The sequence below is a fragment of the Paenibacillus sp. N22P23 genome (assembly GCF_059383735.1).
Window position 1 is genome coordinate 230,685 of sequence record NZ_JBXENT010000004.1, and the last position, 57,671, is coordinate 288,355.

The 57,671-nt window shown below is 49.3% G+C and carries 49 protein-coding genes (2 of these 49 cut by a window edge); 4 read left to right on the forward strand and 45 right to left on the reverse strand.

All coding sequences use genetic code 11. From position 1 onward, the window contains the following. The 39 genes from AC506A_RS19170 to AC506A_RS19360 form a co-directional block, all read right to left on the reverse strand. On the reverse strand, window positions 1-1,434 hold the 5' portion of the coding sequence (locus tag AC506A_RS19170) for an ABC transporter ATP-binding protein (RefSeq protein WP_495462608.1). Its footprint begins 372 nt before the window's first position; the window shows 1,434 of its 1,806 coding nt (coding positions 1-1,434); its start codon is at window positions 1,432-1,434; its stop codon lies beyond the left edge, outside the window. Between the two features lie 13 nt (window positions 1,435-1,447). Then, window positions 1,448-2,389: an aldolase gene (locus tag AC506A_RS19175; RefSeq protein WP_495462609.1), complete on the reverse strand. Its 942-nt coding sequence runs from the start codon at window positions 2,387-2,389 to the stop codon at window positions 1,448-1,450. A gap of 76 nt (window positions 2,390-2,465) precedes the next feature. Next, window positions 2,466-2,606, reverse strand: a complete 141-nt coding sequence (locus AC506A_RS19180) for a paeninodin family lasso peptide (RefSeq protein WP_495462610.1) — start codon at window positions 2,604-2,606, stop codon at window positions 2,466-2,468. 29 nt (window positions 2,607-2,635) lie between these two features. After that, the gene (locus AC506A_RS19185; RefSeq protein ID WP_495462611.1) at window positions 2,636-4,576 is read right to left on the reverse strand and encodes an asparagine synthase-related protein; all 1,941 of its coding nucleotides are present in this window, start codon (window positions 4,574-4,576) and stop codon (window positions 2,636-2,638) included. A gap of 68 nt (window positions 4,577-4,644) precedes the next feature. Beyond that, the gene (locus AC506A_RS19190; RefSeq protein ID WP_495462612.1) at window positions 4,645-5,811 is read right to left on the reverse strand and encodes a nucleotidyltransferase domain-containing protein; all 1,167 of its coding nucleotides are present in this window, start codon (window positions 5,809-5,811) and stop codon (window positions 4,645-4,647) included. A gap of 24 nt (window positions 5,812-5,835) precedes the next feature. Continuing rightward, window positions 5,836-6,282, reverse strand: a complete 447-nt coding sequence (locus AC506A_RS19195) for a lasso peptide biosynthesis B2 protein (RefSeq protein WP_495462613.1) — start codon at window positions 6,280-6,282, stop codon at window positions 5,836-5,838. Then, entirely contained in the window at window positions 6,266-6,568 is a 303-nt protein-coding gene (locus AC506A_RS19200; RefSeq protein ID WP_495462614.1) for a lasso peptide biosynthesis PqqD family chaperone, read from the reverse strand. Before AC506A_RS19200 ends, AC506A_RS19195 begins: the two co-directional genes overlap by 17 nt. A 2-nt stretch (window positions 6,569-6,570) precedes the next feature. Beyond that, entirely contained in the window at window positions 6,571-7,470 is a 900-nt protein-coding gene (locus tag AC506A_RS19205) for an aldolase (protein ID WP_495462615.1), read from the reverse strand. 124 nt (window positions 7,471-7,594) lie between these two features. After that, on the reverse strand, window positions 7,595-7,726 hold the full coding sequence (locus tag AC506A_RS19210; RefSeq protein ID WP_143111553.1) for a paeninodin family lasso peptide: 132 nt from the start codon (window positions 7,724-7,726) through the stop codon (window positions 7,595-7,597). Between the two features lie 225 nt (window positions 7,727-7,951). Further along, window positions 7,952-9,889, reverse strand: coding sequence for an asparagine synthase-related protein (locus tag AC506A_RS19215; protein ID WP_495462616.1), 1,938 nt, complete (start codon window positions 9,887-9,889; stop codon window positions 7,952-7,954). Further along, window positions 9,886-11,130, reverse strand: coding sequence for a sulfotransferase family protein (locus AC506A_RS19220; RefSeq protein WP_495462617.1), 1,245 nt, complete (start codon window positions 11,128-11,130; stop codon window positions 9,886-9,888). Before AC506A_RS19220 ends, AC506A_RS19215 begins: the two co-directional genes overlap by 4 nt. Window positions 11,131-11,174: 44 nt before the next feature. After that, window positions 11,175-14,117: a chitobiase/beta-hexosaminidase C-terminal domain-containing protein gene (locus AC506A_RS19225; RefSeq protein ID WP_495462618.1), complete on the reverse strand. Its 2,943-nt coding sequence runs from the start codon at window positions 14,115-14,117 to the stop codon at window positions 11,175-11,177. A 21-nt stretch (window positions 14,118-14,138) separates the two neighbouring features. Beyond that, window positions 14,139-15,479, reverse strand: coding sequence for a UDP-glucose dehydrogenase family protein (locus tag AC506A_RS19230; RefSeq protein WP_495462619.1), 1,341 nt, complete (start codon window positions 15,477-15,479; stop codon window positions 14,139-14,141). A gap of 51 nt (window positions 15,480-15,530) precedes the next feature. Continuing rightward, window positions 15,531-16,901: a sugar phosphate nucleotidyltransferase gene (locus tag AC506A_RS19235; protein ID WP_495462620.1), complete on the reverse strand. Its 1,371-nt coding sequence runs from the start codon at window positions 16,899-16,901 to the stop codon at window positions 15,531-15,533. 55 nt (window positions 16,902-16,956) lie between these two features. Then, window positions 16,957-17,925, reverse strand: a complete 969-nt coding sequence (locus tag AC506A_RS19240) for a polysaccharide pyruvyl transferase family protein (RefSeq protein WP_495462621.1) — start codon at window positions 17,923-17,925, stop codon at window positions 16,957-16,959. Between the two features lie 218 nt (window positions 17,926-18,143). Then, the gene (locus AC506A_RS19245) at window positions 18,144-18,695 is read right to left on the reverse strand and encodes an acyltransferase (protein ID WP_495462622.1); all 552 of its coding nucleotides are present in this window, start codon (window positions 18,693-18,695) and stop codon (window positions 18,144-18,146) included. Window positions 18,696-18,713: 18 nt separating this feature from the next. After that, window positions 18,714-20,054 carry a lipopolysaccharide biosynthesis protein gene (locus AC506A_RS19250; RefSeq protein ID WP_495462623.1) on the reverse strand — a complete coding sequence of 447 codons (1,341 nt, stop codon included), beginning with the start codon at window positions 20,052-20,054 and terminating at the stop codon, window positions 18,714-18,716. Between the two features lie 21 nt (window positions 20,055-20,075). After that, on the reverse strand, window positions 20,076-20,975 hold the full coding sequence (locus AC506A_RS19255; RefSeq protein WP_495462624.1) for a glycosyltransferase: 900 nt from the start codon (window positions 20,973-20,975) through the stop codon (window positions 20,076-20,078). Further along, window positions 20,972-22,021 (reverse strand): glycosyltransferase, encoded by a 1,050-nt coding sequence (locus AC506A_RS19260; RefSeq protein ID WP_495462625.1) that lies wholly within the window; start codon window positions 22,019-22,021, stop codon window positions 20,972-20,974. Before AC506A_RS19260 ends, AC506A_RS19255 begins: the two co-directional genes overlap by 4 nt. Before the next feature lie 5 nt (window positions 22,022-22,026). Further along, complete coding sequence (locus AC506A_RS19265) at window positions 22,027-23,244, reverse strand: glycosyltransferase family 4 protein (RefSeq protein WP_495462626.1); 1,218 nt, start codon at window positions 23,242-23,244, stop codon at window positions 22,027-22,029. Further along, a complete protein-coding gene (locus AC506A_RS19270; RefSeq protein ID WP_495462627.1) occupies window positions 23,241-24,563 on the reverse strand; it encodes an O-antigen ligase family protein in 1,323 nt (440 codons plus the stop codon). The genes AC506A_RS19265 and AC506A_RS19270 overlap by 4 nt, the downstream gene beginning before the upstream one ends. 29 nt (window positions 24,564-24,592) lie before the next feature. Continuing rightward, window positions 24,593-25,849 (reverse strand): glycosyltransferase family 4 protein, encoded by a 1,257-nt coding sequence (locus tag AC506A_RS19275; RefSeq protein WP_495462628.1) that lies wholly within the window; start codon window positions 25,847-25,849, stop codon window positions 24,593-24,595. Window positions 25,850-25,868: 19 nt separating this feature from the next. Then, the gene (locus tag AC506A_RS19280; protein WP_495462835.1) at window positions 25,869-26,519 is read right to left on the reverse strand and encodes a sugar transferase; all 651 of its coding nucleotides are present in this window, start codon (window positions 26,517-26,519) and stop codon (window positions 25,869-25,871) included. A 13-nt stretch (window positions 26,520-26,532) separates the two neighbouring features. Further along, the gene (gene galU, locus AC506A_RS19285; RefSeq protein WP_495462629.1) at window positions 26,533-27,432 is read right to left on the reverse strand and encodes a UTP--glucose-1-phosphate uridylyltransferase GalU; all 900 of its coding nucleotides are present in this window, start codon (window positions 27,430-27,432) and stop codon (window positions 26,533-26,535) included. A 366-nt stretch (window positions 27,433-27,798) separates the two neighbouring features. Next, window positions 27,799-28,449: a CpsD/CapB family tyrosine-protein kinase gene (locus tag AC506A_RS19290; RefSeq protein WP_495462630.1), complete on the reverse strand. Its 651-nt coding sequence runs from the start codon at window positions 28,447-28,449 to the stop codon at window positions 27,799-27,801. After that, window positions 28,430-29,185 (reverse strand): YveK family protein, encoded by a 756-nt coding sequence (locus tag AC506A_RS19295; protein ID WP_495462631.1) that lies wholly within the window; start codon window positions 29,183-29,185, stop codon window positions 28,430-28,432. The genes AC506A_RS19290 and AC506A_RS19295 overlap by 20 nt, the downstream gene beginning before the upstream one ends. A gap of 301 nt (window positions 29,186-29,486) precedes the next feature. Then, the gene (locus AC506A_RS19300) at window positions 29,487-30,131 is read right to left on the reverse strand and encodes a response regulator (protein ID WP_495462632.1); all 645 of its coding nucleotides are present in this window, start codon (window positions 30,129-30,131) and stop codon (window positions 29,487-29,489) included. Window positions 30,132-30,136: 5 nt separating this feature from the next. Continuing rightward, the gene (locus AC506A_RS19305) at window positions 30,137-30,865 is read right to left on the reverse strand and encodes a sensor histidine kinase (protein ID WP_495462633.1); all 729 of its coding nucleotides are present in this window, start codon (window positions 30,863-30,865) and stop codon (window positions 30,137-30,139) included. Window positions 30,866-31,790: 925 nt separating this feature from the next. Then, a complete protein-coding gene (locus AC506A_RS19310) occupies window positions 31,791-32,885 on the reverse strand; it encodes a fatty acid desaturase family protein (RefSeq protein WP_495462634.1) in 1,095 nt (364 codons plus the stop codon). 133 nt (window positions 32,886-33,018) lie between these two features. Next, window positions 33,019-34,134: a Ger(x)C family spore germination protein gene (locus tag AC506A_RS19315; RefSeq protein WP_495462635.1), complete on the reverse strand. Its 1,116-nt coding sequence runs from the start codon at window positions 34,132-34,134 to the stop codon at window positions 33,019-33,021. Between the two features lie 13 nt (window positions 34,135-34,147). Continuing rightward, window positions 34,148-35,485, reverse strand: coding sequence for a spore germination protein (locus AC506A_RS19320; protein WP_495462636.1), 1,338 nt, complete (start codon window positions 35,483-35,485; stop codon window positions 34,148-34,150). Beyond that, window positions 35,482-36,534 carry a GerAB/ArcD/ProY family transporter gene (locus tag AC506A_RS19325; protein ID WP_495462637.1) on the reverse strand — a complete coding sequence of 351 codons (1,053 nt, stop codon included), beginning with the start codon at window positions 36,532-36,534 and terminating at the stop codon, window positions 35,482-35,484. Before AC506A_RS19325 ends, AC506A_RS19320 begins: the two co-directional genes overlap by 4 nt. A 130-nt stretch (window positions 36,535-36,664) precedes the next feature. After that, a complete protein-coding gene (ahpF, locus tag AC506A_RS19330; protein ID WP_495462638.1) occupies window positions 36,665-38,191 on the reverse strand; it encodes an alkyl hydroperoxide reductase subunit F in 1,527 nt (508 codons plus the stop codon). A gap of 14 nt (window positions 38,192-38,205) precedes the next feature. Beyond that, window positions 38,206-38,769 carry an alkyl hydroperoxide reductase subunit C gene (ahpC, locus tag AC506A_RS19335; RefSeq protein ID WP_495462639.1) on the reverse strand — a complete coding sequence of 188 codons (564 nt, stop codon included), beginning with the start codon at window positions 38,767-38,769 and terminating at the stop codon, window positions 38,206-38,208. Window positions 38,770-38,941: 172 nt separating this feature from the next. Continuing rightward, window positions 38,942-40,471 carry an alkyl hydroperoxide reductase subunit F gene (gene ahpF, locus AC506A_RS19340; protein WP_495462640.1) on the reverse strand — a complete coding sequence of 510 codons (1,530 nt, stop codon included), beginning with the start codon at window positions 40,469-40,471 and terminating at the stop codon, window positions 38,942-38,944. A 129-nt stretch (window positions 40,472-40,600) separates the two neighbouring features. Then, entirely contained in the window at window positions 40,601-41,164 is a 564-nt protein-coding gene (ahpC, locus tag AC506A_RS19345) for an alkyl hydroperoxide reductase subunit C (protein WP_495462641.1), read from the reverse strand. Between the two features lie 184 nt (window positions 41,165-41,348). Beyond that, window positions 41,349-42,404: an NAD(P)-dependent alcohol dehydrogenase gene (locus AC506A_RS19350; RefSeq protein WP_495462642.1), complete on the reverse strand. Its 1,056-nt coding sequence runs from the start codon at window positions 42,402-42,404 to the stop codon at window positions 41,349-41,351. 104 nt (window positions 42,405-42,508) lie between these two features. Further along, a complete protein-coding gene (locus AC506A_RS19355) occupies window positions 42,509-43,441 on the reverse strand; it encodes an ABC transporter permease (protein WP_495462643.1) in 933 nt (310 codons plus the stop codon). Then, window positions 43,438-44,325 (reverse strand): ABC transporter permease subunit, encoded by an 888-nt coding sequence (locus AC506A_RS19360; RefSeq protein WP_495462644.1) that lies wholly within the window; start codon window positions 44,323-44,325, stop codon window positions 43,438-43,440. Before AC506A_RS19360 ends, AC506A_RS19355 begins: the two co-directional genes overlap by 4 nt. 188 nt (window positions 44,326-44,513) lie before the next feature. On the opposite strand from AC506A_RS19360, the gene AC506A_RS19365 reads away from it, so the two are divergent. The 3 genes from AC506A_RS19365 to AC506A_RS19375 are packed head-to-tail and all read left to right on the forward strand — an operon-like array spanning window position 44,514 to window position 48,162. Next, window positions 44,514-45,986 (forward strand): spore germination protein, encoded by a 1,473-nt coding sequence (locus AC506A_RS19365; RefSeq protein ID WP_495462645.1) that lies wholly within the window; start codon window positions 44,514-44,516, stop codon window positions 45,984-45,986. Window positions 45,987-46,012: 26 nt separating this feature from the next. After that, window positions 46,013-47,068: a Ger(x)C family spore germination protein gene (locus AC506A_RS19370; RefSeq protein ID WP_495462646.1), complete on the forward strand. Its 1,056-nt coding sequence runs from the start codon at window positions 46,013-46,015 to the stop codon at window positions 47,066-47,068. Further along, complete coding sequence (locus AC506A_RS19375; RefSeq protein WP_495462647.1) at window positions 47,068-48,162, forward strand: GerAB/ArcD/ProY family transporter; 1,095 nt, start codon at window positions 47,068-47,070, stop codon at window positions 48,160-48,162. The genes AC506A_RS19370 and AC506A_RS19375 overlap by 1 nt, the downstream gene beginning before the upstream one ends. 53 nt (window positions 48,163-48,215) lie before the next feature. Here AC506A_RS19375 and AC506A_RS19380 read toward each other — a convergent pair whose 3' ends face one another. From AC506A_RS19380 to AC506A_RS19405, 6 genes are all read right to left on the reverse strand, one after another. After that, on the reverse strand, window positions 48,216-49,691 hold the full coding sequence (locus tag AC506A_RS19380; RefSeq protein WP_495462648.1) for a glycoside hydrolase family 28 protein: 1,476 nt from the start codon (window positions 49,689-49,691) through the stop codon (window positions 48,216-48,218). A gap of 17 nt (window positions 49,692-49,708) precedes the next feature. After that, window positions 49,709-50,815, reverse strand: a complete 1,107-nt coding sequence (locus tag AC506A_RS19385; RefSeq protein ID WP_495462649.1) for a glycoside hydrolase family 88/105 protein — start codon at window positions 50,813-50,815, stop codon at window positions 49,709-49,711. A gap of 42 nt (window positions 50,816-50,857) precedes the next feature. Continuing rightward, window positions 50,858-51,733, reverse strand: a complete 876-nt coding sequence (locus tag AC506A_RS19390; protein ID WP_495462650.1) for a carbohydrate ABC transporter permease — start codon at window positions 51,731-51,733, stop codon at window positions 50,858-50,860. A gap of 21 nt (window positions 51,734-51,754) precedes the next feature. Continuing rightward, window positions 51,755-52,708 (reverse strand): ABC transporter permease, encoded by a 954-nt coding sequence (locus tag AC506A_RS19395; protein ID WP_495462651.1) that lies wholly within the window; start codon window positions 52,706-52,708, stop codon window positions 51,755-51,757. Window positions 52,709-52,805: 97 nt separating this feature from the next. Further along, complete coding sequence (locus tag AC506A_RS19400; RefSeq protein ID WP_495462652.1) at window positions 52,806-54,392, reverse strand: extracellular solute-binding protein; 1,587 nt, start codon at window positions 54,390-54,392, stop codon at window positions 52,806-52,808. 190 nt (window positions 54,393-54,582) lie between these two features. Beyond that, entirely contained in the window at window positions 54,583-56,100 is a 1,518-nt protein-coding gene (locus AC506A_RS19405) for an extracellular solute-binding protein (protein ID WP_495462653.1), read from the reverse strand. A 114-nt stretch (window positions 56,101-56,214) separates the two neighbouring features. On the opposite strand from AC506A_RS19405, the gene AC506A_RS19410 reads away from it, so the two are divergent. Continuing rightward, a protein-coding gene (locus AC506A_RS19410) for a helix-turn-helix domain-containing protein (protein ID WP_495462654.1) crosses the window boundary here: on the forward strand, window positions 56,215-57,671 show its 5' portion. The gene runs 850 nt beyond the window's last position; 1,457 of the gene's 2,307 nt are visible here — the first part of the coding sequence; its start codon is at window positions 56,215-56,217; the stop codon falls past the right edge of the window.

Here is a 57,671-nt window from a genome sequence, read left to right on the forward strand (position 1 = left end):
AACAAATTCATCCGATGCAGAGAACTGCAATGCCTCCCACATTTGTGCTTCCGTTGCTTCCGGAGCGGCAATCAACAGATTTTCCCTGATGCTTGCATGAAACAAGAATGGATCCTGTGAGACGTAACTGACGGATCTCCTAAGCACGAAGCTGTCGTCACTGGCAAGATTGCGTCCGTCTACCATGACCTCTCCCTCATCCGGTTGAATAAGTCCGATTATGATATCGATCAAGGTGCTTTTCCCGGCACCGGATTTTCCAACGATAGCTGTCATCCGATTAACCGGAATGGACAGATTGATATTCTGAAGAGCATAAGTGGATTGGCTTCCATTGTAACGATAAGAGATTCCTCGGCACTCAATTCCTTGCTCCATGCTTACCGGATCTCCGCCCGCCGGAAAGTCATGCACTTCCAATTCCTTTGCCAAGTCGCAATCCTTCTGAAGATCTGCAAGGCTCTTAAACGCGGGAAGCGTTTGGGCAATTTGTTCCCAATTAGACTGCAAGGTCGAAAACTTCGGCCAAAGACGGGAAAATATGATGATGATCAGCATGAGCTTCTCAGCCTGCACTTGAAACACTTGCAGAGATACGTAAACAAACAGCGTAATGATAATGACGGATGCCACTTTATAAATGTACTGGGACGTAGCCTGCGTTTTCCCAAAGTGAACGAGGTTATGCTCCATTTTGCCGCAAAGCGCGCGAAACCATGTCAAATGCTGTGCTTCTGATCGATTGCTTTTAATATCTTTCATGCCGTTAAAATGATCGGTCATCCCGCCCATATAACTTTGGGCAAGATCAGAGGTTTCATCCCCGATGCTTTTGGAACGTTTAATGAACCGGCTTGCATACACGGCCAGCACTAAACCGCAGATCAAGACCATAACCGTCAGTTGTGCCGACAACCACAGCGCAAAGCCGATTTGTACCGCGGTAAACAGAATTGTGGTCATTAAACGCATCACGAGAAAGGCGCCTTGGCTGACACGCGACAGTTCATTGGTCATGATATTATAGAAATCCGATCTTCTTCTTTGCAGATAGAACGCCCATTTGGCCTGCAGCAATCCCTGATAGATTTCCATTCGAAGGTACCTTATAAACCCATGCTGAATGTCCAGGTTCAAATGCGTCTGCTTTCGCTGCAAATGAGCCTGACCTGCAATTAATAGAATGAACCCCCCTAGAACAACAAGCAGTCTCATTCCGTCCGGTATAGCCTCTAACGGTTTCACCAAAACAGCAACGAAAGGGATTCCATCCGTGTTCAAACCCAAAACCCCAATTAAACCAAGCACCGGAATCAACAGAAAGATTCCAATACCCTCCAGAAAGCTGATCACCATCATACCGAATAGATTGATATAGAGCTTGGTGCCGGCAAAGTGATGCATTTTTTTAATATATAGCAGCAGATGCTCCATTTTTCATTTCCCCCTATCCGTGCGAAATCCATATTCCTTCTTCAACCGTATTTAGGATTCGGCTTACTAAATCGTAGGCAGTAAATCTCTCAGCCGGTCTGCATAATTGGTACATGTTAATGCGATTGACAATCGAGACGGAGGCAGAGAAATGCCACTGATCCAAGCCAAGCTGAGGAATCAGAAAATGGCGGTAGGTATGAAATCGGATGGTAGGAAGTCTCTCAAGCCCTTGGAGATGGCGAAGTTCCGTGCCACTCCTGTCCGTCTTCACGAGTTCGAAGATACCTGCCAGAGGGACCGGCTCCTTGCAAAACATTGACGCTGCGGGTATCGCATATTTGGTCTCGTACAGCGGAACATAACGATCGGATTGCATGCCAAGCATGTCGATGCTCTCCTGCCAAAGCTTCTGCTGCGGGTAAGAGGGAATGACGACGGGGACTCGGTCGCGGTTCAACGTTACGGCAATCACGTCGTCGGTAAGAAGCGGATAGCCGCGTTTGAGAAAGGCGGCGGCAAGGGTGGATTTGCCCGCGCCGGAATCGCCGACGAATGCATAAGCCTTTCCGTTAATAACAACGGCGCTTCCATGTAAGGGCATCATCTTACGCTGGAACAGCAGCGCACCCATGCAGGTTCCTAGCAAATATAGCCGAACAACGGTATCCTCCGCTCCGATTGCCTGCGAGACGGTGATCCGGTTCCCTCCCCGGACTCTGTAAATGGCCGTGCCTACTATGTTCAGCATAAGATCATCGCCTTCAAGAGCATAATAATCGTCGCTGTCACTGCCGCTGCGTTCGTTCCAGGCTTGATACAAGTCATCCTTGTCGATATAAACATCCACTTCGCATGTTTGTTCCTCTTCCCGAAGCAGCTCCGGCAAGGCGATTTCACTTGCTATCATCAGCCCAAATGCTCTATAAATCGTTCGTTTGACCGCAGGTTTCATCTTCCTCACCTCAATGAGGCCCTTATACGCTTTTCTTCGTATAAGGGCCAATTGGTTTGCCATATATCAGGTGCATTTAGGATTCAAATGCGTGCCCATTGTTAGAACCCTTGCCGTTCTTGTCCGGGAATACACCATTCGGTCCACCCATCGTCATGCTTACGTCGAGTACTTCCAGCATTGGTTGCTGCCATTCTTTCCGTGTTTGCTTTTCCATATGTATCACCTCCCTTCAAATGGAATCAATCACGTAAATTGCTTCAAGAACCGGTAAGCTATCAAGCCGCGCATTAATAATCTCGCATCTGGATCGTATGCATGCTTCGGATGGGGTGCATGCCCGATTTTCTCAAGCGATGCCTTGATTTGATCTACGTTCAAATAATGCGAGGCCATGGGATCCCGGCAAAGCTTCCGAAGCTCTTCGTTAAATAAGTTCCATATCGGAATCATGCGATGGACCCAATCCGCTCCTTGAACGCCGTGAATGCGTTGGTTTAACCGTACTTCATCAGGCAAATACGATTCGGTTGCCCTCCGGACGAGCGATCGGTCCATCCCGTTCTGTACATACTGTTCGATCGGCACGGACAGGCAGAAGCGTACCACTCTCGGATCGGAGGTCGGGTCCCTTTCCCAAACGCCATAGCGCAGGGAAAACTTGGTTACAGATGTGCCTTGATGGTTTGAGGTTGCCAAATTTCTGAATTGATAGTCTCTCGCTTCGAATTCATCGAAGGTTGCCCCGCCTAAGCCGACGTCATGGTGTTTAAGCTTTTCAAAGACATTTGTTCTTGCGGCCAAAGCCGGATGGATGAGATTTCGAATTTCGTTCTTCGGTTCCTTGGCGTAAAAAGATCTGGTCGCAAATGGAAAGGCTTGTTTAGCGATAATGGGCAGCAGCCGGGATCTTCCAATATTCATCTGTCTCCCGTAGTGCTTTAGCTCGCGGTAAAAATGGAACAAGCGCAGCTTCCTTAAAAGCTTGGCGTAGTAGTCCATGGCCGGTCCCCAAGAAACGGTGTAATTCCCACGTGCGCCCGTAAGCAGCACGCCGACCCCATCCTGCCGCGCTTTTTCAAGAATCCCTTTGATCCAGAACGAATTCTCGAAGAACTTATAAGGAGCTTCCAGAAGTTCGACCAAGTCGTCGATTTCCCCGAACGAGTTCCTGTCCGAAAAATCCAAGCCGTTGTGCGATATATTCCCTACGTGACGTACCGTGGCTCCAATGTGCGGACTTTCGTCGGCCATCATGCTTCTCGAAGTCCAATCCACGAAATCGGGCGAAGGAACGAAACTGTAGGTATGCAATGATTTCCCTTCCTTACGCAAGGGGTCAGCGGCAAAGCTTATGACTGCGCCTGAATCCAATCCACCGCTTAAGCTTGCGCCGACCGAACGGAATGTCCTAAGCTTCGATGTGACGGCCTCCTGAAAAACATCGCGAAATGCTTCCTCGTATTCGCCGTTTGATTTCAGCCGAAGCTGATCCCGGGGCGCTTCCAGCGTCTCGTACTGCTCTAGCGTCATTTTACAATCCTGGGCCGTAAAGCTGTGTGCCGGAGGAATTTGCTCGATATTACGGTATACTGACCCGTTCACGTCGACGGAATCGAGAATAATGGGAATGGCCAAAAACTCTGCAAACCATGACTCATTAAGCTCCTTCCTGGCGCCGGTGATCTCGAATAACGGATTGACCGCCGTGCAAAAAGCGAACTGCCGCTCTTGACGTTGATAATAGAGCGTGCGGTTTCCCAATAAGTCGCGTGCTCCGAAAAGAAGACGCTTCTTCTCATCCCAGATGACAAAAGCGAAATCGCCGATCAAATAGCGTGGGACTTCCTTTCCCCACTTCAGGTACGCCGACAAAATAAGCTCGCTGTCCGTCATCCCTTTCCGACGGGAATAATCAATCTGCAGCCGGTTAAACAATTCGTCCCGGTTGTCAATGATCGCATCCGCGGTAATGGCCAGTTTATTTAGCTCATCATAGAACGGCAGACGTTCATGAACCGATTCCGGTGTAATCCACTGGGCATGGCATCCCAGAAATACGGACCCGCCATGCCAGGTTTGCACATCATCGGCCGGATATCTTTGCAAAGCTTGCATAAGCTTCATGCTATCTTCTATCGATACAGTCTCTTCGTTGTAACAAAGAATACCTGCAATTGCGCTCATGTTTGCCTCCGAGGTGCTTGTCATTCTTCTATGTGCGGTCATGTCATACTTGAATAGGCCGGGTTCCTTTAAGCTTCCTGCCTCATTTGCCGCCATAACCAGACGAACGGTCTTAAGGGAAAGTATAGAAAATGTAATTGTTTCGGAAGCGGCATCGCCTCCGTATCCCTGAAGCTGGGATATAATTGGCCAACTATATAAACCGACTTTTGCCGGGTCGTTTTCAATGCAAACAAGTAACGTTTATAGGTCTTGGCTAATTCTTGGGAGCTCGGCACAGGCGAGAAAGCGACGATATCCCGGATGAAATAGAGCGAACGTTGAGCCAACTCGCGATGGTTGCTAGTGATCATTGGTTTGGTTGAGCTTGGTATCGGCGTGCCAAGCAGTGCGGAAGCAAGAATTAGAGCCTGTCCTCCAAGCTGAATACATTCATAGCGTCGCATAAGCGAGATGAGCGTTTCAAAGTTTACACCTTGGCGCACCAAGCGATCAATATCCTCCAGCCAGCGGAGCCTAAACCAGCCGTGACGGGCGCCGTGCGAGACCAGATACATGAAGAGATCTTCGCTTCCTAGCATATAAATCTCATTCCTCGTAAGCGTACTGCGTCTTCTCCGTTCCCAGAGCTCCTCGAATGAAGGTTCTTTGCCCATGTCGGAATTGAGACGCCAATGAAGCTCCACTTGAATTCTCGTTTGCGGGTGCGTATAGGAGATATGATGCATCTTCCACTTCCAATTGAATAACCGCGGAGCATGACTATCGCTCTCATAACCGAGCTTGGTCAACATCTCTTCTGCCTTCTCCACACCGTCCATTGGGACCAGAATGTCTAAATCCTTGGACGTTCGGAGCGAAACATCACCATATAGCAGATCGGCAAGCACCGGTCCTTTAAGAACTAATGAAGGAATCCCTCGGTCCTGAAAGGAGCTGCACACAAGGCCCATTTCGCCGCTTAAACGGAGCATCTGAAACGTATTTTTACCGTAATCCTGATGAAGGGCTTGCAAGACATCGGCAGGAATCCCGTTGTTGTTCTTCAGCTTCGAATACAGCTGCGGATAGACGCGATGATGTCGGATCAGCTTCAGAAGTTGATTCCAATCGATGTCAGGCATCGATGGTTTGCCCCATTGCTGCGCTTGATCGGCATCCATCTGCATGAACGCCAGCATGATGTTTAATTCTTCAGGAATAGCGCTTAGATCCAGAGTACGATTGTTCTCCATAACGGGACACCTTCATTCCTTTCCTTACGTTTTGTCTGTTCCGAATGAAGCCACCATCGTGAACATCTTCATCTCCTCGGCTCCGGTCACATAGAATGGCCCGCTTCGAAGCCAGGCATGCGCGATCATGTTCCCTTGCTCATCCCTCGCCGTACCTAGGTAGAGTGTGCTTTCAATCCGGCGCCGTTTCAGCATTTTCTTGGCTGCGATCGCTCTGACCATACACTGGCTTTCCCAGATGGTATGACGACTCATCAACTGGATCGCCTGGGCAATTTGGCGAATCGGCATTTCGGTTGACGGATCATGCGCGAGCGGCGTTTCGTACATACGTCTGCCCAATGATGGCGCGAGCCGGGAGAACGGTAAGGTCTTCAATACACGTGCCCAGCCTAAGTAAATGAACGCTTCGAGCAGGAACCGTTTCTTCTCCGCAGGCAGAGCGAGAAACTTCCTAACGATGCGCTTCAAGGTTCCGAACCTCGATCAGCGATTCCTGATGCATTTTCCGAAGGAAAGCGTCAACCTGTTCCTCACAGGCAGCCCGTGTAACGTTATATTCCAATAGGAGCTTGTCTACCAATTGGCTGGCCGTAAGCGGTGAAGCGATGAGCTCCCAAATTCGGCCGCCAATCATGCCGAGATTGTAATATTTCCCGCTATCGATGCTGAACATCACCTTCTCCCCGTTCATGTCACTCACAATGCTGCCCGGCGATTGGATAATTTGTTGTTCCGCCAAGTTCACGTTCGTCATGTTTATACGCCTCCTTCTTCAATGGTACGAATGATCTCAGATGCAAGGTGATGCGCCGTAAATCCGGCTGTCGGCCGCATGAGCTGATAGACATTAACCTGATCAGCCAGGCTGGACGAAACCTTGAAATGCCACTGCGCAAGGCCCAGTCGCGGGATCAGCATATTTCGGTACGTATGCATCAGCACGATACGCAGCCGATCCAAATTGGACAACCGTCTGATCGAAACGGCTGCCTCTGATTCCGACTTCACCAGTTCAAACACTCCTGCAAGTGGGACGGGCTCATTACAAAATCTTGAAAGCACCGGTACGGCATATTTCGTCGTTTCCCGATAAACCGATTGATAGTTCCCGGATGCCAGTCCCAGCTGATCGATACTTTCCTGCCACAGCTTCTGCTGCGGATAGGACGGCATAACGACAAGCCTTCCGCCTTCGCCTGTAAAGGAAACCGCGATGACATCGTCACTTATTAGCTCATACCCCATGCCCACCAAAGTAGCGGCAAGCGTTGATTTGCCGGCTCCCGACTCGCCAAGAAACGCGTAGGCTTTGCCGCCTATCATTATGGCGCTTCCGTGCAAAGGCAGCACATTGCGTATCATGAGCAGTGCGCCCAAACAAGTACCGAGCAAATATACACGAACCTTCTCCGGATCTGCGCCGGCAAGCGGTGCTACTGAAATTCGATATCCGTCTTCGATGCAATACATGGCTGTCTCCGGAATAAGGAACAGGAATCGGCCGTCTTTGTACAAGAAGTTACTGCCGCCAAGCTCGAGCTCTTCCAACAACTTGTCTGGGTCAGCCGCTTCAATGACAACATCCGGGTGCTCCCGTTCCTTCATTGGACCGGATACAGGTAATTCAGGCAGCGGGATTGAACTAGATATCCGCATGCCGAAAGCCTTATATATCGTGTGTTCTCTGGCAGATATCAGATCAACCACTCCTTTCAGGGGAATAATAAGAAATCCCTTATACAATCCGGTGCGCGGATTGTATAAGGGCGTTGACCCGAACCTAGCTCGGGTTATAGATGTCCATATCGTCCGTTGTTACGAAGTCAATATTCGTCATACCTTTTCCATACATCGTTTCGCTTACGTCAAGCATTTCAACAGTCGGAACTTGCCATTCTTTTTTGTTCGTCATGGTTTTTCACCCCCTTTCAATGGAGTAAACGAGTTTTATAGATATTTTTAAAGAAAGTTATAAGGAAGAGCTTCAGGGATCAGGGATGTGCCTCCGGCCGCTGTTGATATTGTGTTCTCTATGATGAGATTAGAAGGTAACAACACACTATCAAAGGCGGCACGTAAACTCTCCGGCACATCCCCTTTCTCCCTTACGCAACTTTTAGTTGCTTCTTAAAATCTTCTAAAATCGTTTTAGAAACCGGTAGATGATCAGGCTGCGCATGAGCATTCTCATTTCCGGATCGAAAGCATGTTCCGGACGCGGGGATTCACCAAGCCGTGACACCGCATTCCGGATACGATCGACGTGTAGGTACCCGCTTGCGATAGGATCCGTGCAAAGCTGCCGGAGTTCATCGGTCAACGGCCTCCAGGAAGGCATGATACGGTGAACCCAATCCGCTCCCTGAATGCCGCGAATGCGCTGATTCAGCCTTACCTCGTCGGGCAAATAGTGTTTCGTCGCCCTTCTAATCAGCGCGCGATCCAAGCCATCCCGGACATATTGTTCAATCGGGACCGAGAAGCAGAACCGAACGACTCTGGGATCGCAGGTTGGATCGCGTTCCCATGCGCCGTAACGCAAGGACAATTTCGTTGCCGAAGCGCCGTTCTTGTTGCCAACGGCAAGGCTTTGCATCTTCTCCTTGCGCAGCTCCAGCGGATCGCTAATCGTAGAGCCATTCACGCCAATTCGATTCTCCTGCAACTTGGCGAACACATCCGTTCGTCTGGCAAAATCGGGATGAATCAGCATCGTCGGAATATCGGACTTACCGCCTTGCTGCGGACCTTTATCCAGCATCGGAAACGCCTGCTTGCCGATCACGGATAGTAAACGTGATCTGCTAATCCCTTTATTAGCGCTGTACAGCCGAAGCTCCCGCATGAATTGCAGCCATTTCAGCTTTCTTAGCAGCGTCGCGTAATAATAAAGAGCGGGTCCCCACGAAACGGTAAAGTTCCCTCTTGCACCGGTGAGCAGAACCCCTGCACCTTGTCCGCCGGCTCGCTCATGTATCCCTTTCAACCAATAGGAATTCTCGAAGAACTTGTAAGGCATCTCGAGAATATCCAGCCATTCGTCGACTTCGGAGAATGGGCTGATGCCTTCGAAATCCATAGCCTGGTGCGAAATATTGCCGACATGGCGAACCGTGGCTTCGATGAACCGGCTTTCGTCCGCTTCTGTGCTTCTCGGCGTCCAATCGGTGAAATCGCTCGTTGGAATGTAGCTGTACGCATACAATGGCTTCCCTTCCTCACGCAGCGCACGTGCTGCGAAGCTTGCGACAGAACCGGAGTCCAGGCCCCCGCTTAACGTTGCCGCTACTTGACGATGCGTGCGCAGCCTTGACCTTACCGCTTCGTCGAATACCTCCCGGAATGCTTCCTCATACTCATGGCTGGATGTGAGCCGAAGCATGGAACTCGGTTCCAATGAGCCATACCCAGAGAGCGAAACGCATCCATCCGATACCGTAATCGTATGGGCCGGCGGCAGCTGATGAATATTCCGGTAAGGCGTAGAAGTGACATCGGTAGACTCGAACATTTCCGGGATTGCCATAAACTCCGCAAGCCAAGGCTCATGAAGCTCTTTGACAACTTCCGGTAAAGCGAATAACGGAGCAATCGTCGTACCGAAGGCAAACCGATCGCGACCGTGAACATAATAGAGTGAGCGATGTCCAAGCAAATCTCTTGCACCGAACAGTTCCCGCTTTCCCATGTCCCAGATCACAAAAGCGAAGTCGCCGATTAGATATTCCGGAGCCTTCCGCCCCCATTTCCGATAGGCCAGCAGAATAAGCTCGCTGTCCGTTATCTTGCTGCGATGAGCCGGATAAACCTGCAGCAGCTCCAATAATTCCCGGCGGTTATCAATGATGGCATCGGCCGTAATCGCGAGCTTCCTCTCCGCATCATAATAGGGCAATCGCTCCCCTACCGATTCGGGGGTAATCCACTTGGCTCGGCACCCCAGGAATACCGCACCGCTCGTCCACGTTTGAACATCGTCGGCATCGTACCGCTGCATGGCTTCCATCATTTCGTCTCTGTCCCTGCTCCAGACCGGATGCCCGTTATACTGATAAATGCCGACTATGGCGCTCATTTGTTCAGCCTGCTGTTATTGAAGTAGGTCGAAGCAAGCTGGGACAAACGATTGCCGAAGGGAATCAACATTTTCAACCGATTCGCTTTTCTCCTCATGGTGTCCAGCTGCAGTTTCAACTGTCTTCGCTCTTTGGCGCTATTCTCCAAACGTTTCTCAAGCATACGCACAGTCATTTGCAGTTGAAGCTCTTCCGGGTGCAGCCATCTATCGTCATTGAATTGGTCCGGGATAACCAAGCTCCCTAATGCACCCGGATCCGTTCTCATCTCATAGCCCGCTTCCCACCTGCAGCCCGTTGCATCGACCAATTGCTTGGTGTACAGCTCAATCAGCTCCGTATCCGGTTCAAGCTCGAAGCGTACACCCGTCAGCTTCTCGGCTTCAGCCAGCTCCTCGCTATACCCAAGATCATGGAAGATCTGAGCGCCAAGCACCCGGCCGTACATTTCGATCTCCTGCTTATCCAGCACTTCTTTCCAGATCGAAACGGAATCCTGATTCGGCTCCGTATGATTCGCGACGAACGGATCGCCTACCCCCATGCTGAAATACAAGTCAGACTTGGCGGTATTTTTAAAGTTCCCATAGATCTCTAGCCCTTCTTCATAACCAATGCCTAGGAATCGGCAAACCTCAATCATCTGCTCCCTGGGATTGGTCACCAGTTTCTCGTAAGACAACCGGTGCGAGAAGGGATTATCTTGAGCGAAGTAACGGAAATAGCGGAACAATCCGATCGTCAGGTCAGCGAGCTTCATATCGAAAGTCCCGTTCCTCATGTCTTCCCTCAGATTGAAGCTCGTTCCCCGTTGTCCGTTCACCTTCTTATGGGAAGAGAGAACGGCAAACGGGTTACGCATGAGCCAGATCCGCCGAGACTGCGGGAACAGCGCATCCAGAAACTCCAGCAGATAATAGTACCGAGGCGACTTGTCGATCACCATCTCTGCACCGGCGCTGCTTTGCATTAAGCCGTTGTATACCTGGAGGGCAAAAGCTCTGCAAGCCTGCTCAAAGCTGTGCTGCGGCAGCACGCCGTTGTAGAATTGATTAAGGATTCCCGTCCCGCCATAAGCGCGGCGCTGCGGCGATTGCAAATCATACAAGCTCATCAGAAACCACATTTCTTGCGTAGCGAACAGTTTACTGTGATTTTGGAGCATAACCGTGGCCAGAGAGCTCCCGCTCCGCGGCGTACAGAGTAGAAATACAAGGTTGTTGCCGTTCGAATCGACCAAGGTGTACCTCCTTCAAGGCAAGGATTGCGGATCGATCCGCAAGCTTATCCTTTATTGAAATCATAATAAAATTTCGCGCGCTCCCCGAGCATGACCTTATAAATGTCATAGTTCGTATCCATGATGGCTTTCAGATAGTCCTTGTAAGGGCGGTCCGCAACATTAACCAGACCGGAGTTATAGTGCTCTCCTCCTTCGCCCTGCCAGTACCTGCCAAGCCCGGCTTGATCCACATAATTAAACACATGCGCGCCGACTACATAAGGCAGGCTGACCGCACCTTCCACGTAATTGCGATAGCGCATTCCTCTTTGGAATTGATTCGCTGCCGAATTTGGAAGGAGAGGCGCAAGCCCCTGCTCGCTGGTCCCAAAACCGAATTCACTGAACAGAATCGGTTTGCCGCCCGAAATATCGTAGATCTTCTTCAGCTGATCAGGCTCGAGCTTATAGGTGTAATAGTTGATGCTGATGACATCCACGTATTTGCCTTCCACTTTGGCGAGCGCGCTGCTGATTTTCTCATTATGGAACGTTGTCGTAATCCATCGATCTCCAAGGAGGAGATGGTTCGGATCGTATTTGCGGTACGCACGGGAGACCGTTCCGAAGAACGTATCCAGATAGTAGTCGAAGAAAGCTTCCATATCGCGCCATGATTGAGAGGTTGAAACAGGCAGCTCCGCTTCCTTCATCTCATCGAACGATTTAAATGTCGTCTTCCAATTGGCGTTGAATGAGCTGATGGTTTGATACTTGTCCTTCAGCCTCTGGACCAATTTCCCTTTCATGGCAGCAGAGCTCGCTTTGAGCTTCGGCACATGCGTATAAAATTTGTGGAAGTCGTATTCATTATCGATGAAATAACCGATCAGATTCTTATCGTTCTTGTTAGGCGTGAGCGTATTCTTAAATGCCTTATCGATCTGTGCTGCGGCGTCCGGAGCAAAGATATCGAATAACGAGACGCCATTGATTTTGGCCCATGCCATACCGCTAAGCGGCAGCATTCTCACGTAAGGAAGCTTGCCCTCCTCGCCATACTTCTCGGTTGAATAATTGCCTACACCGTTAAAGCCCCACTTGGGGAGCCGGGTTACCGCTTCCGAGTAGATGGCATGCTCAGTCGGGAAAACGCCTTTCTTCCGGAAAACATTCGCCACATAGAACGAATAATTGTCCTGACCGATATACGCGTTTTTGTTCACGCCTTGATTTGGGAGGACGGATTCAAACTTCTGCTCCCTTCCCGTGATTCGGGTGTACGTTTCATGGGCCGTCACGCCGTTCACGGCTAGGCTGAAATAGAGATTCCCGTCAGGTGTCGTCATTACTTTGCGATCACCCATCCGCTGGATTGCGAAGTACCCTTTGGCAGCCAGATTATATTTCTTCGCACTTCCGGCCAACCCGCCATAAGGGTCACGACCTCCCGGCGACTTCAAGCTTCCATAATAAGCAGCGTCTGCCGCGGCGTCCGATGCCAAATCCTTCTCGCTGGTCACCTTCCCCGCGAAATTCGCAGCCTTCATCTGACCGAACCGATCGACAAGAATCTCATTGCTGGCATTCACCGTATATTTGCGGATTGGGCTGGGTAACCAGCCGTCTTTCACTGCATACGTTTCCAGCACGTTATACCCTTGGAGCAGGAGCGGCTTCGAATAATTCATGAAATCGGGCCCTTTGTTTAACCGGTAATAGATGCGTGCCCCTTTCGTAGTCGAGGTCAATTCGGTCTTGACCGAAGTCTCGCTCCGAGAAGTAGCCAGCTTCACCGAAGCCGTATTCTGATTGATGACGACCTTCGAAACTTGAGGTGACCAGGCTTTCGTACCGAGCAATACGATTTTCAAATACCTCGAATGCTCCGGCAGTCCTGAAGCTTCATACGCGTACTGCTGCCAATTCCCGGTCGCATAGCCGACAGGGTTAACCGTCGCGGGAATTTGCTTGTATTGTTTGCCGTCCGAAGAGACAAACATTCGATGTTCCTCAATCGGGTTTCCGGTAAAAAAGCTGCTGTACACCGTAAACGAGTTGATGTCGTAATCCGTATGGTACACCATGCTGCCAGGCGCACTAGTGGTACGCGCGAACCGGCTTTTGTCGTTATCGAAATAACCGGGTTGGTTCTTGATGACATACAGATTGGCACGACTGGCGAGCTGCTTGAAATTATCGAGCGGATCGATCAACCCGATAGGCGGAGCCGGTTTAGGAGCCGGCACATACCGATAGGTCGATACGCCGGTCGCTGCCGACTGCCCCGTACTCGAATGGCTCACAGCTGTTATTTGAAGCAACAGATTATTTACGACCGCGATTGGCGAGCTGTAATGCAAGCGTGTAGCCGAAGTTCTGGGATCACTGCCATCCGTTGTGTAATAGATGGTTTCACCCTTCGCACCTTGATTCAGCATGACCATGCGCCCGTAAGGCACCGTCCCCGAAGGTACGCTGGTCTGCGCACTGGAAGGTCCGTTCAGTACGACCTTGCCGATGGCCGGCGATTTGACGATGCTGCTGCCCTGGTAGACGATTTTCAGAAATTTCGTGCCTGCCGGGAACTTCCTCGATTCGTACACGATGTTAACTGCATCGCTGTCTTCTTCATGAATGTCCGGAATGACCTTGTTATACGTCACGCCATCCTTGGAAATGTAAAAGGACGGATGGTCATAAGTCTTCTTGGCGTTCGGCTGATAATTCGTGTAAACCGCGAATGACCGGAGGTAACCTTCCGCCTTGTATACCATGTTCTCACCTGAAACGCCGCCGCGTTTCACACGGGTCGGATCCGAGGTTTCACCCGGAGCCTTTGTCAGAAAGAGCGTATCCGAATGCTTGTACACCTGCTCCCAATCTCGAAGATGGTCGATTTCAATTTCATAGAATGAAAGCGGAGCGGCGTTCCCTGTAGCGGATAACGGCGTCAAGCAAACCAGCAGTCCGTACAATAACAGCAGTGAAGCATTTTTTCTCACGATAAAGGCCCTCATCATCCTTTAGTAATGTAAAGCCAATACTTCCTCCTTGACGCCTTGATTCAAGCTGGGGCGGCCGATGGAATAGTAGATGAAGGCCGTTCCCGCTAAATCCTCTTCTTTAAAAACATTGCGGCCGTCAATCAGGATAGGCTTTCGCAATACAGATTGCAGCTGATCCAGATCCACATGGATGAATTCATCCCATTCCGTCAACAGACAGAGCGCATCTGCATCCGCTGCCGCTTCCAATGCACCTTCGCACCAAACCACACCATTGTCGCCGTACATACGGCGGAAGTTCGGAATCGCAATCGGATCATACACCTTCACCGTCGCCCCGCTATTCACCAGATGCTGAACGATCTCGAGTGCAGGTGATTCCCTCACGTCGTCGGTGTTCGGTTTAAAAGAAAGTCCCCAGACAGCGATCGTCTTGCCCTGCAGGTTGCCGTCAAATATCATTTCGAGCTTCCGGATCATTTTGAACCGCTGATCCTGATTCACCTCAACCACCGCACGAAGCAACTTGAATTCGTAGTCGACATGGCCGGCAATTTGGATAAGAGCCCGCGTATCCTTCGGGAAACAGGAGCCTCCGTAGCCAATCCCCGCTTTCAGAAACGAATGACCGATCCGGTTGTCGTAACCCATTCCTTTGGCCACCTGGGTGACATCTGCGCCTACCTTCTCGCATATGTTCGCGATCTCGTTAATAAACGATATTTTCGTAGCGAGAAACGCATTGGAGGCATATTTCAGCATCTCGCTGCTGCGAATGTCCGTGATCACGATTTGATCCGTCAGCGGCGCATGCAGCTTGGCGATCGTGTCAGCGGCACGTTGAGAATCGGCACCTATGACGATCCGATCCGGATGAAGCGTATCCTGCACGGCTGAACCTTCTCTCAGAAACTCCGGCAGCGAAATGCTGTCGAACCGTTCATTGGTCAGCCTGCGGATCCGATCTCGTACGCGTTCATTCGTTCCGACGGGAACCGTGCTTTTCACCGCGATGATCTTATACCCGTTCAGCGCTTCAGCGATTTCGTCAGCGGCCTGATCAATATAAGACAAATCCGCCTCGCCGTTAGCCAAGGAAGGCGTTCCGACCGCGATGATCACAATATCCGACAGCTGCACTGCACGGCGCAGATCAGACGTGTAGCTCAGCTTGCCCGCAGCCATATTCTTAAGCGAGAGCTCCTGCAGATCCGGTTCGTAAATAGGTATAGATCCATTTCGCAAAATATCGAGCTTAGCTTGATCCTTATCGACGCAGATGACTTGATTGCCAAGCTCCGCATAACAAACCCCAGACACAAGCCCGACATAACCAGCACCGATAACCGTGATGTTCATCTTCAACAACTCCTTAAAATTTTCGGAGAAAACGCAGCAGCATTCACTTCGTTAGATCATACAGAGCTGCATAATTTCATTCCAATCATGTTCAAGCCGGACGATATCCTCTTCAATGAGCTGCGTACCGGTTTGGATTTCGATAATTTCGATATCCATTAGTGCACGTAAGCTGTGTTTATTTTCCTTCGGAATCAGGAGGACGTCTCCGGTCGTTATGGAAAACCGCTTGCCGTTGAGCACCATTTCTCCGTGTCCGGAAACCACCGTCCACACTTCGTCCCGGAGACTGTGGTACTGATAGCTCAGATTGCTGCCCGCGGAAATAAAGATCCGCTTGGTCAGCACTTCACGGCCATCCGGATAGGTCACGTAATCCAGCACTCGGTATCGGCCCCAACGCCGCTCTTCGTACATTGGACGCTGCTCCGAATGCTTCATGACCTCCTTGATCTGCGGACTTGAAGCTTTGTCTGCAACAAGAATGCCATCCGGGCTTGCCGCCACGATGACATCGGACAAGCCGAGCAGCGTAATCGGAATTTCCAGTTCGTTAATGACATGGGTATTCAACGAATCTTCCGTAATAATGCCTTTGCCAATCAGAGAGGTCTCAATTTCCTCCGTCAGCGTATTCCACGTGCCAAGATCCTTCCAAGGCCCGTCATATTGAATCGCTGCAATCCGATTCGCTTTCTCCACCACTTTATAGTCGAAGCTGATTTTCGGCAGCTTGCTGTACTGTTTCAACATTTCATCGTACTGAATCGGCAGCCCGTTCACGATCAGAATGTTAATGATCAGATCCAATTTGAATGCGAAAACGCCGCAATTCCACAAGGCATCCTGAGCGATCATCTCCGCTGCTTCTTCTTCGCGAGGTTTCTCGCGGAAACTCTGAACATCCATGAAGGGCCGACCGGAATCGCCGTCCTGTCTCGGAATGATATACCCGTATTTCTCAGATGGGTACGTCGGCTTGACTCCCATCAGTGCCAAGTCGGCATCGGAGCTGGCGAGCACATGCTCGAGCTCTTTCAGCTTTTGAAAGAAGCCGATCTCGACGAAAGGGTCGACGGGCATAACGACAATCGCTTCATCCAGACTCACGCCTTCCACCGAATAGAGATAGGTGGCTGCCAGCGCGATGGCAGGGAATGTGTCCCTGCGTTCGGGTTCTACGATCAGGTTGATTTCATTTCCAAGCTGACTTTGAATCATTTCTACCTGAGGTTTGCTCGTCGTGACGTAGGCATGATCCTTCAAATCGGCCTCACCGATTTGTCCCCAGACTCGTTGTATCATGGACTCCAACTGGTCATCGTCTTTTTTCAAGATTTTCAAAAACTGTTTCGACCGGGCGTCATTCGACAGCGGCCACAGCCTTTTCCCCGATCCTCCCGAAAGCAATACGACTTTCATGATAAATCCCTCCTGAGATAGGGAGTTTGACGAAGTCAAACTCTCTTTGCTTAGATCAAACACGCTCCGCAGTACTAGTCTGTTGCGCCAATAGTTTCGCTGACGTTATTCCATTCGTCCAGGTGCGATAGTAGCTGGAATTCTTTCCGTACGAGTTGTCCAGCAGGATATTCGGCTTATCCATGAGACAAGACAGAATATGTCCATGCAGCCTTGAGGTCTGTACGTTCTTGTATTTGCTGAACCGGTTAACGGCTTTGTTCACCAGATAGTCCGTGTATTTGCCCCAGATCTTGCTAACGGGCAACTTGCCGTTGCTTGCTTCGGACATCTTGAAAATAGCGCGAATCGATTTATGCTCAAATCCGCTGAACAGCGTTGCCCAGTCCAGATAGTCGCCTTGGCCTGAAGCTTCAAGCCGTTCCTGCTCTGCCGTCTTCTCGATGTCTATGCGGAGGAAACAAAGCAATTCTTTCTCCGGGCTCGTATGGCTCCGAATCGGCCATAACTGGTGAGCCATATCCGGCGATAGATAGACATGACAGGTCGTGAATTTCACGGAAGCCATCTCCTGCGAGTAGATGTCGCGAACGTAGAGATGCAAATCCTTATGCTTGTTAAAGATCCTTGCCGTCTTATCAAATTCAGCCTCGTTCTTGTAGAAAATCGTCTGCGGCAGCATGACCACGCGATGATCGGGATAATCGGACACGATTTTCTCGCGCAGCTTCTGGTGAGCCGGATACAAGTCGCCGAAGTTCCCGCCGCCGTGCAGCACGATGATATGATCCTTAGGAATACTCAACCCGCTCGGGAAATCGAGCACGCTATACCTGGCCTGGACGCGAATACGATTATCTTTGAAGAATGCTTCGGTTCCTTTCATAATCAACAAATCCCCGCCATTACCATGAACCGGATAATCGATGTAATAGATCTTGGAATGTGGCGGAATCACCTGCAAAATCTGCCTAAGCTTGTCCTTGAGCTCGTCCATCGGATGAGCAAACTGTACGCTTTCCATCAATCCGTCTCCTTTGTGTCTCTTCTCTCTCTCTCTGAGAGCTTGTTCAAAAAGCGAGTGCTGCAGGGATCAGGGATGTGCCTGCGGCCGCTGTTGATATTGTGTTCTCTAGGATTAGACTAGTAGGTAACAACACACTATCAAAGGCGGCACGTAAACTCTCCGGCACAATCCCTTTCTCCCTTCCGCACTTTTTGAACAAGCTCTATTTCGCTCCGTCACTTGTTCCACTTCACGTTCCTCTTAAGAGGCTTCGCCGGGACGCCTGCGACAAGCGTGCGGGCTGGCACGTCTCTCGATACGACCGACCCTGCAGCCACAACGGCGCCTTCCCCGATCGTGACACCTTTCAAAATAATCGCTTTGTTTCCGATCCAGACATGATCTCCGATGATTGTCGGCCTGGTTGCCACGCTTCCCTCGATGCAGTGATAGTCCGTATCCATAATGGTGACATCCCATGAGATGGCGCAGTGACTGCCGATTTTCACCTGCTTCTTGCATCTGATTTCGGTTCTTCGATTAATGAAGGTGTGATCGCCGATCTCGATGACGGCTTCGTTCGAATCCAAGTAAAACCCGGTATGTTTGTGCAGGATGACGTAATCGCCAATGAAGAGCTTAGCTCGTTTGGCCTTCGATACCGTCATGCTTCCGCCTACCCGCAGCAGTTTCCCGCATTGATCGACATGCCTCCGAAACAACAGGCCGAGCAATACGCGATAACCGAATTTGAAGTAGTCCCTGATGCTTCTCTTGCTTTTGTTCATTCCGGTATTGCCGCCTTCCTAGGTATGCATTCTTCGCGAAAGGTGCTCGAATAGAAAGCGTAAATCGTTTTTGTCATACAGAATATCGAGGATTCGCACCTTGAACACGATTCTCATGGCTGCGATCGTAATCAGAATGCGGATGACCGCGCCGAGCAGCAAGGCAATCGCGATACCATCCAAGCCATACAGCGGTGTCAGGATGAAAAACAATCCGATCGTGATGGCCAGCGCGATCGCTTGTCGCATCGCTACCAAACCGGGACGCCCCATCGCATTGAAGGAAGAGGCGAGAATCCATGAGCCGCCGCCGATGATGCATTCGAGTGACAGCAGGTAGAAGGCGCTGCCGGCTTCCAAAAATTGCTTCCCATACAGGAGACCCAGCAAATAATGACCGATGAGCATGCCAGGAATAACTGCAATGGTCATGAGCAAGAAGGACAATCGGAATGCTCTGCTGACGGCTGTTATAATTTTGTCCTGACTAAGCCCCGTCACCTTCGGGAAGATGACGTTCGAAATGGCCGTCTGCACGACATTAAACACGCGGGATAGCGTATACACAACCGTGTAAAGCCCGAAATCCCTTGGCGTTAATAGGGATAAAATAATCAGCTTGTCGCATTGCGAATACAGCGTGCCGAGCAGCTCTACACCGAACACCCTTCCACCATAGCCAAACAGCGTCCCCAGCACGGTACGGTCTGAGAATCTACGCAGCCAGTTGAACGACAATTCATGCCGCAGCCGGTGCAGCGCCCAGAAGATGACCATCAGACTGGTCCCGAAGAAAACGAATGCTGCGCCGTGCAGAGACAACTTGCCGATCGCCCATAGTACCAGCAGACCGAGCAGATTGCTGAGCGGAACATATAACCGCAATCCGTTATACAGCACGAATTTATCCATGCTTTGCGTGAGCGCCGTAAGCAGATTTACTGCCAGCAGGATAGGCAGTGTTAAGACGGTGTACCACTGTGCCGTCCGAATGACATCATCCGGATAGTTCCCGAGCCAGACAGGCAAATAGATCCAAGCAATCGTACCGACAAGCAGACTGACAGGCAGTTGAAACATGAATCCTGCCCGGATGTATTCAGCCGCTTTACCAGCATGGATCTTCATATTGTAAATAAGGGAGGTCGGAAGCCCGAACGAGACAAGCCCTGCCAGTAAGGTCGGCCAGAATAGAATGGCCGAGAACATTCCCTTCCCCTCGACGCCAAACATTCGTGCAGTCACGATGGAGGTCAATGTGCTTAACACCATAATGAGCAGATTGGCGGCGCTGGTATGCAGGATGGTTTGGAATACTCCGCGGCCTGCCACCGCTCTTTTGACAGCCATTTGATTCATGATTCAAAACATCCTCAACGGTTATATTCGCTTCGGTTGATAGCTTCGCAGCACGCCGCTGATCAGTCCGTTGTTATAAATGATTTTGCTGATATTGCGAAATATTCGCCTTTTATCAAACAGGAACAAGATTGTTAGGACGAGAAAGATGGGCAGCTTAACGAGCGATTTCATAAATATCCCCGCTTTCTTCTTCGAGGACACGGCGCTGCTGACGCCTTGCCAATAAATACGTCGCAGCAGCCATTTCCGGCTGATCCGGCTATGCGGAATCTTGTGCAGCACGGAGGCATGAGGGGTGTAGTAGACCGTATAACGAGTACGGATACGCGCAATCAGTTCAGCCTCCTCACTGGAAAGCAAATTGCTTCCCACTCTGCCAAGATCCTCGCGGAAGGCCTCCATGGTATCGAACACTGACATGCGGAAGGCAACATTGGCTCCAAATGGGATCGCCGGCTCCCGCATCTCCACGATTTCATCCGCATAATCCAAGATGCTGTAGAGTGACTCGTTATCTCGGGAGAGCCACCTTGGCGGGCTGCCTTCCCATGCGGGCTCGATTTTACCGCCTACACAGCCGATTCGCGGATTCCCGTCGAACAAGTCCACGATGCCGGAGATCCAATCCTTGGATGCCTTCGCATCGTCATCCAGGAATAGGATGAACTCGCCTCTTGCTTCACGAATCGCACGATTCCGGGCGACCGATAAACCAAGTCGTTCTTCATACACGTAGCGAACCTGGATGTCGACCATATTCCGGAAGTCCAGTACGGTTTGTTTGGTATGATCGGTAGATCGATTGTCGATCACGATGATCTCGAAAGGTTGTTTGTAGCTTTGCTGCAGCAGGCTGAGAAGCGCTTCCTTGACATCCGCTGCCCGATTATGTGTACAAATCGCTATCGTTGCTTTCATGCTTTCACCTCATGCAGCTTTGTACCGCTATAAATAGGGATCATTTTACCGGCTATCCGGCTCCAATCCAGCTCTCGCAGCTTTGCCTCAATTTGCTTCTCCGTTTGCTTCATATCCATGTCCATGGACTTTCGAAGCGCATCGCGCAAGCCGTTCGGATCCTCCGGATCATACAGAATGCCGCAATCGCCTGTTACATATTCGCCGAGCGCGCCTAAATTCGGCGCTATAACCGGCTTATGATGGGATAATGCAAGAATCGCACTCCCGGATGTCGTGATTTGGTTGTACGGCAGTACGACCCGATCGGCTGCTTGCAGGTAGTCAGCCAGTTCATCGTCACCCACAAACTGCGGATAAACGCTGATTGTGCCATCCCCATTAAATCGGTCAATGAAATCCAGGCTGTATCCGGAATCAACCCGGCCGGCGATCAGTAAACTGCAAGGCGCAAGCTTCAATGACTCGAACGCCTCTACGAGTCGATCAACCCCTTTGTACGGATTGATCCGTCCGACGAACAAGAAAAGAAACCGATCCGGCGTAATACCGAATTTCTGACGGATATCTGTTCCCGTACCCGGATAGGCACCTACATAATGGCCATGCGGCGTAACCACGAGCTTCTTCTGCGGTATCCCGAACACGCTGGCAACTTCCTGCTTGACCGATTCACTCAGGACAAAAGCCTGGTGGCAGACGGTCAGAATAAACTTGCGCATGATATAATCCCAGCGTGTTCGGCCAGCATGCGGCCAAATGTTGTGGACGGTCCAAAACAAGCGAACGCCTCTGCATCTGTAATAGAGCAGTAGAAGAGCGAAAAACAGCGACTTTACGACTGTCAAAGCAATTCCGGATGCATGCTGATACGAATTACTCGGCCAATGCATATGGACGATGTCCCCTCTGCCTGGCTTAGCAATCGTTTCTTTGTCATAATGCTCGACATGCAGCCCTGCCTGTTCGATTGACTTGGTTAACAGTTCGCTGTACTTATTATCCGGGCTGGCTTTCGGCCACATGTAAACGGTCGACTTGCTCATGGCTCTCATCTCCCGTTCACCCCTGCCAGCGCATACTCATGCTGGCCATACTGAATGTGTTCATATAGATTGAGATGCCTGTCCAATAACGATTGCGTCGTAAAGTTCCGGCAATGCTTCAGACATTGCTCCCCAATCCTTCTTCTCTCGTCGCCCCCTAAGGAATGGAACGCGGTAATTTTGGCTTGGATAGCGTCAGCACTCCCCGGAGCAAAGAGGAACTCCCCCGGATTCCAGACGGCATCCGGTATTCCGCCGACATCCGATGCGTAGACCGGTGTGCCAACCTGGTAAGACTCGATGATTACCCGTCCGAAGGGCTCTTCCCATATAGAAGGCACAAACGTAACATCCACTCGCGCCATGTGGCTGCGGGCTTCTTCACGGCTAACTTTACCGGTAAAGACGAAACGATCGTCAGAGGCGCATAACTCCTCAAGCTGCTGCTTCATCCCCCCGTCGCCGCAGATGGTCACTTGTTCCACCATCTTGCGCGGCAGGAAGCGGATTGCGTCGACAAGCTCACGGACGCCTTTCTCGGTCTCGATTCTTCCGAAATATCCGATTCGCAGCGGCTTGCGATGAACGTCTTTCTCTGCGCCTTCGATCGCGCCGTCCACAGCATTCGGAATGACCAGCTTCGCGGCGTTAGGAAACAATCCGGCGTCGGTATGACGCTTCAGAATATGAGAAGAGATCCCGACAACCGCCGATACCCGTTTACTGAATCCGAGTGAAGTCGACTGATAAACACGCGCTAACGTCTGATTCTTGATCGGCGAGCTGACTGGTGAAAGGAGCGAATAATCTCGCAGCGTATGCGCCACCGGCAAGCCTAGTTCAGCGCAAACCGACCATATCCCCGAGCCAAACCCGGATAAATTCTGGGTGTGGACCAGATCCGGCTTTATAGCTGACAGCAGGCTCCGGAATGCCCGGATTTGCACCGGATTGTAGAGATCGATCATTCTGCGGGCTGCTTTCATCAGTGTTCCGCGTCCCTGAGGCTCGCCGATCCAGTACAGATTGTTATAAGGCAGACGATGCACGGTGACTCCGTTAATAACTTCTCTCTGGAACCCGGCGCTTCGTTTCTGCCCGCCAACTGTAAGGACGTGAACCTCTGCTGAGGAGACCAGCGATTCTGCCAATATTTGAGTTGATATTTCCGCACCGCCAATGATATGCGGCGTGTATAGACTATTAACAATTAAGATTCTCATGCAATACGTTTCATTCCCTTCATTCCCCTTAAGCGCTGCATCACTCTTCCTGCTGCCAAGGCAGCCGGCTGTTCATTGAAAAAACCGCCTCGAATGAACCCGATCAACAGCCAAAAGTTCACAAAGGAATAGGAATCGAAATTCATGACGAGCGAAACGCACAACGCAAAAGCGAATTTTGCGTAAGGATTCGCACCTGCGCTCCTCAAGGCGGAGATGATGAAGCCAAAGAACAACGCAGCACCGATCAGGCCTTCCTCTGCAAACACTTTGGACAGCAGGTTCCGTGACGTTGCCATCTCAGGCGTATCGAAGACGAGATCATGTACCTCGTCGAATACCAGTCCATCATTGAAATGCTTCAGCAGCAGTTCCGCGAATTCCCTGTAATAAAATCCTCCCCCAACGCCGAAGAGCGGGTGATGGGCGAACTCCAAGAAACCGATGGCCGGAAAAACAACCCTGATGAAGAAAGAATTGTCGGTCTTGATCAGGGAGTTGAAATCAAACTGGAACCGGTCTGTGAAATAACCACTGACGTGGAAAGCCTCTAATAAGAACGGAACCCCTACCCCAACGACAAGAACGCATGCCGCAAGCACAAGCAGCATTTTCCCGCGATTCCTGCTTGTGATCAGCACATAGATGAGCAGTGCGGTCAACAATACGCTGTATGCGTAAGCTGAGAACGACAGCACCAGCAGAACCGCTGTACCGATCAGCAGCACCAAATGTTTGCGGAAGCCCTGTTTGAACAAGTACAACATCAGAATGCCGCCGCTCAACATATGAATCGCACCCCACGATGGTTCACCGGACAGCATTTGAATCCGTCCGCGGTACACCTTCTCTGAGAACAACCCGGTCAAGGGCAAGGAGAATCCACTGCGAACGACAAGTGCATCCACGAGCTGCATGAAACCAATCGCCAGCGGCGGAATAAAGCCGATTAACAGACTCTTGGCAATCCATCCTTTCAGTGCAGGATCCTCTTTGGTTTGTTCGGCGATATAGACAGACACCCGGTACATCGATAGGCCAAACAGCAGCGTAATTGTATGCTTCAGGCTGCTGCCTGCATCCTCATAGCCGATGGACACCACTAAAGAATGGGAGATGCTGTAGATGACGAACGCAATAAAGAAGAGGTCTCCGGCCCTGAACCGGAAATTGCAGAACAACAGCAGAAACGATGCCGCAAACATCGGAAACATGGCAACCGGACGATAGACCGAGAAGTGAAAATACGGCAGGCTATCGTAAGTAAGGACTGCCAAGGAGAAGAGAAACAGCATGATAATAAGATTTCGAAGAATCATAAATGCACCTGCTCTTGACGCAAGCGGAGCTATGATAAGATCAACTCCATATGTTTGCGTGTGACGGAGCTGCTGAAATGACCTGCGACATAGCGTACCGAATTGCGCGATACTTTATCGTTAATTTCTGGGTTGCTGAGTAGAAGCAGTACGTTTTGAACCATCTCGTCGTCCGATTCACAGATAAATAGATCCTCGCTGTGATTCGCACTGATCCCTTCAACGCCGATCTGATTGGTCACGACCGGGACGCCCCAGGACATAGCCTCCACGATTTTCGTTTTGATGCCTGTCCCGAACAGCAGCGGAGCGATCATGAGCGCGCACTCACTGACAATCTGCTTCATATCGTCAACTTCACCGGTCACGATGACGCCCGGATAGATGTTCTGCAGCTGCAGTACTTCGGCGGTTGGGCTCTTCCCGACAATATGGAAGGTCGCCTCCGGTGCCTTCTGCTTGATCTTGGGCCATATTCGTTCGCAGAAATAGACAACAGCGGAGCTGTTATGCGGAATGTCCATTTTCCCTACGAACACCAGCTTGTTCCGGTCATATCGGCGCGGTCCGCTGCCCTGCCGCTCATCCGCTTCGAACTTCATCGGAATACCGTAGCAGGATTCGTGGCGGGTAACCTTCTGGAAGCTTTCTGCTTCGCTCGGCGAGGTGAAGATGAGATGGTGAAATTGCGCCGCCACCCGCTTCTCGTACTTGCCTAGCAGCCGGCTCTCTAAATCAATCAGCCATTTCTGGATAAACTTCACGTCCGCAAATCGCTTCAGCTTGCCCGGCAATTTGTCCGCAAACCCTCCGAGTGCTGAAGGAATATAGTGAAACCATTCCAACTGCCGCCGATAACGCAGCGATAGCAGATCATCGTAGCTCAGAACCTGTCTGCCTTGTTCCTCGGATACATATTCCGCTACCCGTACCATGTCGTACAGAATGAGCTCCGGCTTCTCCGATTGAACGATTTCTTTGATTTTCCGATGTGTCTTGCGGCTGTAATAGACGGATACCTGAAGCGGCCATCTTCGCAGCAGCAAGGAATACACCGCGACATTGAAGAGTTTCTCAACCAATCCAGGCAGTTCGAGGCACACCAGTCTGTCAATTTCGTCCGGCCGATGTTTCAGATACCGGTTATCATCCACGAAGGATAAATTCACAATCTCGCTATCCGGATAAATCTCTTTCATTTGCCGAATGTATTGCAGCAGCATATTTTTCCGTCCATCCGTATTCGGGAAGGGAAACCGGTTCGTAATAAACATGATGGTTTTCATATGCAGTCCCTACCCCCTATCAGAAAGCATCCTTCGCACCAAGCAGCAGCTTGAAGGTTTTAAAAATGATTTTCAAATCGCCGATTACGCTTCTTTTCTGGATATATTCCAAGTCCAGCTTTACCATTTCTTCAAAGCTCAGCTCATTGCGTCCACTGACCTGCCATAAGCCGGTGCAGCCCGATGTCACGGTCAACCTGAGCTTGTCGTATTCCGAGTACTCTGCGACTTCCCTCGGCAGCGGTGGTCTGGGGCCGACGAGCGACATGTCTCCTTTGAGCACATTAACAAGCTGAGGAAGCTCATCGATACTAGTTTTCCGGATGAATTTACCGACCCTCGTAATGCGTGGATCATCCTTCATCTTGAACATCGCGCCTTGAATTTCATTCTGATCAAGCAGCTCTTTCAACTTCTCCTCCGCGTTTGACACCATCGAGCGGAACTTGTACATCTTGAAGGGTTTCTCGTCCTTGCCAATCCTGGTCTGATAGAAGAACGCTGAACCTCTCGGATCCTCCAGCTTTATCAGGAGCACAATGAGCAAGAACAACGGCAGCAGGATAATTAATCCGAGCAGCGCGCAGGTTATATCAATTACTCGTTTGACTATCGTATAGAAGACCAAATTGTTGTACGTTTGCAAAGCCCTATGTTCCGACACCTTCATGACAGCTTCCTGATCATATCGTCGATTCATGAGATACACTCGCTCTTTCCCGCTCGAGGATTTCCTCCAGCTCTTCTATTAATTGATAGCGCAGCTCGCGGTTTCCGAGCGCGAAATCTATGGTTGTCATTATGAATCCGAGCTTCTCGCCAACATCGTAGCGAGTCCCTTCGAAATCGTAGGCGTATACGCCAGAATCCTCATTCAGCTTCTGAATCGCATCGGTTAATTGAATCTCCCCGCCTGCTCCCGTCTCATGACGGCCTAAATATTCGAAGATATCCGGCGTTAGAATATAACGTCCCATAATCGCTAGATTAGAAGGCGCTTGTCCAAATGGCGGCTTCTCCACGAAACGTTTGACCGTGCACAGCCGTCCGGATCTATCAAGTGGATCTACGATTCCATAACGGTCGGTTTGGTGAGCGCCTACGGCTTGAACGCCGATAACCGATTTCCCAGTCCGCTCATATTGTTCGATGAGCTGCCTGGTGCATGGAACATCAGCTTTGACAATATCGTCGCCGAGCAGCACTGCGAATGGTTCGTCGCCGATAAAATTGCGCGCGCACCATACGGCGTGCCCGAGACCTTTTGCCTCTTTCTGCCTGATATAGTGAAGCTCTACGTTTGAAGACTGCTGTACCTTACGGAGGATATCGTGTTTCCCTTTCTCCTCGAGCGTATGCTCAAGCTCAAAGGCGATATCGAAATGATCCTCAATTGCACGTTTTCCTTTGCCCGTGACGACTATGATGTCTTCTATCCCGGATGCGATCGCTTCCTCCACGATGTACTGGATCGTCGGTTTGTCGACAATCGGAAGCATTTCTTTGGGCATTGCTTTGGTTGCGGGTAGAAACCTAGTACCGAGTCCAGCCGCAGGGATAATCGCTTTTCTCACTTTTTTCATTGATCTCACCCTATCCAATTTATTTCTATATCTATGTCGTGTTCTAAAAACACGAGCTATGTTTTCTCGCCCTAGAGTAAAACATAGCTCGTATTTCTAGATAAGAAGAAACGGCCAAGGTGAAACGACTGTCGCCGTTCATTCGGCGGTGCAGAGCGTTTCATTCCGGAGAATTCTAAGCTCATTTATAACGTGAAACATATAAATTCTTAGAATTTCTAAAAATAGAGTAGGGCATTGAACCCTTCCTCACGTCATACCACTGACGATGAACGTCTAAGGCCGATTGACCCACAGCATAACCGAGTGCCTCCGGTGATAGAGGAGCAGGAGACATTTCCTTTAAACCGGCTGATAGATGCTATGTTACCGGCCTGCGCGATTGAGGACAGCTCCGATGACAGTTGCACGCCCATACTCCAGCGCTGCCATTGCTTTTACCGCTATATCGTTCTTCACTTTTCCCGGTTTCACGACAAGCACGACACCATCGCTCTTGCTGGCGATGATCAGTGCATCCGTAACCGTCATAATCGGAGGCGTATCGATGATGACGATATCGAACCGCTCCTTTGTCTTCTCAAGCAGAGTCGTCATCTCTGGCGAGTCTAGCAGCTCTGACGGACCATCCGGTTCCGGCCCTGCACTCATCACATAGAGATTCTCGATGCTCGTCTGCTGAATAACCGTTTCAAACTCGCTGACACCGGCTAACGCCGTACTTAACCCATAACGGTCGTTCGACAGCTCGAATATGTGATGCTGTACAGGTGTTCTAAGGTCTGCATCAATGAGCAGCACTCTCTTGCTCGCTTGAGCATAGGCCACCGCAACATTGGCTGCTGTTGTGCTCTTGCCTTCGCCGGGCAGAGCCGACGTGATCATGACGGTCTTCATCGCTGTATCCTGATTCGAGAAGGTGATTTTCGTCCTCAAACTGCGATAGATTTCGGAGACGGCCGACTTCGGATTATTCTCGGTAACGAGATTCCGACTTTTATGCATCAAGCGAGACATTGTTCTTCCTCCCTGACAGAGGCTTCATCTGAGCATTATGGCCGCTTGCAGCCTTATCGCCTCGTTTTATTCTCGGGATATCCGCAAGCACCGGAATTCCGAACTGTTCCTGAACGTCTTCCTCTGTCTTAACCGTGTTATCCAGCTGATCCAGAATGAAAGCAGCTACGATACCGGCCATCAATGCCAGTACGAATGTGACCATTACGTTCATCGCCGGGTTAGGCGATACTTGACCCCGAGGCTCCGATGGATCAGCCAAGTTCAGAACCGCTATATTGTCCAATTTCATGAGCGTCTGAATTTCTTGCCGGAAGACCTCCGACATCGCATTAGCCATATTGGCTGCTCGCTCAGAGGATTGATCTCGGACGGTAATCGTCATCACCTGTGTATCATTGATGGAGCTGACACTCACTTTCGAAGCAAGCTCGCCTGCACTTACGCCCAGCTCCGGATGCTCCTTTACGACCTTCTCCATGACGCGCGGCGTCCGGATAATTTCTTTATAGGTTTTGATCAGCAGAATATTGGAGTTGATGGAACCGACATCGATGTTTGATTGGTTCGGATCCACGTCCTTGCTCTGACCTACGATCAGCTTCGTCGAAGCTTCATACTGCGGTTTCACGAAGTGGCTCGTGTAGTAGCCGACAAGCGTGCAACTGACAATTACCAGCAAAGCGATCATCCACAGTTTATTTCTGACAATGCTCCAATATCGTTGTAATTCCAAAGCTATTTCCTCCGATACCGCGTTCATAGTTGGGGATTGAACACTGCTTTTTTGTCTGAATATTCAGATATATTTAAGTGTTTCAGTCTGCCTTCTCGTGATCAGCCCTCCCCTTCGTGGTTAGGCTATATCTCGGTGCAATTTAATTGTATAGCGACTTTACGCTTCAAGACTATTGCTCATCAGGATGATTTTGTTTCATCTCAAGTTGTACGCCTAGCCGACTCAATGGATGAACCGGGATTATACTTTCGTACCATATGCGCCATTGGACAAACAAAAAGAGCGGCTGTCGCCGCTCTTAAGTGGTTCCGGATAGCTCATCCGACGATGCGTATGCTGCTACTCCCCGCGACTGCGCATAAAGAGCAGCTTGTGTGCGGTCATTCACATTTAGTTTTTGAAAGATGTTGCTGATGTGCTTCTTGACCGTAGACTCGCTTATCATCAGCTTCTGCGCTAAAGCACTGTTGGACAATCCCTCGCATAGTGAGGACAGCACATTGCGCTCCTTCGGTGTCAGCTTCTCAAGCGGATCATCTGGATCCTTTCGGATCAGGACGTCCATAAGCCCTTGGTCAAAGTACTTTCGTCCACGATCAATTAGCTTGATCGCAAGCAGCAGCTCCTCAGGCATGGAGTCCTTGAGTACATATCCGTCGGCACCGCACTCCTCTGCCCTGCGAATGTCCGCTTCCGCCGCAGATGAAGTGAGCATCATGAAACGGCATGAATGAAGACGGAATTGTTCGACCACATCAAAACCACATTGATCTCCAAGTCGAATGTCCACTATGGCAAGATCAGGCTCCGTCGTTTCTATCAGCTGCACCGCCTCTTCGACGGTCTCAGCTTCTCCAATGATTTCGATTCCTTCCTCCTGCGCCAGTACGGCGATCAGGCCTTTGCGGACCACATGATGGTCATCCACAAGTACGATTCTCAAATCGATCACCCGCTTTTCGTAGTTTGGCCAGTTGCTTTATGAACGCCGGTTAACGGTAACGGCAGCAAGACCCGAATCACGGTCCCACTCCCTTGCTTACTGCTAATCTCATATTTGCCGCCTAGCGATGCGGCTAGTTTGCGCATATTGGATATGCCGAAGCCTGAATCCGGTTTGCTTGGCTTCAGCAGCCATGGATTAAAACCGCGGCCGTTATCCTCGATGGAGAGTCTGACGATGCGCTGCTCCACAGTCAAATTAATCGTTACGCTGCTGCTCGCACCGTGACGGATCGCGTTGCCTACCCCTTCCAGGATCATCCGATACAGCGCTTTTTGATGGTTTATGGAAATGCGGTTGTCTGAGTTAGGTGCGTTGATACAGATTTGGACACCGTTCAACTTGGCCTGATTGGCCAGATGTGATTTTACGATACTGATCCAGGAAGCATTGTCGTTCTTATCGCTCTCACGAGAGCTCAGATTGTAAATCGATGCACGCAGTTCACGGGAAGCAGCCAGCGCCGCTTCTTGAATTTCTTGCATCTGCTCTTGCATCTGCTCTTGCATCTGCTCTTGAGTCCGGTCGTTATTCATTCCGTTACAGTCACATTTCATCGACTGAATGGCGTAAATGATACCGAACAAATGCTGAGAAACACGATCATGCAGTTCCTCAGCAATCCGGTTACGCTCCTCGATTAAGAATCGTTCTGATTCGATCTGAATTGCCATCGTTATCATCACCTTTCTTATCACTCTATTGAAAATTATGAGAGAATCGTAAGTTTTCGTCATAGATATCCAAATTCGGACAGTCGGCTTCTAATCTCAACATACCTTGAGAACATGGACATGGACATACTGCAGGAGTACCGATTTTGTTAACCCAATGTTTACAGGTAAACAGTGACCTTGGACTCAATAGCTGATACACGTATTTGTCGAATACGAAGCACATATCTAACGAGCGAGGTTAGATCTTGTAATTTTTTTGTAAGAGATAAAACTTGATAATAGCGCGCTGCGCATGGATCGAGAACGATTCTCAACTGCGACATTTGGAACTGTTCGTGAAGCTTCAACCACTTGGGCCTCATTACCCAAATAGGATTAGAGAGAAACGCAATGAAGTAGGACTATAAGCAATTAGAAATTCATCACTTTAACTAAAATTTAAAGATTATTTACATTATTTAGCGCAAACAACTCCCCTAAGTAGTATCCACTATGGTGCTTTTGCATACTGAATAAGTATAAATTCGTTTAAATAATGAGAATAAAGTGAGAATAATGAGAAGAATAATCTGCCATATTCACTTTCTCTTCGGCAAACTAATACTTACCCACTCGCGGCCGATGTGAACCTAGCAGCACAAAAAGGCTGCCGATTGGCAGCCTCCTCAGTCTGAATGTCATGCAGAATGCTCTAACGAACCGTACGGCTCTTATTTGTCCATTAACGGCTCCGAAATATTTCTAACGAACCGTAGGGGCTCTATTTGACGGTTTTGGAGTATTTGAGAGCAGATTGTCCCCAAATAACGCCTCTACGGTTCGTTAGATTCTCAAAGCCCCGAAATTCGGCCCAATAACGCCCCTACGGTTCGTTAGATTTTCGCGGAATGGGAGACGAGGAATGCGAGATGAGGCATGAGGCTTAATGGTTAGACGCTATCTCTGCATCTGCTTTGACCGATTGCACACCGTAATAATACGGATTCGCAGTAGCCGGCAGCGGGCGATCCACTACATAATCAGGATTTTCCTTCTGTTTAATCAGCGCAGCAATGACCTCTTTAAGCGCTGCCCATAGACTCGGACTCGGTGCCGGATAGTCAAATTTCAATTCCTCATGCAGGGCAGGCAGCGCATGATAGGGCACCATCGGAAACATGTGATGCTCGATGTGATAATTCATATTCCAGTATAGGAATCGAAAGAAACGATTAATATAAATCGTGCGCGTGTTCAAACGATGATCCAGCACATCTTCCCTGAGACCCAAATGCTGAGCCAGACCTACTAACAGCAGCAGAATGGGGCCGTAGAAGGTCGGAAGACCAACAAACATAAGCGGCAGCATACTACCGATTACGATCGACCAAGCAATGATACCTGCTAGAATAAGTACCCAGATTCGCGAAATCCAAACGGCTTTCCTCATTTCGGACGCCGGAACATAATCATGCTCTGCCGCAGTCAGCTTCCCGAAACAGTGCGTGATAATGGCTTTAAGATCTCTCGATCCCCCATAGATATGAACAATTTCCCCGAAAATAATGCGCCAAACCGGCGGTCTGGACATCGCGATTTCCGGGTCGCGCCCTACGATATACGTATCGGTGTGGTGTCTCACATGGCTCCAGCGCCATGGGATAGGAGCTCTTAAATCCATGAAGGAAGCAATCTGATACAGGACATCATTCATCCATGCTGTCTTAAACGCCGTGCCATGACCGCATTCATGCCACCGTGAATCAGCAGTTGAAGCATAGCTGACTCCGTATAAGGCAAACGCCGGTATAGCCCACCATGATCCCCAAGAATAATAAGCAAGAACTCCTGTACCGATAAGCCATGCAAACATCAGAATCGTATCGCGAATAGCAGGTCCATCCTTACGTTTCATTAGCTCTTTCAGACGCTGGCGCGGAATCGGGCTCTTATACCAATCCTCCGCTGATGCTAATCCTCTTTCTTGTGCTCGTTTATTTTCCGGTCCAGTCAGGCTATAATCTCTCTTCGCAGACACAGTAAAGACCTCCCCAAACAAATTAGTGATAGCGCTTTCTTTAATCTTAACGCCTAGTGAGCAAACTGTCGTTAACGTAACAAGACATTCATTTGAACTATAAGGACAAAAAACGCCATTTAGGCGTTTTTCATTAGATCGTTCTTTTACCAGCATGATCGATATAGACCTTCACGTTTACATCCTTTAAGGAGGATTTATTGATCGTAATCGTTTTCCAGTTCTTTACCCTGCCTTGAAACAGGTGATGCCTGAAGTTGTACAGATCAATCCCTTTCTTAATGTTGGTCACGTAAGTATCCCTTATCTCGCGTTCAATGTTTGCAGTGACTTCACCTGCGACTGCCGACTCTTCTCCTTCATCGCTCATCCATTCGACGATATTCCCATGAGTACTTATATCAACCGTAAATAAAACCTCGTCACCTTTCCGGGTGAATGTAATTTTCGATTTCGCTTTCTCCATGGATACGACGCCATGCGTGACTGGTACAGGTGTACGGATCATATCGGGTTCAAACCACCGCAGGCCCATCATCTGTTTTTCTGAAAGATATCCCTGAGACTTGGTTTCGTCCATCACGAAAATACCGTCTATTTTAAGGTGAGGGTCACGTTTGTTTTGATCATTGGACCACTTCTCGGTATCCAGTGATAAGGCAGGGATTGCAGTTGTATACCCGGGATCAAGCATGCCGAGTATTAATTCTTGAAAGGTGAGCATCGGATAGATGGAACGTTGGCTGTGGCTGTCTCGCGGCGATTGCATGGAAGTGGTTAGTGGACTTAGCGTAAAAAAGGATTGTGCCTTCAACACCTGATCCACGGGTTCCTTTGTTCCATACACCCACGATGAGTATCGAAACTCTCGATACCTTTTGTACGAATCGAGTCCATTGGATCCCATATGGTTAAGCATGCGTTCTGAAATCAGAACAGATCTGACATGGCTCCATTCGAGCTTACGTTGAGCGGTACTATACAAATCTCCTACGGCCTCACTTGGTGTTCTGCCAACCCCTCTCCCCACCCATATATGCGGTTGACTGCCCGAACCGCCTTGTTCGGAATTTGAAGAGGATAGGCTTATGATCTGTATATACGCAATCGTCTTCCCCTTGTTGTAATCGTATCCAATGGCGGTTACGTATAGGACTTCTTCGATGTTTTTGTAATCCCAGCATCCGGTCAGCAGTAAAGGTACGATTAGGAGTAAGGCGCCTATTTTAGCTCCGAGTTTGATGCCCAAGGTCAGCTCTCCTCTACTTGGTTTTATCTTTGGGATGGAGCGCCTTGAAGCGTTCCCTCTTCATATGAAAAGGTAAATTGATGATGGAAATGATAATCGGCTTTAATTTCATCTGACTTATAGGTTCCAGATAAGGTACGCCAAATGACTTTAAGGTGGCCATGTAAGCGATAACGGAAAGCGATGCAATAAAAAATCCGAACAAACCCAATATGCACGAGACTAAGAGCACGTATATACGGATGAGTGTGACTGTTCCGCTTAAGGATTGGTTCACGAGCGTGAAAGTAGCGACAACCGCAGACGCAGTGACCATTAACATCGAGGGCGAAGCCAATCCTGAGCGAATGGCGGCATCTCCGATGATAAGTCCGCCAACGACGGCAACCGTTTGACCTACCGCCGTCGGCAGCCTGATTCCCGCTTCCCGAAACATTTCAAACAAGCCCAGAATAATGAACGTTTCGATCGGTGCGGGATAAGGAATTCCCGTTCGAGCGGTAACGAGCGTCGACAAGAGCGGAAAAGGGAGTTGGTCGATATTATAAGCGAATAAACTAACCCAGAAGCCCGGTAAAAACATGGCAACCAGGAGACCGACGAATCTCAGCATGCGCTGAAAAATCGTATAGTAAAACGGGAAATGAATATCTTCCGGCGACTTGATGAGCTCCATAAAGTTGATCGGTCCGATAATGGCCATCGGGGAGCCGTCTATGAGAATGACAAAGCGACCCGTCATAAGCGCTTGAACCGCAAAATCAGGTCGTCCGATATAATCAACAAGTGGAAAAATAGAGTTTGGCGAATCGCTCAAGTACTCCTCCAACTGAGCTACCCCTAAGAGGACATCGATGTCTATTTTGGCAAGACGTGCTCTGACTTCCTTTAATATCGCAGCATTTGTAATGTCTTTACAATAAAGCAGCGCAACAGTCGTGTTTCCGCGCCTCCCGATTGTCACTTGCTCGTAGCTCAGCGACGTTGTTTTCATCCGTTTGCGAATGAGCGCCACGTTTGTTTGAACTTCCTCTGTAAATCCATCCCTTGGACCTTTAATGGAGACTTCGCTTGTTGACTCCTCTATGCTTCGGCTTCGCGGCTCATGAAGTTCATATTTAAGCTGATCAGGGAACATAACGACTACCCCTGCGAATATTTCCTCCGTGATGGACTTCTCAAGCGGTTTCCATTCGTTATTTTGGATCATTTGCTTCCAGTTCGGAATGACGATGGTTTTGAGCCTGTCCATATTTACTAAACTCTCGCAATATAATAATGAGATCTCGCCTATGTGCTCCAGTTTCACATCATACGCTTCTTGAACTAAGGCTTCTACCTCTCGGTTCATGCAAGTACCTTCTTTCTCACACGAATAGCCCAAGCGTACCCGATTATGGCCACTACAAGCCAGGCTGAATAAGGAATGTAATACTCGCTTAATACGGCTAAATAACTCAATTCCCCCCATGGAATGGCTAAGGCAATAATGAGGAGTAACCCCATAAGGATAACCGGTAGTTTGGATTGTGGTTTAATGATGTCACCAATCAGAAATAACATAACAGACGCATTAACTACGGTTAATGTCATCCAAATGAACACGGAAATGAAGTCCATCTTCTCGATATACTCTGTAATTTGGATTAATCGAACTTCGCTATAGATGGGGAAAGATAATCTTGCTGCTTCCACAGGTCCAAATGTAGCCAGCAGCACTGCCGCTATGATGCTGGCTACAACTCCCAGCGTTACACAATTCCATACAAACTTCCCCCTTTTGACAGCGCCGTCCGTATGATGGGACAAAAACAACAGAAAGGCAATATTCCCCTCTCCACGCCAAGCATCCCACATCGATTCCAGCAATGAGGGGATTGGAGTTGTACCAACAGGCCGAAGAAAATTGAAGTGTACGTATTTCATAGCTAATAGATTTTGAAAAAGAACAGCGCAGAATACCGGAAAAAAAACGACGGTTGCCACGATGCCGATGGGCTCAATTCCTTTAACGCCGAGATACATAGCAAGACCGACTAAAGCCAATATAACGATGATTTTAGGCGTAAACGGAAGCAGCACAATTTTCGTCCACGATATAATGTCTCGGCAATCAATGAACGCATTGGTCGCTAAGTACAGTAAAGACAGCGCTTTGAATATCGCCGTAACAACGCCACCGACTTGGCGTTTCGATTCAACCATTAAGGATGTATTCGCGTCATAAGCGGCGTATACGATAAACGAAAAGGCGATAAAAGGTACGAGCGAAAGTGCAACAGCTATCCAGGCGTCACGCCCGCCGGCGCCTATTACGGGATTTACAGAAGCGGTTTGTAAAAAAGAAATGACAGCGAACGTAATTAAGATATAGGTTTGTGCAGCATTGATCTTCGTCACTTTTTCCACCTCCATAAGGTAGAATGCGCCAATTGTGGGTCGATTATGAATATCACATGGGAGGAAGGAAAATAAAAAGGCCGCCCGTATCCATCAGGATACAGGCGGCTGGAAGTAATATAGAACGTTGTTAATGGCGGATGAGATAATCAAAGGCACTTAATGCTGCGATCGCACCTGATCCCATCGAAATCACGATCTGGTTGTAAGGACTGTCCGTGCAATCGCCGCCGGCAAATACACCTGGCAGGCTGGTTGCTCCGCGCTTGTCCACGACAATTTCTCCTGAACTCATCCGCTCAATGTCATCGCCGAGCCATTCGGTATTGGGAACAAGTCCGATCTGAACGAATACGCCTTCAAGCTCGACGTGCTTCTCTGCTCCTGTATCGCGTTCGATGTAAGAAATGCCATTCACTTTGTCCATTCCGGTAATTTCTTTCGTCTGAACGTTCACCAGTACGGTTAAGTTCGGAAGGCTGTACAGACGATCTTGCAGCACAGCATCCGCCTTCAATTCCGAGGAGGATAGAATGGTGACATGGCTGGCGATGCCTGCGAGATCGATCGCCGCCTCGACGCCGGAGTTGCCTCCGCCGACAACAGCTACACGCTTGCCTGCATACAACGGACCGTCGCAATGCGGGCAATAGGCCACCCCTTTATTCTTGAACTCCTCTTCGCCCGGAACGCCGATATTGCGCCAGCGTGCGCCTGTGGAGAGAATAATGGTCTTGCTCTTCAGCACGGCACCGTTCTCGAGTTGAACCTCGAAGAGTTTACTCTTCTCGAGCCGTACGGCGCGCTGCAGCTTCATAATGTCGACGTTGTACTCTTTCACATGCTCTTCAAGACTAGCCGCCAGCTTCGGACCTTCGGTGTATTTCATGCCGATCAGATTCTCGATCGCAAGCGTATCGACCACTTGGCCGCCGAAGCGATCAGCCACGATGCCGGTGCGAATCCCTTTGCGCGCCGCATAGATCGCCGCGCTTGCGCCTGCAGGTCCGCCGCCGACAACAAGCACGTCATAAGGCTCCTTATTGAACAGCTCCGAATCATCACGCGTCATGCCGATTTTGGTCAAAATTTCGTCGATCGTCATCCGGCCGCCGCCGAAAAATTCGCCGTTTAGGAAAATGGACGGGACGGCCATGATGTTGTTGCTCTCCACTTCCGCTTTAAAGGCCGCTCCGTCGATCATCGTATGCGAAATGCCGGCATTTAGGACGCTCATCAGGTTCAGTGCCTGCACGACATCCGGGCAGTTATGGCAGCTTAAGCTGATGTACGTCTCAAAACGGTATTTGCCTTGGATGCTCTTAATCCGATCGATAACGTCCTGCTCGACCTTAGGAGCTCTGCCGCTGACCTGCAGCAGTGCGAGCACCAAAGAGGTGAATTCGTGACCGAGCGGAATGCCTGCGAATACGATGCCCGTGTCCTCGCCTGGACGGTTCACGCTGAAGCTTGGTGTTCTCGGCAAATCAGCCTTCTCGAACTTGATTCGGGAAGACATGCCGGCAATCGCGTCCACCAGCCCAAGCATATCTTGTGATACTTGATCGTCGCCGGCGCAGACTTTGATCAGCACGTCGCCTTCCATCAAGCCTAGGTATTGATTTAATTGTGCCTTAATTTCCGGGTCTAATACCATCGTCCATTCACTCCTTAGATCTTGCCTACGAGATCGAGGCTCGGTTTAAGCGTTGAACCGCCCTCTTGCCATTTTGCAGGGCAAACCTCGCCTGGATTGTTGCGTACATATTGAGCTGCTTTGATTTTATTAACGAGTGTGCTTGCATCGCGGCCGATGCCGCCTGCTGTAATTTCAACGGTTTGAACGACGCCGTCCGGATCGATGATGAACGTGCCGCGGTCAGCCATGCCATCAGCTTCGATCAACACATCGAAGTTGCGGGAGATCGTATGTGCTGGATCACCAATCATGATGTATTCGATTTTGCCGATCGTATCCGAGCTGTCATGCCAAGCTTTATGTGTGAAATGCGTATCTGTCGATACCGAGTAAACTTCTACGCCAAGCGATTTCAAGGTTGCGTATTGATCCTGCAGGTCGCCTAGCTCCGTTGGGCAGACAAATGTAAAATCAGCCGGGTAGAAGCATACAACGCTCCATTGACCTTTGAAGTTAGAGTCAGATACTTCGATGAAATTACCGTTTTGGAAGGCTTGCGCTTTGAATGGTAGTACTTCTTTTCCGATTAGAGACATGGTGGGTTCCTCCTGATGTGATCTTATTTATAATTATTATAAACTGATATTAACTACAAATTAGTTGGTTGTCAATACTATTCTGCTTCCAATTGAAAACAATTATCAATTACATCCGTTAAAAAACCGCCCGCATCCTACAGGATACAAGGCGGCCTGAAGTGAAATGAAATTAATGACGAATGAGATAATCAAAGGCTCCTAAAGCCGCGGTTGCGCCTGAACCCATCGAAATAATAATTTGCTTATACGGACTGTTGGTGCAATCTCCTGCTGCAAATACGCCAGGGAGTGTGGTTGCTCCGTGGTTGTTCACGACAATCTCGCCGAAACGCGTCCGTTCAATATGATCCGGAAGCCAGTCGGTATTCGGGACAAGTCCGATCTGAACGAATACGCCTTCAAGCTCGACATGCTTCACTTCACCTGTATCGCGCTCGATGTAGGAAATGCCGTTCACTTTGTCCGCACCTGTAATTTCTTTGGTTTGGACGTTCTTGTACACCGTTACGTTCGGAAGACTATACAGACGATCTTGAAGAACTGCGTCCGCCTTCAATTCCGGAGCGAACTCCAGAACGGTGACATGGTTGGTGATGCCTGCGAGATCAATCGCCGCTTCAATGCCGGAGTTTCCTCCGCCGATGACAGCTACGCGCTTGCCGGCAAACAACGGACCATCGCAATGCGGGCAGTAAGCCACGCCTTTATTCTTGAACTCCACTTCGCCGGGAACGCCGACATTACGCCAGCGAGCGCCTGTGGAGAGGATAACCGTTTTACTCTTGAGCACAGCGCCGTTCTCGAGCTCCACCTCAATAAAGTCGCTCTTATCCAAACGTACAGCGCGCTGCAGCTTCATGACGTCGACGTTGTATTCTTTCACGTGCTCTTCCAAACTTGCTGCAAGCTTCGGTCCTTCGGTGTATTTCATGCTAATGAAATTCTCGATGCCGACCGTATCCATGACTTGACCGCCGAAGCGCTCCGCCAAGATGCCGGTGCGAATTCCTTTGCGAGCTGCATAGATCGCCGCGCTCGCACCTGCTGGACCGCCGCCGACTACAAGCACGTCATATGGCTTCTTATCAAACAGCTCGGATTCGTCGCGCGATGTGCCGATTTTCGCCAAAATCTCGTCGATGGTCATGCGGCCTCCGCCGAAAAACTCCCCATTCAAGTATACGGATGGAACAGCCATGACTTCCTTGCTTTCGGCTTCGTCTTTAAATACCGCGCCGTCGATCATCGTATGTGAAATGCCGGAATTGAGGACGCTCATCAAATTCAGCGCTTGCACGACGTCCGGGCAGTTATGGCAGCTTAAGCTGATGTAGGATTCAAAGCGGAATTCGCCTTGGACGCTCTTGATCTGATTGATAACGTCCTGCTCGACTTTGGGAGCTCGGCCGCTGACTTGCAGCAGCGCAAGCACCAAAGAAGTGAATTCGTGACCAAGTGGAATGCCCGCGAACGCAATGCCTGTATTCTCGCCAGGACGGTTCACGCTAAAGCTTGGCGTTCTCGGCAGCTCTGCCTTCTCGACTTTAATTCTGGAAGTCATGCCGACAAGTTCATCCATCAGCTCAAGCATTTCTTTCGATACTTGATCGTTTCCTGCGCTGACTTGAATATGCACGTCGCCTTCCATTAATCCAAGGTATTGGTTCAGCTGAGCCTTAATTTCCGGGTCTAAGACCATTTCACATTCCCTCCCAAGTGATGTTCAATGATTGCCGCTTTCTAATTGAGAACCATTTTCAGTTGTCTAAAGAAAAAACCGCCTGCACCCATGGGATGCAAAGCGGCAGTCGATCGTTTTCTTCGTTCCTTAGATCTTGCCGACAAGATCAAGGCTCGGTTTAAGTGTTGCGCCGCCTTCTTGCCATTTCGCCGGGCAAACTTCGCCTGGATTGTTGCGGACGTATTGAGCTGCTTTGATTTTGTTAACAAGTGTGCTTGCATCACGGCCGATACCGCCAGCGCTGATTTCAACGGATTGAACAACGCCGTCTGGATCGACGATGAATGTACCGCGGTCAGCCAGACCAGCTTCTTCGATCAACACGTCGAAGTTGCGGGAGATCGTGTGCGTAGGGTCGCCAATCATGATGTATTCGATTTTGCCGATTGTTTCCGAGCTATCGTGCCAAGCTTTGTGCGTGAAGTGCGTATCTGTCGATACGGAGAAAACTTCTACGCCAAGCGATTTCAATGTAGCGTATTGATCTTGCAGGTCGCCAAGCTCAGTTGGGCAGACGAATGTGAAGTCAGCTGGATAGAAGCAAACTACACTCCATTGACCTTTAAAGTTAGCGTCGGATACTTCGATGAATTTACCGCCTTGGAATGCTTGCGCTTTGAAAGGTAGAATTTCTTTTCCGATTAGAGACATATGTTTGTTTCCTCCTATAGAGCATTTAATTGAAATTATTCTAAACTGATATTAATTCTCGGACGAGCATTTGTCAAGACTTTTTCAGCATCCAATTGATAATTGTTTTCAACTAGGCCCCCTCGACATCCGAAAGCATTGCCACGTGCTAGTATTGTCTACATGAGGAGCATTATACAGAAAATTACGCGGTCTCATTCCCCATTGTGCTGATATCGATAACAAATCGATAACGAACATCAGATGCGAGTACGCGTTCCCAGGCTTCATCGATTTGGTCGGCTGAAATCACCTCGATCTCAGGCGAAATGTTATGTTCCGCGCAAAAATCAAGCATTTCCTGCGTCTCGCGAATGCCGCCGATCATAGATCCGGCAAACGACCGGCGATGACCGATAAGCGAGAAAACGTCAACGGACAGCGGGTCCGGCGGCGCACCGACATTGACCAGCGTACCGTCGAGCGCAAGCAGCGAGAGATACGCGGTGATATCGATCTTGGCGCTCACCGTATTAATGATAAGGTCGAAGGAGCCGGCCAATTTCTGAAAGGTCTCTGGGTCGCCCGTCGCATAGTAATGGTCCGCGCCAAGCCGCAACCCGTCTTCTCTCTTCTTCGATGTTTGCGATAGAACAGTAACCTCTGCCCCCATTGCATGCGCGAGCTTCACAGCCATATGTCCGAGTCCGCCAAATCCAACAACGGCAACCTTCTTGCCTGGAACTGCTCCCCAATGGCGAAGCGGCGAATACGTCGTAATGCCGGCACACAGCAATGGAGCTGCGGCGTCAAGCTCCATGCCATCCGGAATTCGAACGACGAAATCTTCCGTAACCACGATATGGGTAGAATAGCCGCCTTGCGTATATTGTCCGTACCGATCAATTGCGCCATAGGTGCCCGTATTTCCATGAAGGCAATACTGCTCCTCTCCCTTATGGCAGCTGTCGCACTCTCTGCAGGAGTCAACCATACAGCCTACTCCTACTCGGTCGCCAATGGCATGCTTAACGACCTCCGAACCAACCTGAGTAACAATGCCGGCAATCTCGTGACCTGGAACGAGCGGATAGTTTACTGGTCCCCACTCGCCGCGGGCACAATGGATATCGGAGTGGCAAATACCTGCGTATTTAATCTCGATGAGGACGTCATGCGGCTCAAGCTCCCTGCGCTCGATCGTGGTCGGTTTGAAAGAACCTTCCGGACTGAATGCAGCGCGTGCGTTTACAATAATCATGGATAACCTCCTGCAGTTTATGGATGATTTGTTCTTCTACTATTCTTCATGATAATGACCCTAGGTGTCAAACAGGAGGCTGCCAAACGGCAGCCTCCTGTTTGCTAGAGATTAGAGAACTTCGAAAACCTCTGCTTGTACATCTTCTCAAGACCAAGCGAGATCATATGAAAACCAAGAATGAACACGATATATAGGAGAAGGGGAATGAACAGCAGCCATTGGTTAATATCCAAATTGCTGCGTGCTTGTCCGATTAATCCGCTCCATTCGTTCGTGCGGCTCACATATTCGGGAAGTTCGGGCCATGGGTTTCTGTACACGAACGTGCCTCCGACGAAGATATTGAAGATCGCCAGTTGTCCGAACAAGCCCAGAATTAATACGATCTCTTGAACGTAAAGAATGATGAAGCTTTCCTTTAAGTGGGGCAGCAAATGAGTACGAATAATGGTCCAATGGCTTGCTCCGATCGACTTGGCGGAGAGAACGAACTGCTTGTCGCGGATCACCATCGTTTTCTCTTTCATCGTAGATGCGACTGTCGGAATGCCGACAAGCACCAGAACGATGGAAAGGATAAGTGTCAGCTTAAAAGGTGAGGACGCAGGATTCATGGAAATGCCGATCATGATTATCCACACCATAATAAAGATCGGGATGCCGTTTAACATGTCCCAGATCGGAAGGCGATTGGCTCCGGAGGTCTTGCCTTTTCCGATAAAACCAAGCAGCATCCCCAGCACGCCTCCAATAATCACGCGGGTTACAGCAATCGATAGCGATGCGATAATCGTATATTTTGCCCCGTCCAGCAGCTTCGCCATCATATCAGTACCGTATTTATCCGTTCCAAACGGATAGTTGCCTGTCGGCGGACTCGGCGGAGCAAGAAGCATGCCGTTGCCATTCTCGTCGACCACATAATCGACTGTAAGATGATCGTTTAGATTATGGGGAGCCATATAGCGGCCGAAGAAGGCAGCTAAGATAATGAAAAGTGTAACCACTAGACCAGCCAACAATGTTTTATTCATCGTGCAAACACCTTCTCCCAGCCGTAAATCAAAGCTCTCAATAGGCCAAACAAAATGACATAGAGCAGCAGCAGCGTGAAGATTCCGTCCACGACCAGGTTGTACTGATAACCTTCATAGGCATAAGCGTTGGAGAATACCAGCAGCGTTACGCCGTTTAGATTATACAGATATTCGAAAATGAACACATTCCCGAACAGGATCCCCATGAACTTATGCAAATCCGCTTTGACAAAGGGCAGTACGTTAGGCAGCGCGTGAAAGAAAATAATATAGCGTTTTCCAAGCCCCCGTGCTTTCGCAAAACTGATGTAATCCTCGGTCAGCGTCTGACTCATGTGAAGGGCAACATTTCGAATCATATAGATCGCAGGAATGATGATCGTTGAAATTAACGGTAGTGCGACCGCCGGATCATCCGTAGAGAAGCTTGCGACCTGGAATACGACAAGCCCAGTTTCGTCCGCAATGAAGACGATCAGAAACTGCAAGAGCAGGACGATGACGAAATCCGGCAGCACGCCTAACAGTTCCAGCATGCTCTTTAGCCGCCGCGCGCGCGTCACCGCAAAATAAACGCCAAGCAAAATGCCGATCGTCATTCCGATAGAGGCACCGACAATCATATAGGAGAACGTAAGGAAGAAGCTGCTTCCGATTTGCTCCAGGAACGAATGCTCGGTTTTGCCGGCTAAATACATAAAGCTTTGACCATTAGCAAGTCCTTCGATGTAGCCGATAAGACGCGACATACCTTCCCACCAATAGAAATGCATGGAACCGTCCATGTAGCTTTGCTGCAGAACAGCGGGCACCATGGCAAATACAAGGACGAACAACAGGACGCCCAGAAGAATCGAAGTATACTGCGTTAGCTTTTTCATGCTGCAACGAAATCCTTTCTATATTGATCGGTCTTAAATGAAACGATGAATGGCATACATCTGTGACACAGCAAGAGCAACCGGGAAACCATTGCCCGATTGCTCTTTTGTCAAATATGGGGGATAGCCTCAACACCGAAACACCATAATAAGGTGGATTAATTGTATGTAGATAGGCGGTGAGTCGTATGTCCCCAAATCTTCACAAGGCATTGAGTGAAATCTCGAAATCGGCAGATTTCTTACAAACAACTCAGCAAATAAAAGATAACCTGATCCATTTTTCTTACTATAAAACGCTCATCAGCAATGAACAATTCCACCACGATGTACTCTCTTTTTTGCAATTTCCGGATGGTAACCTTACAAATTTGCATGATTTAAAAGCCTTGATTCCCATTGATGGAATCAAAGTTTCTTCAAATCTGGAAGAAATCGTACAAAGTTTGTCTCACGGTTCAATCTTTCTTCAACTGGATCCCCAACTGAATGAAGGACTTATCGCGAACCTCTCGGATATAAGAATGGGCCATCGTGATCATAATGATACCGAAAATGAATACAGCGTACTCGGTCCGAAGGTCGGTTTTGTCGAATGTATAGATATCAATATGGCTTTACTTCGAAGAGGACTTGTAACTGAAAAGCTTAAATTTGAGGAACTCATCGTCGGTTCTATTTCAAAAACGAGAACCGTTATCGCATATCTGGAGGGGATTACCAATCCTCAACATGTAAATACGGCTAGGCAGAGACTCTTGGATCTCGATTTTGACGTAGTGTTTGAAACTTCTCTTCTGGAATTGCTTATTACCGACAACTCGAATTCACCTTTCCCGTTATTCTTGTCCAGTGAACGCCTTGACAGAATCATGTATGCATTGATAAACGGGGAAGTAGCCATTCTATGCGACGGTTCTCCTTCTATTATTACGGGACCCACGAGCTTATTCAGCTTTTTAATCTCTCCCGAAGATTACTATTTGCCATGGATAATGGGCTCGTTCTTTCGTCTCATTCGTTATTTTGGAATTACGTTTTCCATTCTGGCTAGCTCCTTATATGTTGCGATTCTTACCTTTCATTACACCGTTATTCCCCGGGATCTGTTAGGTCCGATTATCGAATCCAGAACGAACGTTCCTTTCCCTCCGATGCTGGAAGTACTGTTCTTGGAAATAACCATCGAGCTGCTGCGCGAAGCCGGGTCCAGATTGCCTACAAAAGTCAGTCAAACGCTGGGCATTGTAGGGGGTATCATACTTGGGCAAGCAGCGGTGCAAGCCGGTTTAACCAGTAATATTTTGCTCATCATCGTGTCTCTTTCGGCACTGGCTTCCTTTACCACGCCTATCTTTAAAATCTCGAACACGATACGATTTTTGCGTTTTCCATTAATTATCTTGGCATCCTTGTGGGGCGGTTTAGGCATCATGATTGGGTTAATGTTGATCTTATGCCATTTATTGCGTTTGAAATCGCTCGGTATGCCATATATCGTGCCCCTGTTCCCTTTTCGCCCTAACAGTTTCAGCGACAGTTTTATACGCTCTTCCTTCACCCTTACTTCTAAAAGATTTGTCACGTTGCGCCCGCTCTCGACACAAAGATATACCGTTAAAAAAAATAAAGATATCGAAGACGACTATAATAATGAATAATGTTGTGCGGGTAGGAGGAAGAAATAATGAAAGGCTTTATCCCAGCTTTTCTCTGCTGTTGCCTATTATGCGGTTGCGCGCAAGAACGGATAGTCGACCGCATTAATATTCTCCAAAGCATTGGGGTAGACAAGGACGGGAAGAAAATTAAAATAAGTGCTTCTTTTCCTTCATATATAAGAGGTGCCCGGGAACAATCCGCCCCGATAACTGCGGAGTCGGACGTGACGTACGGGATTTTCACAGCCCTAACGGCCAAGTCTTCGCAGCCTACCGAAATCGGTCAAATGCGCACACTGGTCCTCAGCGAACCATTCGCCCGAGAATCCATCGATGAGTTTGCCGACATCATCAATCGAGAATCCCTCAAAAGCAGCAATGCTACGATTGTCATTACCAAACAACATGCAAGCTCAATCATATCCGATACCTCTAAAAAGCCGCCGTTTTATTTGTCGGAGCTAATCGAACACAACATGAAGAATGGGAACACGCCGAAGAGCAATTATCATTCCTTCTTAAATCAGTATTATGGAGAAGGGCAGGATGTTTATTTACCCGTTATCAATACAGATAAGGGCATATTGCAAATGGATGGTGTCTGCGTCTTCAAAGGAGACGAATTGAAGCTATGGTTAACGGCCGAAGAAGGATTATATCTAAAGCTGCTTAAAAATAAAGCCTTGACTGGCGAATATGATTTCAAGACCGGTACTGAAGAGATGTATTCCTTGATTATTCTGCATGGTAAGCGAAAAATAGCCACAGCGCAAAATGGAAAAACGACGATATCCCTCAAATTAACCATAGCGCTTAGAGAGATTCCGAAAAAAATTAACATAGAGAAAGAAGCCGATTTGCATGAAGTAAAAAATCAAATCGAGACTAAGTTATCTTCGGAAATCAAAAAGATGCTAATTCGATTACAGAAGAACAAAGTCGATCCTGTCGGCTTCGGCGAGCAATATAGATGGCAGCATAGAACGTTTAACGAGAAGCATTTTTATAAACAAATCTACCCGAACCAGGAATTTGAAGTTAAAACGAAGATTATTATCACACACTCAGGGGTTGGGCAATAGTGCAGAATCTGGTCAAGGAAAACTACGCGGTTTCCGGATACTTTGTATTTTTCTTAATCGGCGCTTCTCAGGCTGCCGCTACCATTTTCAATTTTCAAAGTCTTATTGCCGGGCATGCCGGACAAGACGCTTGGATCTCGATTATGATGATGGGGTTGAGCTTGCATCTGATTATCTGGATGGTTTATAAGATGCTCGGTAAGCCGGCTAAAGACGTCATTGACTTGCATCGCAGCATTTTCGGTAAAATCGCAGGCAATGCCATTTCTCTGCTATTAGTCGGATACTACTTCTTGATGGCTCTATTTTTCTTCCGGGCTTACATGGAAATCATTCAAGTATGGGTATTTCCAAACATCAGAACATGGGCTCTTGCAGGGCTCTTCAGTTGCATCATCTACTATATCGTATCCGGCGGGTTCAGGGTTGTTGCTGGCTTTAACTTCTTTTATTTGGTTCTGCTCCCGTTACTCTTTTGGCTGTACTTCCCGATCCGACAAGGCGATTTTCATCTTTTACTGCCCTTGCTCAATCATTCTTTTGTTGATTTGCTTCAAGGCTCCAGAGCTTCCGGCTTCATTTTCTTCGGACTTGAAGCGTTGCTCGTTTACTTTCCTTTCTTAAAATCTCCCGAAAAAAGCCAAAAATGGGCTCATTTCTCCTTGTTATTCACAACAATTAAATATATGGCAATCATGATGATAACCTTAATGTATTTTAGCCAGGGGCTGCTGAAACACTCGCTATGGCCTATGTTAGCCATGACGAAAATCACGGAGTTATCCTTCTTGGCAAGGTTCGAATTTGTTCTAATTTTTATATGGATGATGATTATCATTCCGACGATTTGCATTCCTATTTGGTGCTGTACACGAATTATGAAGAGAGTTGCCGCAATTAAACCCGGACTGTCATTACCCGTCCTATTGGCAGCCCTTTTCATCGCTTCGCTTACGTTTAACGAACGAATGAAGATCGATGCATTTCGAACGGTCATTAATGACTTAGGATTTTATTTCATCTATGTCTATATCCCGTTATTATTCATCATCTCTTGCCTTGCATGCAAGATGAGATCGGCGGCAAGCAAGTGATGAAATAGAAAAACCATGGATCGAATCCATGGCTCGGCTAGGAAAGCTGCACGTTAGCTCAAGTGAGTGCAGCTTTCCGGCATTCTGCTTACATTCACCGAACGTACAACCAAGATATTTGGCGTATTCGGATGAACCCGTTTCATCTTAAAATCCTTCACTTCAATATCGCAGCTGTCTTCTAACCGCAGCGCAGGACCTTGTCTTGTTTCGATCCGCACGCCGTTGAGTTCCAGCTCCTTGACATGCTTGCATAACATCCCTTCACCTGCCGCGACGATTGTATGGAATACCATATCGGGCTCATCCCCGACTTCACCAGGATCCACTGTCATTTCGATATGTACCTGATTGAGCTGCACATCGCGGATCGGCATCTCCGGCAGCCCATACAGGAAACCTGCCGAAGCTCGGCAGCGCATAGCCGTTACGTTGCTAATTCGGATATGTTCGATGACAGGCGTGGATTCCGTTACAGGCATAGCCTCGGCACTGCCTACCAACGAGTCGGACTTATCGACGCCATGGCGATAGTAGCAATTGATCGTTAACGGACACAGCACATTCTCCATATAGAGGTTGCTGACCAGTATGTTTCGGATATATCCGCCTCTGGCGCGGTTCGTCTTCATTCGGATACCGCGGTCCGTGCCGATGAAGATACAGCCGGTTATGACCACATTACGAATGCCGCCTGCCATTTCACTGCCCATCACAATGCCGCCATGACCTCGTTTCATCGTGCAATTGGCCACCGTAATATTTTCCGATGGCCTGGCGACTCTTCTCCCGTCTTCATCAATACCCGATTTGATGCATAGACAGTCATCACCGACGTCGAAATGACAATCTGAAATGCGTACATAGGAACAGGAATCGATATCCAAGCCGTCTCCGTTCGGGGCGTCATGCGGATTGCGGATCGTAACCCCGTGCACAGATGCATTGTGGCAATAGACCAGATGCACATTCCAAAAAGGAGAGTTCTGCAGCGTGACCCCTTCGATTCGGACATCCTCGCAATCTATCAATTGCAGCAGAGGCGGACGGAGAAACTGGGACTCCCACTCGACGATATTGCTCCCGCATGAACGGATCAGCGTCTCATTAAGTACCGCCAGCTTCTGCGCGACGTCGCTTGTGATTTGACCGCCTTGCCGCAGTACGCGATTCGCCTGCCACCAGGAATTCCCCTGTCCGTCGATGACGCCTTGCCCTTTGATCGTGACATGCTTCAAGCCTCTTCCGTGCAACAGCGGGGAGAACGCGAAGCATTCATACCCCGACCACCTCGTCGGAACAGGCGGATAACGGTCGAACTCCGCGTGGAACAACAGTTCTGCGCCTGCTTCCAGCTCCAAGGTCATCCGGCTTCTCAGCTCGATTCTTCCGGTTAGAAATCGGCCCGCCGGTATATAGACCGTTCCTCCCAGATCCGAGCAAGCCTCAACCGCTGCGGCAATGGCTTCGCTATTGTCAAAGATTCCGTCTCCGATCGCGCCAAATTGGGTTATATCGAAGATCGACATGATCTACATCAGCTCCTTCATCGGTTTCTGTCCAATAAATCGCTCATCGCCGTACATGCCATGACGAAAGCGCCAACTCCGTGCAGGTCATTCCTGCTGGTTGGGCGAGTCACATAGTTCTCGTAATCGCCGGCAGATGTCCCGATGCAGATATCGGGTATGACGAGCCGCCCTTGGTCGTCCTGCTCCATGCGGCTGATTAGCCCGTGATACCCGCTCCATGCTGCTTCCAAGCATTCGTCACCTATGACGCCTTGCTGAATGGCTTTTGCAATGGCGTACACGAATAAGCTCGTACATGAGGTTTCAAGCCAATTATCATCGTTATGGCCTTTATCCACCACCTGATACCACAAGCCGGTCGACTTATCCTGATAACCGATCAGAGAATGAAGGAAATCCCGCTGAACTTCCGCCAGTTGTGCGTATGCTTCCTCATCTTTCCCCAGGTTGGACATAAATTCGGCCAAGGCCAGTCCATACCAGCCAAGCGATCTTCCCCAAAACTCAGGCGAACAGCCCGTCTGCTTATCCGCCCACGGCATCTCGCGGCTTTCATCCCAAGCATGGTAGAGAAGCCCGGTGCGTTCGTCTTTCATCGCTTTGCGCATGAGCCGCTCCTGCAGCAGCGCCATCTCTATCAGCCTGTCATCTCGGTACGCACGGGCGTACTTGAGCGCAAATACGCCGCCCATATACAATCCGTCGAGCCACATCTGATAAGGATATTTATCCTTATGCCAGAAGCCGCCCTCCTTCGTCTTGTTGAACGTGTCAAACAAGCCTCTTAGCCGGTCAGCCGCCAGCCTATACTTAGGCTTGCCTGTCCGTTCCTGCAGCCGGAACAGCAGTAAGCCAGCCTGAATGGCATCCAATTCATCACGCGCTGCGTACAAATTCCCGTAATCGTCTACCAATCCGTCAACGTAGCCTTGGATATACGCCTCGTATCTCGGCTCGCTCACTCGTTCCGCGAGCATCTCCATCCCGCATAGGAATACCCCTTGATGATAGTGCCACCGGCGTGCAGGTGGAAGCTCCTCTGGCCTATATATGTCCATAATCGAATCGCAGGCGTAGCGCGCCCATTCGATCGGCGTTCTTAAGCTTACCTCCATTTTCATCGCAGCTCCTCCGTTTGCTTGTAGTGTGATCCATCTCTGCACTCAGCCTTTCATCGAACCTAGAAGCGCACCTTTGGCAAAGTGCTTCTGCAGGAACGGGTATACGGCCAGAATCGGCAGCGTAGCCACAACGATAACGGCCATTTTGACAGCCTGGTCCGGGGGAGGAACAGCACCGTCAAGACTCGAGCTGTAATCCAGACCGCTCGCCAACACGACAATCTGGCGAAGCAGAACTTGGATGGGCCACATGCTGCTGTCATTCAAGTACAGAATTGCATTGAGGTAGGTGTTCCAATAGGTCACCGCATAGAATAGCGAAATCGTCGCGATGGCCGGCATCGACAGCGGGAGCACGATTCTGAACAAAATGCCGAAATCGCTGCAGCCGTCCATTTTGGCCGATTCCTCTAATCCCTCCGGGATGTTCTGGAAGAAATTGCGGAGAATGATCATATTAAACGCGCTGACGGTCAGCGGCAGCACGAGAGCGGCATACGTATCGATCAAATGCAGCTCCTTTACGACAAGAAAGGTCGGGATCAGCCCGCCTTGAAACAGCATGGTGAAGACGACCAGAAACATGATCGCCCTGCGGCCGTCCAAATCCTTGCGAGACAAGCCATACGCCATTAAGGAAGTGATCAACATGCTAAACGCAGTGCCGAGCAGCGTAACCATTACGGATACCGTGATCGACCGGAAAATCGTGCCTGTCGAGAAGACGAAGCGATAGGCTTCGAAGCTAATCTCGCTTGGGAAAATGATGAATTTTTTGGCCGCCATCTCCGCACTAGTCGTTAACGAGCCTGCCACGACATGGAGGAACGGAAGAACGGTGGCGAGCGATATAATCATAAGCAGGATGAAATTGACGCTGCCGAACAGCCGGCTTCCGAACGTTCGATCCTGGATCATGCGGATTCCTCCCGGTTGTTCTTAGTAGATGCCATCTTCACCGAAGCGCTTGGAAAGCTTGTTCGCGCCGATGACCATGATCAGCCCGACGATCGATTTAAATAGTCCGATCGCTGTGCTATAACTGAATTTCCCTTGCTTCAACCCTGCCGTATACACATAGGTATCAATAATTTCCGCCACTTCGCGGTTCATGGAATTGAGCAGCAAATACACATGTTCAAATCCAAGCTCCAGCACGTCCCCCACCTTCAGAATGAACAAGACGATAATGACGCTGCGGACAGCCGGGAGCGTAATATGCCAGATTTGGCGCATCCGGCCGGCACCGTCCATTCTAGCGGCTTCGTACTGCTGCGGATCGATTGCCGCTATGGCAGCCAAATAAATGATCGTTCCCCAGCCCGCCTCGCGCCAGATCACCTGGATGATGTAAGTCGGACGAAACCATTCGGAGCTCAGAAGAAAATTCACCTTCTCTAACCCGAGCGCTCCAAAGACTGAATTCACGATGCCGCCGTCCATCGTCAGCATGACATAGCTGATGGACACAATAATGACCCATGACATAAAGTGCGGCAGATAGATGAGCGATTGAAACAGTCTCTTAAAGCCGCTGCTCCTTACTTCATTGAGCATTAAGGCCAGCAGGATCGGAACCGGAAAGAAGAACAAGAGATTGAGTCCGAATAAAATAAGCGTATTGGTCAAGATGTTCAGAAAATCAGGCTCGGTGAACAAACGGTTGAAATGCTCGAACCCTACCCATTCGCTTCCCGCGATCCCTTTAAACGGTTTGAAATTCTGAAACGCAATAATAAGACCGAACATTGGCGCATACTTGAAAATCAAAAAATAGAGGAGCCCCGGCACTATCATGACATACAGCCATATATTGCGACGAAGCCGCCTTCCGAGCTCGCTTCCGGCATTTGGCGTCCGCATAGGCACCGGACGAACGGTCAATTCCCGCATCGTGCTTCTCCCTTCTGCCTGCATGGATCGAAGAGGCTGTCATTAGCGATCCGACAGCCTCTTCAGCTAGTTGACTACCATTCTGTCTGATCCCTGTTTATTTCTGATAGACTGCGTTATATTCCTCGATAATTTGGTCGCCGCCGCGTTTCTTCCAATCTTCGATTGCTTTGTCGAAGCCGGCCTTATCGATTTTCCCGTAAATATATTGGTAAGTCGCATCCGTAATCAGGGTCTGGAGCTCCACGCCTTTCTCGGTATAGGTTTGGGAGTCAAGTGCTGCGGCTGGATCCAAGATGGCGATTTTCTCGTTTTCCTTCGTGAATTGTTCCGCATGAATTCGGCCCGGGAGCGCGTAATAGCCCTCGTACATGCCGTTTGTTTCCCACTCGCCGACAAGACTGTCCTTGAAGCCCTTCACTTCCCGCTCGATCAAATCCGAATCCTCCGTAACCTTTGCTTTGCCGTCTTCGACGGTATAGTGCTTACCTTCGATTCCCCAGAACATCACGTTGGCGACTTCAGGCGTCATCAATTTGTCGTAGAAAGCCAGCACTTTCTTCAATTCTCCCTCGTCCTGTATCCCGGATTTCGGGAACAAGACAACGTTGTTGTAACCCGGAATCGCCCAAGTGGCGAGCTCGCCATTCGGCCCTTTGATAAGTGCCAGCGTATCGACGACAGCCGACGGAACGTTCTTGATTAAATCTTTGTTCAGACTGTCAATATCCGACATGGCGCCGATGTACATTCCAGCTTTTCCGCTGTTGAATAGACTGACCTGGTCCGTCTTGCTGGTTGCCGCGAAATCCTTGTTCATAGCGCCGGCATCGCGGATGGTTTTCATGAAATCCATGGCCGCCACATATTGCGGGAACATAAAGTCAGGCTGCAGCTTCCCATCCTTCTCGCCCCAATTATTCGGCGTCGCGTACCAAGAGGCGACCGTCTTGAAAGCGCCGTAGATCAGATCGTTCCGGTCCGCGAGTCCAATCGTGTTCGGTTTGCCGTCACCATCGGGGTCTTTCTCAGTGAATGCTTTAGCCATTGCAATGACGTCGTCGACGGTCTCTGGCGTTTTCAATTGCAATTTATCCGCCCAATCCTTGCGATAAATAATCCCCTGGCGGGCGAGCGGTCTGCCGATATAAAGCGAGAATAGCTTGCCATCGACCTTCGTATTGTTCAGAATCAAAGGCTTCAGCTTGCTCAGATTCGAGAATTCGCTAAGCAGCGGGCCGATCTCCCAAAACTGACCGTCGCGAATCGCCCCTTTCATCTGCATAAACGTAGCTTGATTTTTCAAATACGTGACTTGAGGAAGCGCCCCGGTAGCCATGGTCGCGTTCAGCTTATCTTCATAGGTGTCCGCCGGAAAAAATTGATACGTCAGTTTCGTGTTCGTTAGCTTCTCGATTTCGTTCTTAATCGTGTCCGGCGGCGTTTGCGCAACGTTTAGCGGAAGCATGATCGTAATCTCCATTGGATCTTCGGTCTGAGGAGCCGCTGGCTCCGTTGTGTCATTTGCCGCAGGCTCATTAGTGCCGGTTGCTTCATTCGTAGTCGCACCGTTTCCGTTGTTCGCTTCATTAACGGCGTTCCCACCGTTGTTACCACCGCATGCTGATAGCATCGTGCTGAGTACCAATACCGTGCCAATCTGAACAAAAGTCCTTCTCTTCATCTTGCTTGACCTCCGCATCGATTTGTTATTAGGAGCTGCACGTCAACCATACATTTGGTCGGTTTAGTACGGATACAATCACGTCACCACATTTCGATGCTTTGGGCCATTTTCTGAAGAAATGATTATCGTATCTTTCCATGACAACAAAAAATCCGCCTCTCAATCTCAAGGCGGATTCCTATATCTTCTATTCAAAATAAGATTTCGTGAACTCCTCAATCATCGTATTGCCGCCGCTTCGCTTCCATCTGTCGATTTCCTGATGAAATCCCGCTTGATCGATTTGTCCTAATATATATTGATACGTCGCATCCGTGATGATTCGATTCAGCTCCTCGCTCCGCTCATCGAACATCGCGGATTCCAAATTTACGGTCGGATCCTTGACGGTAAACTTCTCGTTATCGCTACTCAGCTTCTCGGCTAGCGCCAGCAGCGGGTCTTCCTGTGCGACTTGCAGTAGGTTCGGATTGCTCAAATCGGCGGTCATGAGCACATACATCGGCCCTACTTCATCGATACGCAGCTGCTCGCTCTTAGAAGGCAGCTGAACCTGCTTGCCCTGCAGCTTGTAATGCCTGCCCTCTACGCCAAATTTCATAAGATTCGCAACATCGGCTTCCATGGATCGGTCGAAGAATGTGAGCACCTGCTTGAGCTCTTCCTCCGATTTGATTGCGCTCTTCGAAAACAGGAACAGCCCGTTGAAATTCGGGATGGACCACACCTTGTACCCTTGCGGGCCTTCGATCCGGTTGACGACCGTAAACCTCGCGTCTTTGTTGAACTGCTTCGCTTCATTGGAAAGCCGCTGCACATCCGTCATGCTCCCGATGTAGATGCCGGCCGTTCCTTGAATAAGCAGATTGCGCTGAATGTCTTTGCTCGTGACGGCGAAGTCCTGATTAATGAGCTTCTCGTCGTACAGCTTCTTCATGAAGTTCATCGTTTCCATATAAGGCTCCGTCTCGAATTCGGGTACCATACGATGATCGGCTGCAACCCAATTGTTTGGTGTTCCGAAATAAGAGCTGAGCGTCTTGAATGCGCCGAAAACGAGATCGTTCCGGTCGGTTAATCCGATTGTATCGTTCTTACCGTTGCGGTCGGGATCCCCATACGTAAACTGCTTCAACAAGTCATAGAGTTGATCGAGTGATCGTGGCGGGGCAAGATTCACATTCTCGAGCCAGTCCTCCCGTATAATAACGCCTTGCCGCGAGGATGGGCGTTCCGTGTACAATCCGAAAATTTTACCGTCAACAGCGGTCTGATCCAGAATATCGCCATTCAACCGTCTCAAGTTCGGAAACGCATCCAAATAAGGTCCGATTTCCCAAAACATCCCGGAACGAATCGCGCTTTTTAACAGGAAATAATCCGTGTACTTGACGAACGTCGCTTTCTTCAGGGAATTCATCGTTAGCGCAGCATTCATTTTATCGGAATAAATCTCGTCGCGTACCCAATCGATGACAAGCTTCGTGCCGGTCATTTCCTCTATTTCCTTAACAAGAGACGCCCCCGGTCCCTGCGGAAAATGAAGAGGCACCATAATGGTGATAACAGGTCTGGAATCCCCTGCTTCGATCGGACTCGAACGAAATGGGTTGGAGCATGATGCAAGCGTAAGCACTGTAATCAGGAGAATTACCGTTCTGACGCTTCTTCTCGCAAGGCCGCCGGAAAAATGAGAACGCAACAAATCAATTCCCCCCGATTCTGCAATAATGATTACTTTAGGCTTTAATGATTATTGTCCACGCCATGAGCAATAGCCTACAATGGTGGTATAACATTGATAAGGTGATGGCTCTTGATGCGCTCATTCAGTTTTCTGACCAAATTGACCTTTTTCTGTTTTTTGCTCAGCACGCTTCCCGTATTGTTCATCGGTATCTTCTCGTACGTAACTTCATCCAATGAAATACAAAAGGATGTCAACAAAGGAAAAATCCAGCTGCTTGAGCAAATTAATGCCAATGTAGAGCAAATTCTCACAACTGTCAACCATACGCTTAACCAAGTCATTAACTCCGGCGTTCTCAAAAATGCCATGAACAGCTCCTTAACTGTAAGCGATTTCACGCTTTATGGCAATCTGCGAGACGAACTGCTGCACATGCAATCATTCGATACCAAGTTAGAGGATGTCGTCCTCATCAACAAGCGGCATAATTGGATGATTAAAAATTCCGGCTTATATCGGTTCGATCAATATGCCTTTCATGATGAGTTGAGCGGGTTAATTGAAGCCAAATCCGATACGGCATGGGTTATGAATCCGTCCCATTTGTTTTATAGCGAAGAAAGTGCCGGCAGCGCGATGTGCACGTACAGCGTCAGTCTGATTAAGAAGCTGCCTGTTACGGAGCCTAATCCATATGGGCTCATCATGGCGAACATACCAACCTGCAGCTTGCAGTCACTGCTTCAGCAGGCTCCGGATCAGTCGGATATAACGCTCATTATCGATGATCAGCATCGCATCGTTGTCCACCCTGACCGTGATTTTATCGGAAAGCCGTTGTCAGCCATCGGATTCGCTCAAGACAGCAAGCTTAACGAGCAAATCGGTCAGTTCATGTCACAAATCGATCATCAATCTTTCTCCGTTACGTATTTCAAATCGCCGACCAACGGCTGGATCTACATGTCCATCACTTCCATCGCCAGCCTGACGAAGGAGTCCAAAAAAATCGGTTGGTACACCGTTGCGGTTTGCGCGGTTATGCTGTTCATTACGATGCTGCTCGCATGGCTCGGGTCACGCCGCATGTATTCCCCTATCGAGAGGCTGCTCAAGCAAATGGACGTGCGCAAGCCCGATATCCGTCACAATCGGACGAACGAATTCCAGGCAATCGGTGAACAAATCCAGCAATTGGCTCAATCCAAAACGAGGCTCGAGAGCGAGCTCCACCAGCACCTTAAGCAGGTACGCACGTTCTTCTTGGCTAAAGCATTCCTGGGGAATGTGAAGCGAGGCGATCTCACCGAGCAGTTGGAGCGGTTCGGCTTCAGCACTCAGCTTAAAGACTGGCATTCCATGGCAGTCGTTACTCTCCAAATCGATTCGCTCGACGAAACCAGGTACGGCAAACAAGACATTGAGCTGCTGCTCTTCGCCGTCCAGAACATGATCGAAGAACTCATACCGCCTGAGAATCGGCTTGTTTCGCTGACAATCGATCACACGGTCGTTACGTTGTTCGGAAGCGTTGCAGCAGAAATTGAAGAATTCAAAACCGCCCTGTTTGTGTTGACGGAGCATTT

What these genes read in the sequence shown, in the direction of transcription:
- AC506A_RS19175 (WP_495462609.1), bottom strand. Translation starts at nt 2,389, where the DNA reads ATGAAACCTGCGGTCAAACGAACGATTTATAGAGCATTTGGGCTGATG.
- AC506A_RS19180 (WP_495462610.1), bottom strand. Translation starts at nt 2,606, where the DNA reads ATGGAAAAGCAAACACGGAAAGAATGGCAGCAACCAATGCTGGAAGTA.
- AC506A_RS19185 (WP_495462611.1), bottom strand. Translation starts at nt 4,576, where the DNA reads ATGAGCGCAATTGCAGGTATTCTTTGTTACAACGAAGAGACTGTATCG.
- AC506A_RS19190 (WP_495462612.1), bottom strand. Translation starts at nt 5,811, where the DNA reads ATGGAGAACAATCGTACTCTGGATCTAAGCGCTATTCCTGAAGAATTA.
- AC506A_RS19200 (WP_495462614.1), bottom strand. Translation starts at nt 6,568, where the DNA reads ATGACGAACGTGAACTTGGCGGAACAACAAATTATCCAATCGCCGGGC.
- AC506A_RS19205 (WP_495462615.1), bottom strand. Translation starts at nt 7,470, where the DNA reads ATGCGGATATCTAGTTCAATCCCGCTGCCTGAATTACCTGTATCCGGT.
- AC506A_RS19210 (WP_143111553.1), bottom strand. Translation starts at nt 7,726, where the DNA reads ATGACGAACAAAAAAGAATGGCAAGTTCCGACTGTTGAAATGCTTGAC.
- AC506A_RS19215 (WP_495462616.1), bottom strand. Translation starts at nt 9,889, where the DNA reads ATGAGCGCCATAGTCGGCATTTATCAGTATAACGGGCATCCGGTCTGG.
- AC506A_RS19230 (WP_495462619.1), bottom strand. Translation starts at nt 15,479, where the DNA reads ATGAACATCACGGTTATCGGTGCTGGTTATGTCGGGCTTGTGTCTGGG.
- AC506A_RS19235 (WP_495462620.1), bottom strand. Translation starts at nt 16,901, where the DNA reads ATGAAAGTCGTATTGCTTTCGGGAGGATCGGGGAAAAGGCTGTGGCCG.
- AC506A_RS19240 (WP_495462621.1), bottom strand. Translation starts at nt 17,925, where the DNA reads ATGGAAAGCGTACAGTTTGCTCATCCGATGGACGAGCTCAAGGACAAG.
- AC506A_RS19245 (WP_495462622.1), bottom strand. Translation starts at nt 18,695, where the DNA reads ATGAACAAAAGCAAGAGAAGCATCAGGGACTACTTCAAATTCGGTTAT.
- AC506A_RS19250 (WP_495462623.1), bottom strand. Translation starts at nt 20,054, where the DNA reads ATGAATCAAATGGCTGTCAAAAGAGCGGTGGCAGGCCGCGGAGTATTC.
- AC506A_RS19255 (WP_495462624.1), bottom strand. Translation starts at nt 20,975, where the DNA reads ATGAAAGCAACGATAGCGATTTGTACACATAATCGGGCAGCGGATGTC.
- AC506A_RS19260 (WP_495462625.1), bottom strand. Translation starts at nt 22,021, where the DNA reads ATGAGCAAGTCGACCGTTTACATGTGGCCGAAAGCCAGCCCGGATAAT.
- AC506A_RS19265 (WP_495462626.1), bottom strand. Translation starts at nt 23,244, where the DNA reads ATGAGAATCTTAATTGTTAATAGTCTATACACGCCGCATATCATTGGC.
- AC506A_RS19270 (WP_495462627.1), bottom strand. Translation starts at nt 24,563, where the DNA reads ATGATTCTTCGAAATCTTATTATCATGCTGTTTCTCTTCTCCTTGGCA.
- AC506A_RS19275 (WP_495462628.1), bottom strand. Translation starts at nt 25,849, where the DNA reads ATGAAAACCATCATGTTTATTACGAACCGGTTTCCCTTCCCGAATACG.
- AC506A_RS19280 (WP_495462835.1), bottom strand. Translation starts at nt 26,519, where the DNA reads ATGAAGGTGTCGGAACATAGGGCTTTGCAAACGTACAACAATTTGGTC.
- galU (WP_495462629.1), bottom strand. Translation starts at nt 27,432, where the DNA reads ATGAAAAAAGTGAGAAAAGCGATTATCCCTGCGGCTGGACTCGGTACT.
- AC506A_RS19290 (WP_495462630.1), bottom strand. Translation starts at nt 28,449, where the DNA reads ATGTCTCGCTTGATGCATAAAAGTCGGAATCTCGTTACCGAGAATAAT.
- AC506A_RS19305 (WP_495462633.1), bottom strand. Translation starts at nt 30,865, where the DNA reads ATGGCAATTCAGATCGAATCAGAACGATTCTTAATCGAGGAGCGTAAC.
- AC506A_RS19320 (WP_495462636.1), bottom strand. Translation starts at nt 35,485, where the DNA reads ATGAACCGAGAGGTAGAAGCCTTAGTTCAAGAAGCGTATGATGTGAAA.
- ahpF (WP_495462638.1), bottom strand. Translation starts at nt 38,191, where the DNA reads ATGGTATTAGACCCGGAAATTAAGGCACAATTAAATCAATACCTAGGC.
- ahpC (WP_495462639.1), bottom strand. Translation starts at nt 38,769, where the DNA reads ATGTCTCTAATCGGAAAAGAAGTACTACCATTCAAAGCGCAAGCCTTC.
- ahpF (WP_495462640.1), bottom strand. Translation starts at nt 40,471, where the DNA reads ATGGTCTTAGACCCGGAAATTAAGGCTCAGCTGAACCAATACCTTGGA.
- ahpC (WP_495462641.1), bottom strand. Translation starts at nt 41,164, where the DNA reads ATGTCTCTAATCGGAAAAGAAATTCTACCTTTCAAAGCGCAAGCATTC.
- AC506A_RS19350 (WP_495462642.1), bottom strand. Translation starts at nt 42,404, where the DNA reads ATGATTATTGTAAACGCACGCGCTGCATTCAGTCCGGAAGGTTCTTTC.
- AC506A_RS19355 (WP_495462643.1), bottom strand. Translation starts at nt 43,441, where the DNA reads ATGAATAAAACATTGTTGGCTGGTCTAGTGGTTACACTTTTCATTATC.
- AC506A_RS19360 (WP_495462644.1), bottom strand. Translation starts at nt 44,325, where the DNA reads ATGAAAAAGCTAACGCAGTATACTTCGATTCTTCTGGGCGTCCTGTTG.
- AC506A_RS19365 (WP_495462645.1), top strand. Translation starts at nt 44,514, where the DNA reads ATGTCCCCAAATCTTCACAAGGCATTGAGTGAAATCTCGAAATCGGCA.
- AC506A_RS19370 (WP_495462646.1), top strand. Translation starts at nt 46,013, where the DNA reads ATGAAAGGCTTTATCCCAGCTTTTCTCTGCTGTTGCCTATTATGCGGT.
- AC506A_RS19380 (WP_495462648.1), bottom strand. Translation starts at nt 49,691, where the DNA reads ATGTCGATCTTCGATATAACCCAATTTGGCGCGATCGGAGACGGAATC.
- AC506A_RS19385 (WP_495462649.1), bottom strand. Translation starts at nt 50,815, where the DNA reads ATGAAAATGGAGGTAAGCTTAAGAACGCCGATCGAATGGGCGCGCTAC.
- AC506A_RS19390 (WP_495462650.1), bottom strand. Translation starts at nt 51,733, where the DNA reads ATGATCCAGGATCGAACGTTCGGAAGCCGGCTGTTCGGCAGCGTCAAT.
- AC506A_RS19395 (WP_495462651.1), bottom strand. Translation starts at nt 52,708, where the DNA reads ATGCGGGAATTGACCGTTCGTCCGGTGCCTATGCGGACGCCAAATGCC.
- AC506A_RS19400 (WP_495462652.1), bottom strand. Translation starts at nt 54,392, where the DNA reads ATGAAGAGAAGGACTTTTGTTCAGATTGGCACGGTATTGGTACTCAGC.